This window comes from Elusimicrobiota bacterium, from assembly GCA_041658405.1.
In the GTDB taxonomy this organism is placed as follows: domain Bacteria; phylum Elusimicrobiota; class UBA5214; order JBBAAG01; family JBBAAG01; genus JBBAAG01.
The window spans coordinates 1-57,671 of record JBBAAG010000005.1; the positions used below are offsets into that span (position 1 = coordinate 1).

Genomic DNA, 57,671 nt, shown 5'->3' on the forward strand with positions numbered 1-57,671 from the left:
AAAAAACTGGCCGTTGCATCGCAGGTTATTGTCGAAGTTCGCGAATATTTATGTAAAAACTTTTACCCGCGGGGTTGTGAATGATAATACCGCGGGGTATGTCGGGATTAAACGCGAAGTTATACCAAATATCAGCCTCGAGAGAATTAAGTGCGAGGGGTATGCTTATCAGATAGAACTAAAGTACCGTATTGCGAAGAAGAAGTATAAAGTTCATGAAGTGCCCATCGTTTTTGTTGAACGCGTGTACGGGCAGTCGAAGATATCAAAAAATATTATATTCGAAGCGTTTCTTACTGTGATAAGAATCGGTTTATTTGGGGTTAAGTATTGAATCAAGGGATGAGGTGTTGAGTTGAAAACCGCGATTATACACGACTGGCTTACCGGTATGCGGGGCGGGGAAAAAGTTGTGGAAGCAATATGTGAACTTTACCCTGAAGCGGACCTCTATACCTTGTTTCATTTCAAGGGTGCTGTTTCGGATACTATTGAAAAAATGAATATTCATACGTCATTTCTGCAGTATATGCCGTTTGCCCGTAAGTATTACCGTTACTATCTTCCGTTTATGCCGATGGCAATTGAAGCGTTTAATGTCAAGAATTATGATTTAATTATCAGCAGCAGCCATTGCGTAGCGAAAGGTGTTATTCCCGGTAAAAATGCTGTGCATATTTGTTATTGCCATACGCCGGTACGGTATGCGTGGGAAATGTATGGCCAGTATTTTGCTATAGGGAATAAACCAAAAGGGATTAAGGATTTTGTTATCGAAGGTGTTATGAAATATATCCGTAACTGGGATATTAAGACTGTAGGGAGAGTTAATCATTTTGTTTCAAATTCTGAGAATATTAAGGAGCGGATCAAAAGGTGTTATAACCGTGAGGCTGCTGTTATATATCCTCCGGTGGATACTGAGTATTACGGGAACAAGGATATAGTTGATAAGCGTGAAGATTATTATTTACTGGCTGGAGCGTTTGCGCCGTATAAACGGTTGGATCTCGCGGTTGAAGCTTTTAATAAGTTGGGGTATCGGCTTGTTATTATCGGGCAGGGGCAGGATGAGAAAAAACTTAGATCGTTAGCTGATAAAAATATTGAGTTTCTTGGGTGGCAGGATGATAAGAAATTGTATGAGTGTTATAGTAAGTGTAAAGCCTTCATTTTTCCGGGGGAGGAAGATTTTGGGATTATGCCCGTAGAAACGCAGCTTGCAGGGACGCCGGTTATTGCGTATGGTAAAGGCGGTGCTTTGGAAACCGTGATTGACGGTAAAACCGGTGTATTGTTTTATGAACAAACTTGTGAAGCTTTGATTGGTGCAGTTAAGAAGTTTGAGAATATGAGTTTCAATAGAAATGCTGTCCGTGAAAATGGTTTAAGGTTTAACAAAGCAAGGTTTAAGAATGAGTTTAAGGGGTTTGTTGACTCTAAACTCCAGTAAGATTGATTTCTTATATCTAAGTAAGTCCTTGATAATTGCCTTGATAATCAAGTAAAATAGTAGTTTATGAATAAAATATTGTCGCGTAGTAATATTAATTATCTGTTGATGGTACTGGTTTTTCTGGTTGACCTGTTTTTGTTGTACCTAATGTTTATCGTTGCGTTCAAAATACGGTTTCAGTATCAGCTGTTGTTAACAATAATCCCTCCGGTCTTAGGGATGCCGTCATGGGAGGTGTACCAGAAAACGATTATTGCGGTGATAGGGTTATGGGCAATGATATTTTTGTACACTAACCTATACCGTGAAAAGTTCGTTTCTGCACTTGATGAAATTGTGTTGGTAGTGAAAGCAGTATCGACTGGGATAGTCTTCGCTATGGCGTTAACATTTATGTATCGCGAGTATGAGTATTCAAGGATTGTGCTTGGCTTGGCGTGGGTGCTTGCAATTGTTACTATTTCGATAAACCATTTGATACTGAGGTTCGTGATAGTCCGCGCTGTGAGGTTAATTGTCGGGCCGTTACGCATGATGGTTATGGGACAGGGCCGTGCTGCGGAGAGTATCCTGAAAATCCTGAAACGGCAGCCGCATATTAAAGTTTATTATGTTCCGCAATTGTCAGTCGATAAGGTTGAACAGATGCTGGAAACATGGGATGTTGAAGAAGTTATTATTGCGCAACAGGAGCCGGACCATAAACAGTTATTGAGTATAAATGACCTCTGTGAGTCAAACGGTATTGTGTTGAAGTTTCTTCCAAATATTTTTGAACTTCGTATGGGGGAAGTGTTCACTGATAATGACCTTGGGTTGCCGTTCTTAAGACTAAAATCTATATCTCTGCATGGGGTAAATTATTATATAAAACGTTTTGTGGATGTGGTAGTATCGCTATTAGCAATATCTTTTCTTTTCCCTGTGCTTTTGGGTATTGTGATCGCAGTTTTGATAGATTCTTCCGGGCCGGTGTTCTATAAACAAAAACGGATGGGGCATAAGGGAAGGATATTTGATTTTTATAAATTCCGTACTATGGTTGTTAATGCAGAGAGGCATATAGAAAAACTGCGTGCACAGAGTGACCGCCAGGGGCCGTTGTTTAAGATGCGTGATGACCCGCGGGTTACCCGTGTAGGGCGGTTTTTACGGAGGTTTAGTATAGACGAACTACCGCAGATTATTAATGTGCTTAGAGGAGAGATGAGCTTAATTGGCCCGCGGCCACAGGTGTTATGGGAAACTGCAGCATACGACGATTTCGCAAGGAAAAGGTTGAATGTCCTACCCGGGATTACAGGGTTATGGCAGATCAGCGGGCGTGCGGATTTGAGTTATGAAGAAATGATTCAGCTTGATATTTACTACGTTGAAAACTGGTCGTTAGGGATGGACTTAAGAATACTGTTTACAACATTGCCGGTAGTACTTACAGCAAAAGGAGCGTATTAAGGTTTTATGCAAGCGTTTATTTTAATCGGTGGTTATGGGACAAGGTTGAGGCCGTTGACGTTGAGCGTGCCAAAGCCGTTATTGCCGGTGGTTAACCGCGCGTTTTTGGATTACCAGCTTGACCTGCTTGAACGCCATGGTGTGGATGAAGTAGTGTTCTGTGTATCATATTTGAGTGATAGTTTTAAGAAGTATTATTCTTCCCTGCGGTATGGGAGGATGAAGATACATTTTTCGTTCGAAGAAAAGCCGTTGGGTACCGCGGGTGCATTGTGGCAGGCACGGAAGTATTTTAAACAGCCTGCGTTCATCTTAAATGGTGATATACTTACGGACCTGGACTTATCAATAGTTGCGAAGTATCACCGGAAGAACGGTGCGATAGTTACAATTGCACTTACCCGGGTGAAGGATCCTACAATTTATGGGTTGGTAGAATTAAATGCGAGGAACCAGGTACAGAGATTTCTTGAAAAACCGTCCTGGGATGAAGTTACGTCAAATACTATAAACGCTGGGATTTATATTCTTGAGCCTCAGATCCTGGATTATATACCTGATAACACTAACTTTTCGTTGGAGCGCAACCTATACCCTACGTTGTTGACTGATGAGAAAAGGAAACATAAGGTTTACGGGTATGTCGCTACATCGACGTATTGGCTGGATATTGGTACACCGGAGAAGTTTTTGCTAGCGAATTATGATGTTATGGAACACAATATTAAAGTGCCATCCAAGTTTTTAGCAAGGCATGCGGGGAAGCTTAGTAAGGATGTTATCAAGAAAAATCATATTACATGCCACGGGAATGTTGTTGTTGGGAAAAATAATCGTATCGGTAAATACGTGCAGTTGTCGGGGAATGTGTGTTTAGGAAATAATTGCGAGCTCGGGCAGGGTGTGGTTATTAAGGACTGTGTAATTCTGGATGATGCCAAGATCGGGGAAGGTGTTAAGATTGAATCATCTATTATCGGGAGAGGTTGTATTATTGAAGGTAATACGTTGATTTCGGAGGGTGCGATACTCGGAGAAAAGTCGGTTATACGCAGGTATAGTAAAATATGAAAGCGTTTATCTTAGCGGCGGGAGTGGGGACCAGGCTTAGGCCGTTGACGTACTATTTCCCAAAACCTATGTTTTCGGTGGCTAACCGTCCTGTGCTTGAGCATACTATCAGATTGTTGAAGATGCATAATATTAATGAGATGGTGATAAATCTGCATTATCATCCGCAAAAAATTAAGGCATATTTCAAGGATGGAAGCCGGTGGGGTGTAAAGATATTGTGGTCAGAAGAAAAAGAGCTTTTGGGTACTGCCGGTGGGGTTAAGAGAGTAGAGGAGTTTCTTAAGGATGATACGTTTATTGTGATGTCCGGTGATGGGATCACGGATTTGGATATCACAAAAGCAATTGATTTTCATCATAATAAGCATTCAGTCGCGACGATGGTGTTAAAGCCGGTGGATACAAGGTTTGAGTACGGGATCACGCTTACTGATTCAACCGGGAGGATCAAGAAGTTTATTGAGAAACCGGCATGGAGCGAAATATTTTCTAATACCGTCAATACCGGGATTTATATTTTTGAACCTGAAGTATTGAAGTTGATACCTAAAAATAAAATGTTTGATTTCGGGCATGACCTCTGGCCGTTGATGCTAACAAAACGGATGAAAATCTATGGGTACTTAATGTCTGATTACTGGTGTGATATCGGGAATTTAACGGAATACCGGCGTGCGCAGCGCGATATTCTTCAAGGAAAGGTTAAGTTGAGTATACCCGGAGAAAAAAGGGGTAGGATGCATATATGGGTGGGTGAAGGTACCAGGATTGATAAAACTGTAAGAATATTTCCGCCGGTTATCATCGGGAATAATTGTGTTATAGAAAAAGATGTTATCCTGGATAAACACACTGTTATTGGTAATAATTGCAGGATTAAGAGGGGTGCAAAAATCGGGAATTCAGTGTTGTGGAATGATATTGTCGTAGAGAAAAAGGTGGGGTTAAGTAATTGTATTATCGGTAATTCCGCAAAAGTTGTTGAAAATATTTCAGTGTTTGAAGGGTCTGTAATTAATCTGCAGAAAAAGTAGTTGTTATTTAAAGATTTTTTATAGAAAAAGGAAGGGAGTAGTTATGGCAAAAGATTTTTTGTTTTCATCAGAGTCAGTGACTGAAGGGCATCCGGATAAGGTGTGCGACCAGATATCCGATGCTGTGCTTGACGAGGTATTGAGGCAGGATAAGTACGGGCGTGTGGCGTGTGAAACTTATATCACTATGGGGTTGGTTATTATCGGCGGTGAAATCACAACGAATGCGTTTGTTGATATCCACAAACTTGTACGTGAAGTAGTGAAAAATATTGGGTATAGTTCTACTATTTATGGATTTGACTATAACACCTGTGCAATTTTGAATGCTATTCATACACAGTCACCGGATATTGCGCAAGGTGTGAACTGTGGCGGTGCGGGGGACCAGGGGTTTATGCTTGGGTATGCGTGTAATGATACTCCGGAACTTATGCCGTTGCCGATTACACTGGCGCATAGGTTAACCCGCAGGCTCGCGGAGGTAAGAAAAAGGAATATATTGAAGTATCTGGGGCCCGATGGGAAGTCGCAAGTTACTATTGAATATCGTGATAATAAACCCGTGAGAGTTGATAAGGTTGTACTTGCATGCCAGCATACTGAAGAAATTCTGGATAAGTCTAAGTGTAATATTACAAGTAAGGCACGGAAGGAAATAATTGACGCTGTAGCTATGCCTGTACTTAACAAACTCGTGGATAAAAATACAAAGTTTTTTGTTAATCAAACCGGGAAGTTTGTGGTCGGCGGGCCGCAGTCGGATACCGGGATGACCGGCCGTAAGATTGTGGTGGATACTTACGGCGGGATGATTCCGCATGGCGGCGGTGCGTTCTCCGGAAAGGATCCAACTAAAGTTGACCGTTCAGCGTCGTATATGGCGAGGTATGCCGCAAAAAATGTTGTAGCTGCGGGGTTAGCGCGGAAATGTGAGATACAGGTTGCGTACGTAATTGGCCGTGCGGAGCCGGTATCGTTAATGGTGGATACTCATGGAACAGGGAAAGTTAGTGATGAGAAATTAACAAAAGCTGTGATGCAAGTATTTGATTTTACACCTCAGGGGATTATTAAGAAACTTGACCTTCTGAAACCTAGGTATTTAGCGACTGCGAGTTACGGGCATTTTGGGCGGAAGGAAAAGGAGTTTACCTGGGAGAAAACGGATTCAGTAGCGAAAATCCGTGCGGCAGTATAGTTTATTTGTATTAAGTGAAACGGAGATAAAGTGTTGTGGTAATAAAAAATGATGTTAAGTCCATAAAACTTGCGGGTATCGGAAAAAAACGTACACTATGGGCCGAACGCGAGATGCCGGTATTACGGTCGATCCGCGAGAGGTTTATCAAAGAAAAGCCGTTGAATGGTGTCAAAATCGGGTGTTGCTTGCACGTAACAACGGAAACTGCGAATCTTATGATCACACTCGCTGCGGGGGGGGCTAAGGTTCAACTCTGTGCTTCCAACCCGTTGTCTACTCAAGATGATGTAGCAGCGCATCTAGTGAAGGATTACGGTATACCTGTCTATGCGGTTAAGGGTGAGGATAAGAAAAGGTATTACAGCCATATCGTTGCGGTACTTAATTCTGCGCCGGAGATTACTATGGATGACGGTGCGGATCTTGTTACCGTACTTCATACCGACAAAAAATACCGTGCGTTGTTATCCTCAATGATCGGCGGGACAGAAGAAACTACGACCGGGGTTATACGCTTGCACGCAATGGCAAAATCGGGTGTGCTGGAGTATCCTATCATAGCGATTAATGACGCGCAGACTAAGCATTTATTTGATAACCGTTATGGCACCGGGCAGTCTACTATCGACGGTGTGGTACGCGCGACAAATTTGTTGTTGGCAGGAAAAAACATTGTTGTCTGTGGGTACGGATGGTGCGGGCGCGGGTTCGCAATGCGTGCACGGGGAATGGGTGGGATTGTGTATGTTACAGAAGTTGACCCGTTATGCGCGTTAGAGGCGGTAATGGATGGGTTCACTGTATTGCCTATGAGTGAAGCTGCAAAGATAGGCGATCTGTTTCTCACTCTTACCGGAGATATAGGTGTTTTACGGAAAGAGCATTTTAAGGTAATGAAAAACGGGGCAATAATAGCGAACTCCGGGCATTTTAATGTTGAGATTGACATCCCTGCACTGGAAAAACTTAGTAGTGAAAAGAAAAATGTGCGTGAGTTTGTCGATGAATATGTATTGAAATCCAATGGCAAGTCAAAGAGCGTGTTCGTGCTAGGTGAGGGTAGGTTAATTAATCTTGCTGCTGCGGAAGGGCATCCGGCAAGTGTTATGGATATGTCCTTTGCGAATCAGGCGTTATGCGTGGAATATATTGTCAAAAAAAGTAAACTAGGCGGGTTGAAGAAAAATGTGTATTCCGTACCTGTAGATATAGATAAGAAAGTTGCGGAGTTGAAGCTTAAAAGTATGGGGATGAATATTGATAAGTTAACCCCTGAACAAGTTAAGTATTTGTCGTCTTGGAAACAAGGGACATAAATAAGGATTGCCTAATAAATTGCGGTATAAGTGTTTTAATGTTTTAACGGTATTAATATTAGCAATACCGGTATTTGCGGGAAACGCGTACCCCGCGCCGGCATTACACCCTCAATTTGCATGGCAGGAACCGCGTGAGCATGTTCATAAACTACCTGATGTGCGCGGTATGCGCGCGTTGGGGATAAACGAAGATATTCTCGCTACTAAACTTGGTACAATCGGGCAAAAAAAGATTGCGGCGATTATAGTGAACTTCGCATCAGCTGGAGCTACTACCAGCGGTAGTGCTACAATTAATGCGTTTGAGTTGTCCACAGTACAGGGATATCTTAAACGTATGGCGGAGTATTACAGCGAGGTGTCATATGGTAAGTTGCAGTTGGTGATCAGTACGTTTCCTGCTAACGGTGCATTTAACCTGTCAAATACTATGCAGTCATACGGCGCACCGGATACTGTGCTTGAAGCTAATACTCACAGGTTGTTCAAAGATGCTGTGGCAGTAGCAAATGAAAATGGTGCTAACATAAGTACGGCTACATATAATGCGGTGATGATACTGCATGCAGGGTATGGCCAGGAATCTACCGGGGTTGAAGGGGATATATGGTCGGTCTTTCTTTCGTGGGAGGGATATTATAACTCGGTATGCGGGTTTAACGAAGGGTTGTTAGTTCCTGCAAAAGAAAAGGAGTCTGACCCTCTAGGTACTATCTGCCATGAATTCGGGCATCAATTGGGTTTAGCTGATATGTATAGAACGGGAAGTATTTCTAAAAGTATAGTCGGGGTATGGTGTTTGATGGATTATGGTAACTGGGGAGGGAAATCCGGGGATCTTAGCGGGAGTAATCCGTCTCATACATGTGCTTGGTGTAAGACTGTTCTTGGGTGGGTATCACCGTCTAATACCAGTAATAATATTTCAAGTACACAAGTTATTGTGTCATCGACTATAGGAAAACAGATTGTACCATCTGAGAGAGCGCTGGAAGGTATTATTAAGATTCCTATAGATACCGGGAATAAACAAGGTATATGGGAAGAATATTTTTTGGTTGAATACCGCAGAAAGTCTGAGCCTAAACTTAAGTATGACCAGGGATTGTGTACCGAAGGATTGTTAATCTGGCATGTGGATGAAACTGTATTGTACGGCAAGCTTGCTTATCCTCCGGATGGCGGGGTGTTGAATACCAGGTTCAACCATAACATTATTAATAATAAGTATAGTACGGATTATCTTGGTGTTAAACTTCATACTTCTGATAGAAGCGAGCCAGGTGATGCGGATAGCGGGTGTTCGTCAAAACATCCTTTCTGCGACGGAGCAATGTTTACTACGCCGGATACTAAGTCTAATAATGGCCAGGAAAGTTCAATTACAATTGAAGGGATATTCGGGACGGGGAATAGTTATTTAGTCTCAAATATTTTACGGACAAAAATTGGGGATGATGAGATTTTGAGTATGTACGGCTCTCCAAATCCTTGTTCCAGCGGGTTGTTCACTGCGAGTTTTGTTTTAGGTAAACCGTCGTCTACAAGGCAAATATTGGTGTTTACCATTAACGGGGAATTGATAAAAACAATTCCTTCTACAGAAATAAGGTTAATTTCATTATCCGATGAGAGTTATAAGTATGAAGCTCAATGGGATCTCACAAATACTTACGGCCAGAAAGTTGCGGCTGGTGTGTATCTTTACGCGTTGAAAACTGAAAAAAGTCTTAAAGTTGGCCGAATGGCGGTAGTGAAGTAAAACTTTTTCCTAAATTACCTGTGTACGCGGGTAAGCAGTATTGCTCCGATTGTTGTGAATAACACGTTGGGTAGCCATGCTGCGATTAACGGCGGTATTCGTCCTGTATCCCCTACTGACCTGCTCACTGAAAGTACGCCCCAGTATAAAAATGTGCTGATAAGGCATATACTGAAACTACGCAGTTTCCCGCTTTTCTGGGTTAATAATCCAAAGTATAACCCAAAAATTAATACAACCAGGTTTGCTAGAGGGTACGAAAATTTCATGTGATACTGTACTTCTTCCCGCGCGGTCTGTCGGCCTTTTAGCCGTAATGATGTGATGTATTGTTTTAGTTTGATAAAATTCATTTCTTCTAGGTTGGGGGAGTAATACACAAAATCGTTGATTGTTTCGTTTAGCGGGACGGTTTTTGTATGTTTGTATGTTTGTGATACAATTTCTTCGTTTGCATTATACCGGCGGTCAACAGTGTCGTAAAGTGTCCATATACTATTTTGTTTATCCCAAACTGCGCGCTTAGAGATCGTTTGGGTTTTTATATGAAAATCATTATCAAAACTTTCCATTACAAAACCTTGTAGTTCATTTTTTGAGGGGTCAACAAGATTGGCTGTAAAATACTGGCCGTTTTGTCCTACAAGAAAAACGTTGGTTTGCAGTACCTGCATATTGGGTTCGGCATTTTTGAATTTTGTACGGAAAATGTAGTCGGATTGCGCGTTACTGTGAATTATTACGTATTCAAAAAAATAGAAGGAGGTTAGGCTTAATAAAATACCGATATAGAATACCGGTTTTATGAATTTGTAAATATCCACGCCTGCGGATTTTATTGCTGTGAGTTCTCCTGTGTGGGAAAGGTTATTCAACGCAAAAAGTAGTGCGAGTAATGTTATAATCGGGAGAATCTGCAGTGTCCAAAATGGTGAACGCAGTAATAGGTACGCTATAATATCTTGTATTGCAGGTTTATTGGTGACCAGTAAGTCCAGGCGGTCAAAAAACTGCGAGATCATAGTTAACAGCCAGACTATGAATAATCCGTAGATAAACGGGCGGATGTAATGAAAGATAAAGTATTTCTGTAACAAGTATTTTTTCATATTTTTGACATCCTGTAATACAAGAATATGCCGATTATACCGACGATAATGTTAGGCAGCCACATTGCTATACTCGCAGGGAGGATACTGCGGTCGCCAAGGGTTATGCCGAATATCAAGGCTAAGTAGTATATCGCAATTACTATAATACTCGCGGCAAAACCGATCGCGCGGTTGCGCTGGCGGATCTGTATTCCCAATGGTATGCCGGTAAGTGTAAACATTAAACATGCGAAGGCTATGCCGTTACGTAAATTGTATTCCACCGCCATGCGTGCAGTTGCGGAGAAGTTGTCTTTTATTTTTGAGATTTCAAGTTTGAGTTCTTTACCGGTCATTTCACGGATTGTACGCGATGCGTTGTTGTATTCTTTAATATCTTGAGACAACGTAATGACTAAAACGTAGCGTTCAAATTTGGTGTCTACCACCTGAGTTAACGCGTGTTTTGATGGCTGGCTGATTTTGCCGTCAAAAAGTTCAAATACCAAGCTTTCCTGGAAGTTTGTGTAACACCGGCCTTTCATCGCGCTTATGCGTACCGGCGGAGAAAAAGTGTCATTAAATTTGTAGATAAGTACTTGATGAAAAAAGTTTTGTGCATCACGGGATTCTACATAAATTTTGTATTGGTTCAACGTCAGGTACGTGCCTTCTTCAATCCTTATATACGGTTTCTCTGCGAGGATGTTCTGATAAAGTATGCGGAAGTAGCGTTGCGCTGTGGGTAAGATGTTCTGGTTGTACCATACAAGCGAGCTACTGAAAAATAGTGAGAGAATAATAAATGGCAGGATTAAGCCTGTAAGTTTTATACCGGATGCGCGGATTGCGGTTATCTCGTTGTCTTCTGCCATACGCGCAAAGGTTAACAGGCTGCCTACCAAAAATGACATCGGGAAAGTTAACGGTACGAGAGTGGGGATCAGCAGCATAAAAAGTTTGCCGACGGATACTGGGTTTACGCCTTTCGCAAACATTAGGTTTACTAATGTAAATATTTTGTCAAATATTAACAGGAATGAAAATATTAGTAGCCCAAGTAAAAACGGGCCTGAAAAGTTTTTTAGTATGTACCACCGTAATTTATTCATAAATTTATGGTTGTGTATTATACAAAACTATATGATGTGATATCACAAAAAAGGTGTTGCAATAATAAATGTTCATTTTAACTATTTATATATGCAGATGTATAAATTAAGTATAATTTAAGGTTTATTGTATGGAGAGTTATGTGAAACTGATTAAATTGTTGTTGTTATTTCAAATATTGTTTTGGGTTAACCCTGTTTCCGGGTATGATTTATTTGAGCAGGAAGAGGATACTTCTCCCGAGATTGAGTTCTCTCAGGATGAGTGGAATAATGTAAGGTCCGACAAGGAAAAAGGGATTTTTAACCCGTTAAGGGTATTATCGTCAAGTGGTACGGCAGATGCGTTATCTCCCGGTGACCGGCCGTCTCTCCCGCAGTTAGTACAACAACCAGGGCAAACCGGGATATCGTGGACACTGCCGTATGAGTCCGCTTTATCTGTTGACGGGCAAAAAGATATCGGGATGAATCTTAAGTACAAACAATATACCAGCGAAAAAGGTAAAACAGAACGTAATCAGGGGTTGCAGCCGCCGGATATGGACCAGGCGTTGAGGATACGTATTAACGGTAAGGTTGGGGAAAAGGTTGATGTAAACGTTGATTATAACGACGGTACTGCCGGAGCGAAACAGGATATTTCTGTTGTTTATAAAGGTTCACCCGGTGAGGTAGTTCAGGATGCTATGTTCGGTGACGTAACATTATCCATACCGTCTGAATTACTGGCTGTACCTACAAAAAACGTTTTTGGTATCAAAGTTGCCGGGCAAAAATACGGTTTTAAATTTGATGTTGTAGGTTCACAGACTAAAGGTACGCCGAAAGTAAAAAAGTTTCAGGGTAATAAAGAGGTTGCGAAGGAGTGGATACGGGATATTGATTATATCGAAAATAAGTATTTTCAGTTCGCGTTCCCTTCACAGGTAGGGAAAATTATACGCGGGACTGAACGTATATACCGTGATGACCTGAACAGTGATAATAATACAAAGGAAATCGGTGAATCGTTTGTAGTTGAGGATTATGATATAAATACTTCCACGTATACCGGATATTTTAATCCGTTATCGCCCGGGGTGGATTATACGATTGACCATGAAAAAAACTTGATTATTTTCCGTCGTTATCTTGAAGAAAGCTGGGTACTGGCAATTGATTATCAGTATACTGATACCGATGGAACGGTTAAATGGTTAAGCACGTCCGTAGGTACGCCCGGGCGGTTAAAAATTTTAAAGACAACGAATGATATGCCGATCTCTAACCAGGCGGAGTTGGGGTATAGAAGAGAATACCGGAATTATTACCGTTTAAAACAGCCTAAGATCATACGTGATGATGGTAGAGGTAATTTTGTTTTTAAGATAACAATGCCGGGACAGACAGATGAAGTTGGGCAGGTGAGTGATACGCAGGTTACCCCGAAATATCCTGCGGATGTTGATATAGATTTTGATGCCGGGGTGTTCAGTTTTAAGAGTTTACATCCATTTCTTGAAAACGCGTATGTTGCAACAAAGTCACAGCGTATGCCTACATATACGGCGTATATAGAATATACTTACTTATTAAAACGCATAAATCTTGAACCCAATATTGTCCCTCAATCGGAACGCATCATTGTTGACGGTAGGGCGTTAAGTAAAGAAGATTATTTTATTGATTACGATTCCGGGTACATAGATTTTTTGAGGGATGATAAAATTCTTGGGAATAGTGTTATTGAGATAAGTTATGAACAGGCGCCGTTTATTGGGTCGTCAGGTGAGTCACTCGCCGGCGGGAGGTTGGAGTGGCGGCCAAACCAGAATTTTAATATCGGCGGGAGTGCGTTGTATCAGGGAACGCCGTCTTCCACGCAGCTGCCGGATGTGCGGTCAGCGCCGCGGAGTGTTATGGTGAGAGAAGTGGATATGAACCTGCTAAACCTTAAGGTACCGCTTTTACCGGTTCAGATGTCGTTCTCCGGTGAGCTTGCGGGGAGTGATATCACGCCGAATACGTACGGTAAGGCGTTGATTGAGTCTATGGAAGGGATTAAGCAAGTGGATTCTGTTGGTATGGTAAAGGAATCGTGGCTTCCCGCGATAGGGCCAACGGGTGTGGCGTCTGATATGCCGGTAAGTTTTTATGGGAAAGAAAAACAGGATGGTGACCGCAAGGTAATTGATACTATCGGGATTCTTAATAATGAAGAAGAGGAATTAAAAAATATTAATCCTGATTATTACAACCAGGCGGATAACCAGAGGTTGAATGAACGCAGGACAATTCTTACCTTCAACTATGGCATGGTGAACAGTACGGGTGAAGTGTCAATCGTACAGCCTGTATCAAATACCGGGACGGATTATTCTACAAAACAGAGTATGGAATTATGGATATGGGGAGATAATAGCGGGACTGAGTTTAGTATAAGATACGGCGGGATAAGTGAAGACGCGGATGGCGATGGCGAGTTGGATACTGAAGACCTGAACTTTGACGGGTTGTTAAACCCCGGGGAGGATGTCGGGTGGAAGTATAATTATAAGGAATCAGTTTCTGATATCGGTGCGGGTAATGGAAAAATTGATACCGAAGACCTGGATAAGGACCGCGTGCTTGATACCGATAATGATACTGGGCAGGTATTTGCTTCATTTATCGACGAGGATGGGGTTGTGCATAATAAGATTGACTGGTTTGGGTGGAAGATGTTAAAGGTTGACTTAAACATCACGGATAAAACCGCATGGGCGGCTATTAAACAGATGAGGTTGACATTGCGGGGTGGTAGTACCGAGAATCAGGTGTATAAACGTATAAAAATCGCGTATATCGCGTTGGTGGGAAATAAGTGGAGAAATACAGCGGTGTATGGAGTTAACGGAGGGACGCTTACTCTGACCGCGTTGAATAATGAGGATAATCTTGAGTATATCCCGTTAATTTATGACGAGCGGTATAAGGAATTGTACAGGATTGACCAGCAGGATACTACTGCCACGGGATTAACTACGCAGAATAATTGGAGAAGAGAACAGGCTATGTCGCTTGTGTATTCTCTTCACGCAGGGTCTACAGGTACTACGCGGATAGATTTTACGCAGCCGGTTGATATCTCAAAATACAAAAAATTGTCGTTCTTTATGTTTCCCAGGACGGAGACTGCTAATGTTCCTGAGATGTTTATTTTCCAGGTGGGTAATGATACCGCGTATTTTGAACGCAGGGTACAGCTTGACGGGTTGACTAAGGAATGGCGGTTGGAACAGTTGTCGTTGTATGACCAAAACAGTGATGGTATACCCGATGGGTTTGACGTCGTGGTTGGGTCGCCGTCAATCAAAGCGGTACAGATGATACGCGTTGGGGTGGTTAATACTTCAGCTCTCACCGAAGTTAATAAGGCAGTTGGGGAAGTGTGGGTGAATGATATGTACCTTGATGAAGTACGCGCGGAACCCGGAGCTGCGTGGAAGCTCAGGAGTGACATGATTATCCCGGAGTGGGTCAATGCAAGTATGGGGTATAAAAAAATTGAGCCTACCTTCCGCAGCCTTGCACAGACAACGCTTGATAATATTGCAATTGATCAGTATACGTTGGATGTGGGGTTCGTTAAATTACCGTCAATCCCGATGAATTTCAGTGCTACCTGGGATCAGAGGAGAGTGGATAATTCCGCACAGAATGAATTCAGCCGTCAGCAGGATCAGGGTGCGGTGAGTACAAAAAGAGGGTCGTTATCAACAGGGCTTATCTTTCCTAAAGTACCGGCGTTGAATGTTAATTACGGTAAGGAAGTACGCGAATATTATGGGTTCTCAACGAGTACGTTTAGGATTGAAAATCATGAGGATATCAGCAGCCGGATTAATTATGAAGTGCCTTTCGCAAAGTTTGATATTTTACCTACTAAATATGTTATGTTGCGCCCGATTCCGTCAAGGATAGCGGGAAGTTATCAACGGACAAAAGACTGGGCGGATGATACGCTTGAAACAAAAAGTCAGAGAGAGTTGATGTCGCAGGTGCCAGAGCAGGCGTGGGATGAGTTCTGGAAACGTTTGGATATGTTCCAGCAGGAAAAGGATGGGTTGTTTGATTACATTGACCAAAGAGAATCATACGATGCTAATATGAGTTTTGAGTTCTGGCCTGGGTTTACTCTTGAGCCAAGGTATACTAAGTCAAATGAAACCCGGCGTGTGGCATTTTCTACGACGACAATGACGGAGGTTGGGATTAATAAATCACAGAGTGAACTGCTCGAGTTTAATACGCGCCTGGGGTTCTTTAAATGGTTTAACCCTACCGCTAATTTTAAGAATGAAATCAGTGATACATTAAACGTGAATAATACGGCGTATAAGTCTCTCAACCGGAATATGACAACTTCGCTTAGCTGGACGGTATCACAGGGGACACTTAAGTTTTTTAAGCCGTTAAGTATGATGAGGTTCAATTCTGCAGTGAGTTATGATTTTAATGATTCATATGAAGCTGTGCCATATGTTACTCAGGGAAGAGTTGATATTTTGCCTAATACTGAAAATGGGGTGAAAGGAATTAATCCTAAAACGTCAATTGAGAATAATAATATTACGCTTGGCGGAGGGTGGACGCCGTTTGGGGATTATAAAACAATGCATAAACGGTTGAAACCGTTGCAAACACTTACTTTTAACGGTAATTACTCGCAGTCGCGTAAGATGGATAATGTGCAGAATATTGCGGAAGAAAGCCTTAACTGGCCGAATTATTCGTTTAGTATCCGCGGGATTGAGGATATGTTGTTTGTAGAAAAATATGTGCAGTTCCAGGATACCAGTTTTAATTTAGCGCATAAAGAAACGGAACGCGAAAAAAGTTCGTTTAATTTGGAAGATAATTATTCTACTAACTGGAATATAAGGATTCTTGAACGGTTTGTCCCTAATATCAGTGCCAGTGTCAATGAGGTGATAGAAAACACGTATGACCCGCAAAAAGGTGCGTTTGTATTGAAGTCTACCAGGCAGTCGTATAATTTGTCAACTCAAGTGTCTTTCCGTATATTTAAGGATTTTCAGTTGAGGCCGAATTTCGGGTATCGTTCAGAGAATACTTATAACGGAAAACCGGAAAATAAAAATCTTAGTGCGGATACGCAAAATTTGAGTTTTGATATCGGGTCGAGTTATGATATAACATTACCCCAGGAGTTTAAATTGCCGTTTATTAAACAGCCGATACCCGCGGGGAATAGGATTACGATTAATTCCGGGATTAAATATGCGCGTGTGGATTCCATAAAAACTGCGAGTAATAATAGTGATACATTATCTTTTTCCGCGGATACAAGGTTTGAAACTTCACGGTATCTTCAGGTAGTGCTCGGGATGGGTGCAAGCCATTTCTGGGACCGGCAACCAGATAAGTTACCGGAAAATAATGAAAGCAGGTTCGAAGCAAATCTGTCGGGACGGGTTACGTTAAGGTTCTAGGTCGAAATTGGTTTGTGATTAAGTGAGTGAATGTGCTTGAGGGGTGAGGGTTTATGCTGGGTGAAATAATTGACTTTTTTTTGCCGCCGTGTTGTGTTATCTGCAAAAAGGTGTTGAATAGAAATTGTAATTACAATAAATTGTTATGTGGAACATGTTATGAAAATATTGTTCCTGTATCGTCGAGTTACTGCCGTTTTTGTGGGAAGCCGTTAGAAAAACCGGGTGAAACTTATTGCGTGTTCTGCAGGAATGTACATGAGAAAAGATGGGTGGATTATATCCGTGCGGCGGGGGTGTATGATGGTGTGCTTAAACGGTTGATTCATGATTTTAAGTATAGCGGGAAGGATTATCTAGGTTCTGTGCTTGCCGGCTATGTCGTGAAGCAATTAAGGGATGGGTATGATTGGGATAAAGTTGATGCGTTGATACCGGTACCGCTGTATTTATGGAATTACCTGCGGCGGGGGTATAACCAGACTGAAGTACTGGCAAAAGAAATCGGAAAACTCGTTAATGTGAAGGTTGTTAAAGGAAAAGTGCGGCGTTCACGCCTTACCCGGAGTCAGGTGGGGTTGACCCGCGAGGAGAGGATTAAGAACTTGGAGGACGCGTTTACTGTTAGAACCGGATATTTCAGGGGTAAAGTCGTGGTAATAATTGATGATGTATGTACCACTTCAACTACTATCAACCAGTGTGCTAAGGCGGTTAATAGTATTGGCGGAGCTAAGGCGGTGTATGGAATTACCGTAGCGCATGGGGAGTAACAATGTTTAATGTGTTTTATGGTTGTATTTTTGTTGACTTTTAATAATATTGTTATATAATTAATGCTTTCATGTAGTGGTATTAAGTTGGAGTTTTCAAAGTAGTATAATTAACTTTAATAAGGAAAGAGGAGGAGTAAAGGTGTTATGGGAGTAAAAGTAGGGATTAACGGTTTTGGAAGAATTGGTAGATTAGTATTGAACGCAATGGTTGAAAAAGGTGTTCTTGGGAAAGAAATTGATGTCGTTGCAGTGGTGGATGTGAGCACTGACGCTAAATATTTTTCGTATCAGATGAAATATGATTCTGTGCATGGAAAGTTCAAAGGTACGGTTGGTTGTGAGAAGAGTAAGGCTGATATTGCAGAAGATGATGTCCTTGTTGTGAACGGACATAAGATTAAATGCGTTGCCGCGACTAAAGAACCTGCGCAGTTGCCGTGGAAGGAACTTGGGGTGGAGCTCGTGATTGAGTCTACCGGGTTATTCACGGATTCTGAGAAGGCAAAAGGGCATTTAGCAGCGGGTGCGAAAAAGGTTGTGCTCAGCGCTCCCGGAAAAGGGGATGTAAAGACTTTACTCGTTGGAGTTAATCATGAAGAGTATGATCCTGCAAAACATAATATTGTATCAAACGCGTCTTGTACGACTAACTGCCTTGCTCCGGTTGTGCATGTTATTCTTAAAGAAGGTATTGGGATTGAGACCGGTTTGATGACAACTATTCATTCTTATACTGCTACACAGAAAACCGTGGACGGGCCGTCAAAGAAGGATTGGCGCGGCGGGCGTGCAGCGGCGTTGAATATTATTCCGTCAACAACTGGTGCGGCAAAAGCGGTGGGTGAAGTTCTTCCTGTAGTTAAGGGTAAGCTTACAGGGATGTCATTCCGCGTTCCTACTGCCGATGTTTCAGTTGTTGACCTGGTGTTCCGTTCAACTAAGGATTCTTCAATTGAAGAAATCGATGCGTTGCTTAAAAAAGCGTCACAGTCGTATCTCAAAGGTATCCTTGGCGTTGCGGATGAAGAAGTTGTGTCAACTGATTTTATTCATGATGAACGTTCATCAATTTATGATTCATTAGCAACGTTACAGAATAATCTGAAAGGCGAAAAACGGTTCTTCAAAGTTGTGTCATGGTACGATAATGAATGGGGATATTCCAACCGTGTTGTTGATCTTATTAAGCATATGATAAAGAAGGGTATCTAAGCATGGCAAAGAAGAGTATTACTGATATCGATCTTGCCGGGAAAAAAGTTTTGGCACGGGTGGATTATAATGTGCCGTTGGATGAGAACGGTAATATATCCGATGATACCCGTATAGTTGGTACTATCCCGACGGTAAAGTATTTGATTGAAAAGCAGTGTAAGGTAATTCTCTGCGCGCATCTTGGACGCCCGAAAGGGAAGGTTGATCCAAAATATAGTTTACGGCCAGTAGTCAAACGGTTAAGTGAACTCCTGGGAAAAGATGTTAAGTTTGCAGAGGATTGTGTCGGCGATGCTGCGAAGAGCGCAGCTGCTGCGTTGAACAGTAGTGAAGTGTTATTGCTTGAAAACTTGAGGTTTCACGCGGAAGAAGAAGAGAATGATGAAAATTTTGCGAAAGAACTCGCGAGTTTAGCTGAAGTTTTTGTCCAGGATGCGTTCGGTACCGTACATCGTGCACATGCATCAACAGAAGGTGTAACTAAGTACTTGCCTGCAGTTGCCGGTTTTCTTGTACAAAAAGAGATTGAGTATCTTGGTAAAGCGTTAGAAGCGCCAGTAAGGCCGTTCTACGCAATTCTTGGCGGAGCGAAGGTTTCTGATAAAATTGAAGTTATAACAAACTTACTAGCCAAAGTTGATGCACTGGTTATCGGCGGGGCAATGGCATATACACTGCTTAAAGCAAAAGGGGTTAATACCGGTGATTCGCTTGTTGAGAATGATAAAGTTGACCTTGCAAAGAAGATTGTTGAGCAGGCAACTGCCAAGCGTGTGCATTTGTTATTGCCGATAGATCATGTTGTTGCGAAGGATGTTAGTGCTGAAGCTGAAACTATGAATACATCGGGTATGGATATTCCTGCCGGATGGAAAGGGTTGGATATCGGCCCGATGACTGTTAAACTTTATGGCGAACATCTTGCCAAAGCGAAGACTGTATGCTGGAATGGCCCGCTTGGAGTGTTTGAGATTGATAAGTTCGCGAATGGAACGTTTTCAATTGCAAAAATATTGGCGGGGATTACCGGTAAAGGCGCAATAACTATTATCGGAGGAGGGGATACGGCTTCGGCTGTAGTTCAGGCCGGTGTGGCGGATAAAATGTCTCATATTTCTACCGGCGGTGGTGCGTCATTGGAATTTCTCGAAGGTAAAGAGCTGCCGGGGATTGCAGCGTTACAAAATAAATAGGTTAAGAAAGTTAAGGAAAAAAACTGTATATGTATCCAATTCTTGTAGTCTTGCATGTGATCATCAGCATATTGTTAATGTTGATAGTGTTAATACAGTCGAGTAAAGGGTCGAGTTTAGCGGGGCTTGTAAGCAGTACAAGCGATATGATCCTTTCCGGCGGGTCAGGTAATGTGTTGCTAAAAAGGATTACTATAGGAGTAGCTGTGGCATTCGCTGTTACGTCGTTATTATTGACAGTCGTTCCGTCTAAGTCCACAAGGTCGGTTACTGACGGGATTGCGGTACAGCAACCTGTAGCACAGCCGGCGCAGCAACAGCAGCCCGGTGAAAATCCAATCTCTGTACCGTCAGGTAATACAGTACCGGCAGCGCCGCAACAAGGGAATACTGCAAAGTAAAGTTGTTATTATAATGTTGAGCCTTCACATAATTACTATATATAACGGGCAGGTGGCGGAATTGGCATACGCGCACGTTTGAGGGGCGTGTCCCGAAAGGGGTATGGGTTCAAGTCCCTTCCTGCCCAGTTTTTTAAGATTCAAAATTGAGTAATAGGAGAATAATTTTTGTGGAAAAAACGTTGATAAATTTAGTTTCATCGGTGGTCATAAGGACTGATAGTAAAGTATTACTTGTAGTTGCTGACGGGTTGGGTGGGATGGCGTTGCCTGAGACAGGATTATCTGAACTGGAGACTGCGAAACATCCTAACCTTGATTCTTTAGCGCGTGAGTCTGCTTGTGGGGTGACAACTCCTATTTATCCGGGTATTACGCCGGGAAGCGGGCCTGCGCATTTATCCTTGTTTGGTTATGATCCTACAAAATACGAAATCGGGCGCGGGGTATTGGAAGCGCTGGGGTCGGGGATTAAGCTTACTTGCAACGATTTGGCGTGCCGCGCGAATTTTGCTACATATGATAAATCAATAAATGAAATTGTTGACCGCCGTGCGGGACGGATACCAACTGATAAGAATAAGGAGTTGTGTTCGTTTCTTCAAAAAAATATTACTGAGATTGACGGTGTAAAAGTTTTGATTAAGTCCGGAAAAGAGCATAGGTTTGTCGTGGTATTCACAGGGGATGGTTTGGAGTTTAACCTTACTGAAAATGATCCGCAGAAAGAACATCGCGCACCGTTAGCAGTGAAGGCGATTGATAATGGGTCGAAAAAAAGTGAAATTGTTATAAATAAGTTCATCGATAGAGTTAAGGAATTACTTAAGGATGAGGTTCCGGCAAATTATCCGTTGTTACGCGGGTTTGCTAAGTATCCGGATATACCGTCAATGGGGAAATTGTATAAATTAACCCCTGCGGCAGTTGCGACGTATCCAATGTACCGCGGGTTAGCGCAATTGGTTGGGATGGAGATCCTGTCCACAGGTGAAACGTTAGCGGATGAAATACGTACCGTAAAAGATAATATGAGTAAATTTGATTTCTTTTATTTGCATATAAAGAAAACTGATGCGATGGGGGAAGATGGTAATTTCGACGGGAAAGTTAAGATGATAGAAGAGATTGATAAGTATATACCTGAAATCAGAGGGTTAGGGTTTGATACTATAGTATTTACCGGTGATCATTCAACCCCGGCTGTGATGAAAGGGCATTCGTGGCATCACGTACCTGCGCTTATCTGGTCAAAGTTCACGCCAATAAATGATGTGCAGAAGTTTACTGAACGCGAGTGTATGCATGGCAGTCTCGGGAGAATGCATGCGTGTGAGGTAATGCCGGTGGCTTTGGCGAATGCTCTCAAACTCGGGAAGTATGGCGCATAGGGTCTTTTGTATATTATTGACAGAAAGACTTTGGACATAGTAAAATATTATAAATGTTTATAGCGTACGGGTGAAATGCGTATGCGGGGGTAGTTCAGTGGTAGAATGTCTGCTTGCCAAGCAGAAGGTCGCGGGTTCGAACCCCGTCCCCCGCTAATTTTTGTTTTCATAAACGCATTTTGGCGTGGTACCCAAGTGGCAAGGGAGGAGTCTGCAAAACTCCGATTCGCCGGTTCGAATCCGGCCCACGCCTTAAAGACAATATAAGTTTATGGGCGGTTAGCTCAGTTGGCTAGAGTACTACCTTGACATGGTAGGGGTCACAGGTTCAAGTCCTGTACCGCCCAAGTTTGTTTTTATTAGTAACAATATATACAGACAGAAATTTGAAGTAATAGAAAAAAATTGAGAAAATATGGAAGTTGTAGAGAAAATGCATTCGCGTGAAGAGTTGAGTACTCTCCGTCATTCCGCTAGTCATATAATGGCACAAGCTGTGCAAGAACTGTTCCCGGGAACTAAGCTTGCAATCGGCCCATCGATTGATGACGGGTTTTATTACGATTTTGAACGTTCCGGCGGCAGTGCGTTTACCGTTGAGGATTTTGGTAAAATTGAACAGCGTATGCGCGAGATTGTTAATGAAAACACTGTATTTGTACGCACAGAAATCGGGAAACCTGAAGCTATTAAGATGTTTGCTGAACTCGGGGAGAAGTATAAGGTTGAACTGATAGACGGTATCCCGGATGCAACTGTGTCTATGTACACGCAGGGAAAGTTTACCGATCTCTGCCGCGGGCCGCATATGAATACTACCGGTGAAATTAAGTATTTTAAGCTTTTATCCGTAGCAGGTGCGTACTGGCGCGGGGATGAGAAACGTGAACAATTGCAGCGTATATATGCTACTGCGTTCTTTACAAAGCAGGAACTTGAGGATTATCTGAAACTTCTGGAAGAAGCTAAACTGCGGGATCATCGCAAGCTAGGGCGTGACCTTGACCTGTTTGGTATCTATGAAGAGGCAGGGCCGGGGCTTATCTTCTGGCATCCTAAAGGAGCGTTAATACGTAAAACTATAGAAGATTTCTGGAGAGAAGAACATCTGAAGAACGGGTATGATATATTATTTACGCCGCATATAGCAAAAATTGATCTTTGGCAGATTTCGGGGCATTGGGATTTTTACCGGGAGAATATGTACTCTCCTATGGAAATTGATAAGCAGGATTATGAAATTAAGCCAATGAACTGCCCGTTTCATATACTGGTTTATAAATCAGCGTTAAGAAGTTACCGCGAATTGCCGTTCAGGTGGTGTGAGCTTGGGACGGTGTACCGGTATGAACGGTCCGGTGTGCTGCACGGGTTAATGCGGGTACGCGGGTTTACCCAGGATGATGCGCATATTTTTTGCCGTTTAGACCAGATAGAAGATGAAGTGGTTAACGCATTAAATTTTGTGGTGTATATCCTCAAAACATTTGGGTTTGAGAATTATGAAGTGTATATTTCTACACGGCCGCCTAATTCAGTAGGTAGTACTGAAAACTGGTCCCGCGCAGAAAATGCGTTGAAAACTGCACTGGAAAAAATTGGGTTAACATACCAGATAGATCCCGGAGCGGGTGTGTTCTACGGCCCAAAGATTGATATCAAAATTAAGGATTGTTTAAACCGTACGTGGCAGTGTTCAACAATACAGGTGGATTTTAACTTACCGGAGAGGTTTAATGTTACCTACCGCAACAACGAGGGTAAGGATGAAACTGTTATTATGATACACCGCGCGTTGATGGGTTCGCTTGAACGGTTCTTTGGAGTGTTAATTGAACACTACGCCGGCGCGTTCCCTGTGTGGTTATCACCTGTGCAAGTGCTTATCGCAACAATAACGGATAAACAGGATGAGTATGCAAAACAGGTGTGTGATGTATTGAAATCAAACGGTATCCGTGCGAAGTTGGATCTGCGGAATGAAAAGATCGGGTTAAAGATAAGGGAAGCAGAACTACAAAAAGTGCCGTTTACCATAGTACTGGGTAAACGTGAAGTTGAAAATAAGGTGTTAAGTGTGCGTCAGCATAAAAAAGGTGATCTTGGCAGTATGGACTTGTCAAGTTTTACGGCTCAGGTTACTGAGCTAATAAAAACTAAGAAATAGAGGAGGAACAGGAGTATTATTATTGTAAGAGCACGGGTTAATACCCAGATTCGTGTCCCAGAGGTTAGGGTAATTGATATTGATGGAAAACAGGTCGGTGTCATACCGATACAACAGGCAATAGACCTTGCAAAACAGCAAGGGGTGGATCTTGTAGAGATTTCACCAAATGCAAACCCGCCGGTTTGCAGGGTTATTGAGTATAGTAAATACTGTTACGAACAACAAAAGAAGATCAAGCAGCAACAGAAAAAACAGCAGGGCGGAGAGGTTAAGGAAATACGTTTTCGTCCCAGAATCGGGCCGCATGATTTTGAGACAAAGCTTAACCATATAAAAGCATTTCTTGGAGAAAGAAATAAAGTTAAGGTTACCATACAGTTATGGGGACGTGAACGACAGCATAAGGATTTAGGACAGGCGTTATTGCAGAAAGTGAAGGACCAGACAGCTGAAGTGGCAAATATTGAGAACGAAAATTTTTATGGTATCGACGGGCCGATTGGGATGCTATTGACGCCAAAGTCTAAAGTTGTAGTATAAAAGAAAGGGATAAAAGGTATTAGAAAAATGGGTAAAATGAAATCACATAGCGGCGCAAAAAAAAGGTTTAAAATGACCGGTACAGGTAAAGTTAAATACAAAAAAAACGGTACCCGGCATTTATTGACAGGGAAATCGTCAAAACGTATGCGGCATAACCGTAAGTTAAACGTATTGGGTGAGACAGAAACGAAACGTATACACCGGTTATTGCCATACGCGTAAGTAATATGGATCTAAATTAAATAGTGTTTTGGTAGTTATAGAAAAAACGGTATGATTAGGAGATAAACAAATGGTTAGGGTAAGTAGCGGTAAAGAGTCGCATGCACGGAAAAAAAGGTTATTCAAACAAGCTAAAGGGTATAGATACGGCAAAAGTAAAAAGTTTGAAGCAGCAAAAGAGCAGGTTTATAAGTCAATGGCTTATGCTTTTGCCGGGAGAAAAGATAAGAAAGCGGACTTCCGGAGTTTGTGGACTATACGCATAAACACTGCAGTAAGGTCTTTTGGGTTGAACTACAGCCAGTTTATTGACGGGTTGAATAAAAGTAAGATCGGCCTTGACCGCAAAATATTGTCTGAACTCGCAGTGAATGATATGGAAGCGTTTGCAAAGGTTGTTGAAGCTGTTAAACCCGCGTTAAAAAAAGCATAAATGGCTTTTAGCCAAAAGTTTAAGTTAACAGCAACGCAGGTTATATCAATAGGGTTTGTGGGATTAATTCTTGTTGGTACCTTAGCGCTATTTTTGCCTTTCGCTGCAAAAAATGGTTTTAAGTTCAGTTTTATTGATGCGTTGTTTACTTCTACATCCGCGGTATGCGTCACCGGCCTTGTGGTGGTTGATATCGGGGAAAACCTTACCTTATTTGGCCAAATTGTCGTTTTGTTGTTGATACAGCTTGGCGGGTTGGGGTATATGACAATCTCAACATTAATATTCATGTTGTTCCGGCAACAGATTTCTATTGTGAATAGGCTGGCTTTAAAAGATGCGCTACAAAAAAGTAATTTTGAAAACATTTTTAGTTTTGTATTATTCGTTGTAAAGTCTACAATTATTATTGAGTTAATCGGTTCGGCTGTGCTTGCGGTAAGTTTTATTCCTAAACATGGTTTTCTTAAAGGTATTTACTACAGTGTTTTTCATGCAGTAGCAGCTTTTTGTAATGCAGGGTTTAGTTTATATTCTACAAACCTATTAAATTGCCAGCGTGATCTCATAGTTAATTTCGGAATAATCGTTCTTATAATTATAGGTGGTATAGGGTTCCCTGTACTCTACGAGTTGATATACCTTAAAAAACAGCAAAGGGTGTCATTACAAACAAAAATAGTGGTAGTGTCCACTATTGCGCTTGTGCTTATAGGTACGGTACTGATTTTTTATGCTGAAGCGTTTAATCAAAATACGGATATTCCCAAGGATTCGTTTGGGTTAGCCCTGACGTCGTTATTCCAGAGTGTTACAGCGCGTACAGCAGGGTTTAATACAGTTAATATAGGTGCAATGACAACTACCAGTTTGGTTGTATTGATGGGATTAATGTTTATCGGCGCATCACCCAGCAGTACCGGCGGGGGTATTAAGACGGTTACATTTACGGTGATTGTTTATACGTTGCTAAATGTTTTCCGTGGAAAAAAGGAAGTTAACATACGTGATCGCCGTATACCGGATATAACGGTGATGAACGCATTAATTATTTTTGTAATATCAATCCTTTGGTGTATCTTTGCTGTAGTATTTATCAATATTGCTGATGATCATAGTTTGTTAAATGTAGTATTTGAAGTTATCTCGGCGTTTGGTACAGTGGGATTGTCGGTGGGTAATCCTCAAAATAGTGCGTTAAGTTTTTGTTCTTTACTGTCAGAATTTAGTAAAATAGTAATCATATTGACAATGTTTATCGGTAGGGTTGGATTTATGACAATAGGGTTTGCAATGTTAACTATGCAACCGTCAAAGATAAAATATCCGGAAGAACAGGTGAATGTAGGGTAATAATTAATATGGCAAAAAAACAAAAGAATTATGTAGTGATCGGGTTAGGGAGTTTTGGCGCAAATATTTCACGTGCGTTGACCAAGCTTGGATGCCAGGTTTTGGGGATTGATGTGAATGAAGATAACGTAAAAAATATTGCTAATGAGATAAACCAGGCTGTGCAAGCTGATGCAGCGGACCAAAAAACGTTGAATGAGCTGGGTATAACGGATTTTGAAACCGTGATAGTATCCATCGGCGAAAATGTTGAGGCAAGTATTTTTATTACTTTGTTATTGAAAGAAATGGGTGTGCGGAACTTAATAGTCCGCGGGGTTAATCCCATGCACGCGCAGTTATTGTCAAAAGTCGGAGCGGACCGCATTGTGTTTCCGGAGAAGGAAATGGCTGAACGGTTGGCTGAGAGCCTGGTCTCTCCTAATATTATTGAACAAATAGAATTATCGCCGGAATATAATATTACCGAAATATTGTTGCCTCAAATGTTAAAGGGTAAAACTATTAAGGAAGCTGATATCCGTGCGAGGTTTAATTTGCATGTAATCGGGCTCCGGCGTAAGATGCCGGTTGTCCTTGAAGATGGGGAGACGGATTTTAAGGAAGATCTGATTATTGCGCCACAGCCGGATAGTGAACTTATGGCAGGTGATATTCTTATAATCCTCGGGCGTGATGAGGATATGAATAAATTTAAGCATTTATAGGAAGTTAGGAGTTGTACAGGTGTTGTTTATGGTTAAACAAGATGGAAATCAAAAAAAGGGTGGAAGTACTAGCCTTACTGACGCGTTGGAGCTTGGGAAGTTTTATTTTATTAATCAAAAGTATGACGAGGCAGTGAAGTGTTTTGAGGATATTAATGCAAAAAGCCCGGGGAACGAAGATGTATTATATAATTTAGGATTATGTTATGAAATGATTGGTAACACTGCCCGCGCACAGGATTGTTATGATAATGTTTTGGCATTAAACAGAAAACATAAACTTGCAAAAAAACATCTTGAAAAACTGTTAGGGATTAATAAATGACATTAACCGAACTTCTGGAGATTATTGAAAAAACAGCGGTTGAAGCTGAACGTGAAATAACGGATACTCAGAATTTAGAAACACTTGAACGTATAAAAAATAAGTATCTCAGCCGGCAAGGCGCGGTCGCGCAGTTGTTTCAGCAACTAGGAGTTGTGCCTAATGAGGATAGGCCGGCTGCCGGGAAAAATATTAATGAGCTTAAACTGAAACTTGAAGACGGGTGGAAAAAAAGAAAGGTAGAGCTTGATTCTGGGGGAAGCAGTAATATTGCCGGTGGAAGAATACAAGCTGATTATACACTACCTGGAAAAGATTTACCGCACGGGCATGAACATGTGCTTACGAAAACTGTTAATAAAATGATTGATGTATTCAAGTACCTGGGGTTCAACGTTGCTGACGGGCCGGAGATTGAAGATGAATACCATAATTTTGAAGCACTGAACATTCCTTCAACCCATCCCGCCAGGGATATGCAGGATACGTTTTATGTTCATAGTTTTACGGAGAAAGATAAATGTGTTGACCCGTTAACCCGTCCTGCGCATCTTTTACGTACACATACAAGCCCTGTGCAGATACGGGTGATGAAAAATTCAATCCCGCCTCTACGCGTGATTTGTCCGGGACGTGTTTACCGTCATGATGAAATTGATGCTTCGCATTCAACTGTGTTTCATCAGGTAGAAGGATTAGCCGTAGGAGAGAAGATTACATTCGCACAGTTGAAAGGCGTGCTTACGGCATTTATTAAAACATTTTTTGGTGACAATACTAAAGCGCGGTTTCGTCCGAGTTATTTTCCGTTTGTAGAACCCGGTGCGGAAGTTGATATGACCTGCCCGTTTTGTAAAGGGCCTGGGTGTAATGTTTGTAAATACTCAGGGTACGTTGAAATACTGGGTGCAGGTATGGTTCATCCTAACGTGTTTAAAGCCGTAGGGTATGATGTGAAGAAGTATACAGGTTACGCGTTTGGTATCGGTGTGGAACGCGTTGCTATGCTGAAATATAACATTAACGACATGCGTTTATTCTACGAAAATGACTTGCGTTTCATCAATCAGTTTTAATTCATGTGAATAAGTTCACTTTGATATATGGTTGTTAATTACATAAGATTTAATGTGTGTATTTAAAAAATAATGTTTAAAAGAAATTGTTTATAGGAAAGGCATTTATGAAAAAAAGGTTGTTTATTCTAGCGACGGTGGTATTTATTTTCTCTGTGTTATTGTTAGGTGTGAACAGTTCGTATGCAGTATGGACCGCTACAGGCGGAGGGGATCACGGGGGAACGGATTGGATAATAAACACTTCGTCCAATGTCGGCGGAGTGCACACTAATATCAAAAAGTTTGAGATTGAAGCATCAAAAGAGGTTTTTATCACCACTGGTTCGGTGTTTGAAGTTCATGCTGATAGTATTTATGTCAGCGGAAAACTTAACGGATACGCATCTGGCCAGCAGGGCGGTGCCGGCGGGATGAATGGTTACGGCGGATCAGTTGGGTATGGATATTCCAGTAGTACGGATGTGGTTAATGTCGGAGGAGGTATCGGGGGAGACATTCCTATTCTTGGTCCTAATGCAGCTGGTGCCGGGGGTGGTTCTGGTGGATCGTATGGTGGAATCGGTTGTGCAGGTGGTAATGGTGGAAAATCAACATCGTCAGTAGAAGGAACTGCTATTCTTGGTGGAACAGGTGCAGTTGCAGGTTCGGTATATGGAACTGTCGTTTCTTCAATAGTGTATATGGGTAGTGGCGGCGGTGGTGGCGGTGCCGGGGGTTATGGAGATTATAATACAAGTTCATTTTATCCGGGTTACGCGGGTGGTAATGGTGGAGCCTGTGTAATTTTAGATGGTAAGTACTTGGTTAGTATTAGCAGTGAAATAAATGTTTGTGGTGGAAATGGGCTAACAGGGGGATCTCCAGTAGCTGGTGGAGGAAAAGGGAATCAGGGTAACTTAGTTGCCGGTGGCGGTGGCGGTGGTTCTGGTGGTGGAAGCGGTGGCGGGTTATTATTATTCTCAAAAAATATTATACTTGCAAACAGTTCTGTTTTAAAAGCAGATGGTGGTACTGGAAGTGCTGGTGGCGGTAGTGGATATGCGATGACTGGTAATAGATTAGGCGGTACTGGAGGTATCGGCGGGCATGGAGGTGGAGGTAGGATTAAGATTGTTTATGGTACTACTTTTACGGATTTATCCGCATCTATTACGTATGCATCCGGCGGGGTTGGAGCGAGTAGCGGGACGTATAGTGTGATGGTCACTCCGCGTGTTGTATATAAATACATAGGCGGTTATATCGCTTATCCTCTTGTAGTGCATTATTCAACTGGCAGTATTGTAATTGACTACACTCTTTTTTCGGGAAGCGAAAATGTTGATTTAACGTTACAGTATAGTTGCGATGGAGTAAATTATTATGATTGTACGCCCAGGAACGATTCACCTGGTTTAACTGCCAAACTTGGTAATCCCACTGGAGTGGATTTTCAGTTTATCTGGGATACAGCATCGGACTTCATCAACCGTTCATTAGGTACACAGCAAAATATTAGGTTACGCATGAAACCGGTTGCTGTCAATTCAACTCTTATTGGAGAGATAAATGAAAGTAGCCAGTTTTCGGTTGCTGCTCCTTCGACGCCTTCAACTATTAATGATTTGGTAGTATCGAAAGCTGCACAGGTATTGTTAACCTGGACCGCACCGTCAAGGTATTCCGACGGTACCGGCGGGAAAGTTGATAAGTATATCATTGAATATTCGAATACCGGAGAACTAGATGAATCATCGTGGTACAGTGCAGGGACTGTTTTACCCAGGGTAGTTGTTCCGTCTACACCTGGGATAAAAGAAGTGTTAATGCTGACCGGGTTAGATATTACAAAATCGTATTATTTTGCGGTTAAATCGTTTAATACATACGGTTTGGCAAGTTCTACCTCTGCAATCTCAAATTCTACCGGTACCATGCCAAGTGTGTTTACAATCAGTCAGGTACTTGAGGCCGAAAAGGGCGGGTATGGGAAAGTTATATTAGGCGATATTGATAATGACGGTGACCTTGACTTACTTGCAGCCGGTGGGGATGTGGCCAATACAGCATCGTTTATGTTACATTATTACTTAAACAATAACGGTGTGTTCGAATCTAAACAGTGGATGGATTCCGATGGAAGTAATCCTTACGGTTTTGCAGTGGCTAGTCTTGATCTTGGGGACTATGACCGTGACGGTGATCTTGACCTCGTGGTTTGCGGGAAAAATCCTGGCGGTTTTGCGAAATTATATGTTTATAGGTTCAATGGCGAATGGTTTCAACGTGCACTCGAACCAATGGGTACAGGCGATGGGCTTGTCAACGGTGATGTAAAGTTTATCGACTATGATAATGACGGGGATTTGGACTTACTGGTTGCCGGAGGTGATCTGGGTTCAACCGGGCGGTTAGCAATGTATCAAAATAATAGTTCTAGTTATTCATTGACTACCAACGTTATCCCGTCAGAAGCTACAGGGTTTAGGGCAGCATCGTTGGCAGTAGGAGATATTGACCGTGACGGCGATACGGACTTCATGGTGTTAGGTTCGACTTTGAGTGTTTCACAACTTTCCTGTGTTTATTATGAAAACACTAATGGTGTATTCTCGGCAAAAGCGTTCCCAATGATTGAAGGAACAGACACAATCGGTGTTTATGATGGCAATATAAAACTTAATGACGTTAATAATTCAGGAACCATCGATTTTGTTGTTATGGGCAGATCATTCCCGGGTAACCGGTTTCAGACATATACAAACGTTGGGTCCGCGAGTTTCAATCCTACACAGAACCCGTTAGGTACGGGTAATGGTGTGAGTAACGGCGGTATTGCTTTAGCGGATTATAATAATGATGGTAAAACAGATTTAGTGGTCACCGGGTCATTGAATGGTACGTCAACAAAAGTATTGAAACTTTTTACTGAAAACTCTGTTACCAGCGCAATATACCAGTTCGACCAGGACCTGCTTGGGACAGGGTATGGGTATGATTATTCCGATGCTGCCTGGGGAGATATTGATAAAGATGGTGATTTGGATTTAGTGGTTATGGGGATAGATAACAACGGTGCACCAAAACTTGTAGTGTTTAAGAATAAAGGGATAGAAAACGGCCTACCGGGAAATGATTATCCTAGTATCGGGTCGGCTAATCTTAGTGAGGACTATGACTTTGCTACAAAATCGTTAAAACTTAAATGGCCGGCGGCTGATGTGCTGGATTCAGGTGTAACCTTCACCGGTGCGTCGTATGCATTAAGAGTCGGAACAGTGTCAGGTTCCAGTAACGTCGTCAGCGGATGTTATGGTACACCTCTTAATGGTACACATTTATGTGCCGCGGCAGAGGGTACATACAAATATTTGCTATTGAAAAACATATTGCCGGATACTACATATTATTGGTCTGCCAGTGTAATTGATGCGGGGTTGACTCGAAGCAATTGGACAGTTGAGAAATCAACTTTTGTTCCTGACATTTACCCGCCTGCAGCAGTGAGCGATTTTAATGCTTACCCTGATACTCAGGATGGAGCTGTTTATACTACCTGGGCATATACCGGTGATGACGGTAATTACGGTAGTTTAACAAACGCTAAGTACCGTATTTTATTGTCTTCCGTAAGTAATAGTACATTGGTGCAAAGATTTGAATTATCAAATGAGTTGTATTTGATAGGAACAGGTGGACAAACTGTTGGCGGTCTCACACCAGGGGTAACTTACTATCTTGGTGTGCAGTTAAGAGATAATACCGGTAATTGGTCTGCATTATCAAATGTTGCAACGACGTATGCTAAAGGATATCTTGTACCGAATACCGCACCTGCTGCGATAACGAGTTTAGCTGCTGTACCTGCATATCAAAAAGGTGTCAGTACGCTTGGTACGGTTTCTTTGGAATGGACTAATACAGGAGAGAACGGGTATATAGGTAATTTGAATTCCGCAAAGTATAAGATTTATTTTTCAACCAGTTCTTCTCCGTTAACAAGTTCATACCTGTCAGCATCAATGAATATTGCTGCAGGAACTAACTTATTGCACAATCTAACCGGGCTTATCATAGGCGGGACATACTATTTCTCTGTGACTTTGATCGATAGCATTGGACAGGAGTCAGCAACGGATGCGGTTGCTACGTGTTATGCGAACGGTTTCTTTGATGATACGCCGCCGGCGGCAGTTACAGATCTTGTTGTTGCCAACCGGGATGGCGGGGCTGGGTCGATAATGCTTAACTGGACAAATACTGGGGATAATGGATATACAGGTAATTTGGATGATTCAAAGTATCGTATAACTTATTCATCGTTCACGCAAGCTGGAACCGAGATATTTATGTCCTATATCACTGACCGTTTAGCGGGTTCGAGAGATGGGCATCAGGTTATTGGATTAATCCCGGGTGTAAGTTATTATTTCTACATAAATTTGATAGATAAAAACGGTATGGTTTCAGCAAATTCAAATATTGTTTATGACTATGCATCAGGATATCACGATGTTACTCCACCAGCGGCAGTGACGGATCTTAATGCAGTACAAGGGTATCAAGAAGGTTCTATTGATCTTATCTGGACAAGTGTTGGGGATGACGGTTTTAGCGGTGATATTTCAATGGGTTTCTTTAGGATTACATACTCAAAGTATCCTGATACAACAGGGGTGGGGATAACAAAGAGTATACCCTATGGCCCGATTTTGCCGGGTTATCAGTACAGGCAGTTAATAACGTCGTTGCAAGCTGGAGTAACGTATTACCTTAAATTAGTTACCATTGACGACGTAGGGCTCGTTTCTGATACAGCTGCTACATCAGCATTTGCTGCGCTAAGTGCAACCCAAGCGCCAAAACCTGTTCTGCCGTCACAAATCTATGGTGTTGGTACTTCAACATGTCAAATCAGCTGGCAATGGAATAATGATGGGCAGTACTACGAAGGAGTTAGAATCCATGCGGTTAGCGGCGGGAATCCTGTGATTGCGACAATCACAGCGGGTACCACGTTCTGGATTGAAAACATCAGTGGATACAGCGGTTTTGTTAGGACGTTTGAGTTCTATAATACAGACTATTCCACAACTTCAGTTTCAGTCTATGGATACCCGTTGGCGCCAATTCCGGTTAATGTTCAGTTGGTTACAAAAACTGCGGGTACCGTTACGCTTTTATGGGATGGAATTGCTGAAAAATATGCAGTTTTATATTCAACTATAAGCGAAACGGCCGGGCCGTGGAATTTTGGTGCTGATTGGAACACCAACGTGTTCAACCGTTCATATACAGTATCAGGCTTAAAGAGTAATACTACGTATTGGTTGAGGGTAGCGGCATATAACGGTAGCCAGGTATTGAGCCAGCATTCAAGTCCTATCCAGGTTCTTACCGATAAGTTTGTTGGCCCGGCGCCTGTGCTGACAACGATATCACCGGTGAAGGGAGCAAATACCGGGACGATCGCATTAATCGTAACAGGTAGTAATTTGTCACAGGATATCGCAGTTAGCCTCAGTGGTCCATTGGCGGCCACTGCTCCGAGAGTCAGCCAGGAGTTTATCAGCGTAAATTCAATCCGTGCAACTTTTAATCTGCAGGGATTAACTACGGGTTTATACACAGTAGAGGTAGTCGATCCTGAACAGCGGAAGGCTACGCTTGCCGATGCTTTTACGGTATACTATGTACCAGTTGTCAATACAACATTGGAGACCACTGTACGCGCACCTGCGGATAATATGACATCAGTGGTAATTCCACAAAATGCGTTTGATTCCTCAAACGTATTTGTGAGGTTCAACCCGAATCCTGTACTTCAACCTGAAACAGTTCAACCGGTAGATGTTGTTTCAGCAAATACTATAGTGGATAGTATCTCAAGTTTTAAGCGGTTAACCGGTTCTACACGCGAAGTTGCGATTTATCGCAGTAGTGATAATGTACTGATCCAAACGTTTGTAACTCCGGTGACGCTGTCAATACCGTATGAAGATATAAATAATGACGGGGTTATTGATAGTATGGCGATAAGCCGTATGGCGTCGGTATCAAGTGTGTATGCAAATAATCTTAAGATGTACCGGTTAGTCAGTGCGCAGTGGCAGGAAGTTGCCGGTGCTAATGTAGATACCTTAAACAAAGTTGTCCGCGCGAATGTGTATAATTCAGGTGTCTACGTACTTATCGCGAAGAGTGTGACCGGTGATGTTAATAGAGTAAACGTCGGGCGTAATGTTTTTGTTCCGTCGGCAGCACAGTCCTGTAAGATATACTTTACTGTAAAAAACAGTGATTCGTATGTGAATGTGAAGATTTTCGATATCAGTGGAAACCTGGTGGATGAGTTAGTACCCAAAACCAAAGCATCGGATTTATCCACTAATTCAGTTGATTGGGACGGGTATGATAGGAATAATGCTGTTGTTTCGCCAGGGGTATATATCGCGGTCTTAAATGTTTCAGGTAATGAGAATGAAACAAAAACCGCGAGGGTGTACGTCGCACAAAGTCTTAAGTAAAAAAATAAAAACTATAATATTAAGGAGACAATGGATTATCATGAAAAAGAGGGTTAACAGAAATGCATTGATCGCAATCACGGTATTGGTCCTCACCGTTGCGTTCAATTGTGATTCCCACGCTGCAGTGAACTATCTCAACCTTGAGATGTCAGCGCGGGGTGCCGGGATGGCTGATGGCGGGTTTACTGCTATAGGTGACCAGTTGAGCGGGATTAATTGTAACCCCGCGAATGCTGCGTTTCTCACGCGTATCGAAGGGTATGTAATGGATAATCTTTACCTGTCAGAGATTAACTATCTTATACTGAATGGATTATTCCCGACGGGGCTTGCGAATTTTCACGCTATGTTCATGCAGTTGAATACGCCCGTGGATAAGGTTACGGATCTTAATGGTAATGACCTTACTGATACCGTGCAGTATACGGGGAATGTTATGGGGTTTGGTATATCAAAAAGTGTAGGGCAGTATTTTGGGTTAGGTACGAATATTAAATTTGCAAAACAGGATATGAAGCTTACAACGAGTTCAACCGGACAAAAACCTGGGCTTGATCTCATGAGTCCGGCAATAGACGCGGGGTTGTTGTTCCGCAGCGGAGGGCAGGCAGAGGATACAGGTGCGTTGAGTTTCCGTCTTGGTGCGGCGGTGCTTAATCTTGGGACTGAAAAGGATATGGCTATCCGCGCAGGGATAGGTTTAAAAGTAGCCGGATTATCGTTAGGTGCGGATATGAAAAGCATGATTTCAGGCGGGGTTACGCAGTTTAGCGCAGGAGCGGAGTACTGGGTGGTAAATATGCTGGGTTTACGCGGTGGAGCAAGGATTACTCCAACAAGTATTGTTCCCAGTGTGGGGATTGGGTTTAAACTACACGAGTTTGAGCTTGACTATGCTTTTACTAACTATAGCGACGGGCTTGGTGCAACGCATATGATTGGGTTTACAGGTTGGATTGGCGGGGGTACTGCCGCTAAAACCGGTGAAGCGCAGAAACCGGATACAAAAACTGCAGGGAAACAAATGGTTGTAGAACCGCAGCAAGTGGTACAGCCTATACAGCCGATGGATATAAAGCCGGAGGATAAGATTAATGTTGCCGTTGCGGATCTTACGGGACAAAACGTGTCGTCAATGGAGGCCGCTACGATTGCAGATTTCCTGCGCGGTGAACTTATCAATTCCGGGATGTTTAATGTTATTGAACGTTCTAATATGGACAAAATCCTTGCTGAACAAGGGTTCCAGAATACAGGGTGTACTACACAAGAATGCGCGATTAAAATGGGGCGTTTACTAAATGTGCAAAGCATACTCGTAGGAAGTTTTAGTAAACTTATGGAAATATATTATATTAACGTGCGGTTAGTGGATGTTGAACAGGGACTGGCAGTAATGGCGGAGAGTGTTAAGTGTAAATCCGCGGAAGAATTACAGGATGCTGTCGCGCAGTTATCACAAAAAATTATGCAGCGTATTATACAGAACAGGAAGAAACAGTAATTTATTTAGCTAAGCAACTATATGGAGGAAAAGTTTAGATGAAAAAAAAGGTTTTGTTGTTTTCCTTATTGGCATTAATGCAGGTTTTTACGGGAATACAGAATGTGTATTCAAAACTTGTTGTGGGACAGGATTCCCCGAATTTTTCGTTAAAACAGGTACCCGACGGTAAACCGGTAACACTTGATGAGTTATTGACTATGGACGGTAAACGCAATGTTGTGGTATTAAGTTATTTTAACCGCGCATGCCAGCCGTGTATGATAGAAATCCCGCATTTAGAAAAAGTTGCAAAAACGTATGCAGGGAAGAATGTTAAGTTTGTTCTCATAAGCGTGGATAAAGGTACTATAAAAGATGTTGATGAGTTTGTTAAATCTAAAGGATGGGCGTTGCCGGTATTGTTTGATCCGTTTGGTGTAGCGTCCGGGGAACGGTTCGGTGTTATTGAATACGACGCTGCCAAGCTGCCGATGTTATTTGTGATATCAAAAAATAAAAAGGTTGCGGAGGTTGTTGAAGGGCTGAAGGATAATATTGAAGAAATACTTAAGTCCAAGGTTGATGCGTTACTGACAGAAGAAGCTAAGCCGCTGACGGCTGTACAAAAACAGGATAGTATTACCGTTATTTTTACAAATTCTGCAAACGGGTATGTTGAATCATGTAATTGCCCGTCAAATCCCTATGGCGGTTTGGTACGAAGGGTTACCTGTATAAAAGAATTGAAAGGCGCATCACCAAATAATCTTGTGCTTGATTCAGGTGATAATTTTTCGCCGTATTCTAACAGTATGGTTAATAATTATGTTGTTAAATTATTGAAGATGATTGGATACGATGCAGTAGGTATTGGGGATCAGGAGTTAATGAACGGCATGGCTTTCTTAAGGAAAGAGATTGATAAAAAAGAAGTGCCGTTTTTGGTGTCAAACATGATGTATTGCGATGATAAAGCGTGTATAAACCTTACCCCGATGAGGATTGAGAAAACAGTCGGGTCAGTAAAAATCGGGATAGTTTCGGTTATATCCCCGAAAGTGTTTGTCCTGTTCCCAAAAGATAAAAAGAAAAATATTAAGATCGAAGAATCTTCGTCGGTAGTAAAAGGGTTTATTGAAGCAAACCGTGATAAGTATGACCTTATAGTAGTACTGTCACATATGGGTGTTGAGTTAGACCAGGAACTCGCAGCGGCAGTACCCGGGATTGATCTTATTATAGGCGGGCATACACAATCGTTGTTAAAGAGCCCAATAAAAGTCGGGGAGACTTATATAGTACAGGCAGGAGAAAAGGGGCAGAATGTCGGGCGGATGGTATTGGAATTTAATGAAAAAAAGAAGATTACAGGATATCAATATCAAATGGTTCCGTTAACTGATGAAGTTATTGATGATCCGGAAGCACGGGATTTGGTTAATGAGTATAAAGAAAAAGCTAAGATGCAAAGTACTAATTTAAAAGAATAGTTGCGTAGAGAATGCATGCAAAAAAATATTTTTGTATTAATAATACTGTTAATTACATGCACAACGGTAAACGCTCAGCCTAAGGTAAGGCTAAGCGATGTGTCTTGGGATTTCGGGATACAGTCACAAAAATCGGTACTTGAAAAAAAGGTTGTAGTTATTAACCGTGGTACAGAACCGTTAACTGCGAATTTTCAAGTTACCTGCGATTGTATGGAAGTATTGCCGCAAAGTGTTGAAGTACCGCCTTCGGAAAAACGTGGAGTATTATTCAAATTTAATACCAGAGATTATAACGGCAACCAAAACCGTGTAGTTTATGTAGAAACTAACGATCCTGAAGTTGGGACAGTTAGTTTTAGTGTTACAGGAAGTATAAGTATCGGCAGTAGTAAAGTCAGTAATAAAAGTGTTAAGGATAAGCTAAACAGTATAATAGAAACCGGGAACCAGAAGGTTGTTAAAGAGAAAGATGCCATACCTGTCCTACACGCATACCTGTTTGGATCTACTAACTGCAAAATATGTCTGGAAATTGAAAAACGGGTAATTAAAGAACTGCAAGAGAAGTATGGTGTTCAGATAAAACTTTCAGTGTTTCATCTCGATAACCCTGATGGTTTTGAAAAGCTTCGTATGCTTGAGAAAAGGTTTGGTACTAAAAACAGTAAAGTGCCGGTATTATTTATGGGTACTGATGTGTTTTATGGGAAGGAAGATATTCTAACAAACTTCCCGGTCGCGGTTGAAAAGTATAAATTGTCAGCAGTTAGTACTATGATCGATACTTCAACGGTTCTTACCGGTGAAGCTAAGGATGATATTCTGAAACAGTACCGACAATTCGGGATATGGCCTGTGATTGCAGCGGGCATTCTTGATGGGATTAATCCCTGTGCATTTGCGGTGATCGTGTTTTTTGTTACATACCTAATTTTCTTTCTTAACCGTACAAAAACAGATGTTTTGTTCACAGGCATAACGTTTATTCTCGGCGTATTTTTTGCGTATCTTCTTATGGGGATTGGATTAGGGAAAATTATCGGGAAAGCTGTGCAATTGGTATTTCTGGCAAAAATATTTTATATCGGTACCGGTATTGTGATGGCAGTATTTTCAGTGCTTAGTTTCCGTGATGCTGTTGTTGTGGCAAAGCTAAATAAAGTACAGGAAAATGCCGGCGGTGCTGTGACAGCAGGGGATGATGCGTTGGCGTTACAGTTACCTGGATTTGTAAAGAAATGGATACATAATGTTATTAGGAAACAGGCGAAGCTTAAAGGTTTTGTCTTCATTGCATTTTTTACTGGCTTCATCGTGTCTTTTCTTGAGTTCGCGTGTACCGGGCAGATATATCTTCCCATAATTCTGTACATTCTTAAAGTCAGTAGTATTAATTCAGGAATGCAGTTGAATGCAACAATGCTGCTGGTACTATATAATATCATGTTCATTATGCCGTTACTGCTAGTATTTGTTATGATATATTTTGGAGTGACATCAGAAAAAGTGCGGAAGGTTGGGTTTCAGTATATGCCGGTAGTAAAAGTGTGTATCGGTGTGTTGTTTATATTCTTTAGTGTTTATATGTTGTGGTCAGGGATAAAGATGTGAGGTTGTAGGAAAAAGTTTATGAAAATATCGTATAACTGGTTAAAAGAGTTAGTGGACTTAAACATTTCGCCGGAAGAGACTGCGAAGGTTCTTACGGGGTTAGGGATAGAAGTTTCCGGGGTTACTTATTTGGGAAAGGGATGGGAGAATGTTGTTATTGCCGGTATTTTAGCGGTTGAAAAACATCCTAATGCTGATAAATTGTCCGTATGCAAAGTTACTGACGGAAAAACTGAGTACCAGATTGTATGCGGCGCACCGAATGTTAAAGCAGGGAAAAAAGCTGTCCTTGCGTTAGTAGGTGCCAGTTTACCTAATGGGGTAAAGATTGAACCACGGAAAATACGTAAGGTAGAGTCCTGCGGGATGTTGTGTTCAGCTCAGGAGTTGAAGCTAGAAAATTATGATACTGAGGACGGTATTATATTATTGGATATAGACAGCGATAAAACACTGGGTATTCCGGCAGCTGAATATTTTGGGGTTAATGATTATCTTTTGGAATTAGAACTGACTGCTAACCGCGGGGATTGCCTCAGTCATTTAGGTATTGCACGTGAACTCGCTGCGGGGTTGAACAAAAAAGTTTTGGCTCCTTCATGCATATTGCCGATAGTGAAGAGCATGGGGCGCGCCAAGCTGGATATTGTTATTGACGCACCGGAGTTCTGTAAACGTTACCGCGGGCAGGTGTTATCCGGGATCAAGGTTAAACAGTCACCAATGTGGATACAGAACAGGTTAAGGGTATGCGGTATACGCCCGATTAATTCTGTGGTTGATGCCACGAATTATGTGTTACTTGAAACAGGGCATGCGTTGCATGCGTTTGATTACGCTAAGATAACAGGTGAAAAAGTTGTTGTACGCTGGGCACGGGATGGTGAAAAGTTGTTGTGTCTCGACGGGAAAGAACGGGTGTTGTCTTCTAAAATACCGGTAATAGCTGATGCCGTTAAACCTGTAGCAATTGCCGGGGTAATGGGTGGCGAGTTATCAGCGGTAAATGAAAAAACAAATGTTGTTCTGCTGGAATGCGCATATTTTGCGCCGGCAAGTATACGTCTGTCCCGCCAGTTATTACAGATGAATACTGAAGCATCATACAGGTTTGAACGCGGGGTGGATTGGAATAATGTTGATTATTCAGCGCAGCGCGTGATCTCAGTACTGAATTCAATTGGATGCGTGGAATATTCAGAGCTTAAAATTGATACTGTGGCATCTGAATATAATAAACAAATTATTGAGTTAAGCGTTGACCGCGTGAATGATGTGTTGGGGACTGATATAAAAAAGTCTGTAATTAACGATTTGCTTATACGCATAGGGTGCGAGGTTAAAGCTGCGGCGAATGGTGATGTCTTGAAAATAATAGTGCCTGCACATAGGAATGATATTACCCAGGATGTTGATCTTATAGAAGAAATTGCGAGGTTGAACGGTTATGATAATATCCCGGTTGATAAAACTTATTGTGTTGCCACGGGTGGGTATTCGCCTAACCGTTTAAGAATGGTATCAGAAAAAATACGGGTATTTCTCACGGGTAAAGGGTTCTATGAGGCAATGAATTATAGTTTTATACCGGAGAATGATATTGAGTTATTTGGCGTGGATATACGTTCAACCATATGGCTTGCGAATCCTGTGTCAAAAGACCAGATTGTTATGCGGCCGCTGATATTGCCGGGGTTAATGAAGAACATGTGCCATAATATCCGGCATCAGGTTGATGATGTGAAACTCTTTGAGTTAGGGTATAAGTACACGGTACCTCCGCATGGTGAACAAAAGGTTGAGGAGACATACACTCTTGCTGTGCTTGTCACAGGCGAGGAGGTTTCTACAGGCTGGGATCAAAAAAGCGTACCCGCTGGATTTGGTTTTACAAAAGGTATATTTCATGGTATTCTTAAACATCTGGGGATTGATAATAAAACTGAATTAAAGATAAGTGATAAAAAGTTTTTTGTAACCGGAGAAGGTTTTGATGTTACTGTTGACGGTAACATTGTCGGATACTTAGGTAAAGTTAATGAGTATCTATCAAAAAAATATGATGCTGTAAAACAGGTTTATGTACTTGAACTTGAATTACCCTGTATATTCGCGTTGTTGACTGAAGAAAGTAAATATGCTGAAATTCCGAGGTTTCCTACTGTGCGCCGTGATTTATCAATAATTGTTAATGAAAATACTAATTATGGGGTTATTGAATCATCTTTGCGTAAAGCTGCAGGTGAGTGTGTGGTTGACTGTAAACTGTTTGACCGCTATTCTGGTGAAGGTATACCGCAGGGTATGGTGAGTTATTCAATTTCTGTTTATTATAACCATCCTGAACGTACATTAACAAAAAATGAGGTTGAGGAATGGCAGCGTAAAGTTGTTGATACACTGAAGACTGAATACAAAGCGGTAGTACGCGGGGAAGAAGGGAAATAAGTAGGATGCCTGAAAAAGAAAATGCCGTAACGGATGCTGAAAAACTTAGATTATTGGAAGAAAAACTGCGTAATCTGGTAGATGTAGTGAAAAAATACCGGGATAAAAGTACTAATCAACAGCAGGAACTTGCGTTACAGGCGTATGATACAAAACGTTCAAGAAAGTTTATACATGAAAATGAAGTGTTAAGGGATAAAATTGGCAGTGCATCAACTAAAATAATTGAGTTGTTAAGGAAATATGACAAACTAAAAGTTTAGGCTTGACATAGTTCAGTGAACGTGAATATAATTTGTTTAGAGAATAAATTTATATGGCAAATAAACTGATGAATAAACAGGAGAGTAAGTCGATTACTTTAGATATAACCGGGTATGAGGTTGAATTTGAACTTGAACCCGGGGAAAATGAGTTGGATTACACCGCTGCAGCAACGTATATCAACGAGCAGCACAAACAAACCGTTGAGATGTATCCTAAGATTGCGGACAGCAAGAAGTTGCTGGCAACAACTACAGTAGTGATTGCGTACGAACTTTTACAAATGAAAAATCAGGACAAACATAGGCAAAAGTCGGTTAATGAGAAAATTGATAGTATGGTAACACTCATTGACGATGTTTTGAGCAAAGAAAAAGTGGAGTGAGTATAAGATAATCGGAGTATAGTAAGTAAAAGTTCCCTGCAGTGCTTAGGTAAGCGTCCGGTGTAAGAACGGAAGTTAAGGAAAAAGGCACAGCAGGGATTTTTTATTTGTATTATGGAAAAAGAATTATTCGATAAAGAATGCCGTGAAGGTGAGTATGTGAACCCCCTGGCGTTGAGGTTGTCTCCAAAAACACTTGATGATTTTGTGGGGCAGGATGATATCCTGGGTGAAGGAAAACTGTTACGCCGTGCGATTCTAGCGGATAAGATATCGTCGTTGATACTCTATGGCCCGTCAGGTGTGGGGAAAAGTTCAATCGCAAGAATAATAGCTGCGCGTACAACCGCGCGGTTTGTGGAATTAAACGCGGTAAGTGTTGGTGTGCAGGAGTTGAGGGATAGGATTGAAGATGCGAAAAAGTATTTCCGTGCAATAGGGAAGAAGACTATATTGTTACTGGATGAAATACATCACTTTAACCGCACACAGCAGGATGCGTTATTGCCGGATGTTGAGAAAGGTAATATTACGTTGATTGGTATTACTACGGAGAATCCGTATTTCTACGTTAATTCAGCGTTGCTTTCCCGGTCAATGGTGTTTGAATTTAAAAAATTGGCATACCGGGATATTAAGAAAATACTTAAACGCGTGATGGAAGTTATCTCTGCGGAGTTCGGGAATACCAGAACGGTTATTCTCACAGAAGAAGCTATGGAGCATATATCTAAAGTAGCGGATGGGGATGCGAGAAAAGCGATTAATGCCATAGAAATCGGGGTTTATACCACACCGGTGAATAAAAATAATGAGGTGGTGTATGATATCCGTGTAGCTGAAGAGTCAATACAAAAAAAGGTTTTAAGGTATGACAAAAAATCGGATGAGCATTATGACACGATATCAGCGTATATTAAATCTATCCGCGGGAGTGATCCTGATGCCGCGGTGTATTGGCTTGCGAAGATGTTGTATGCGGGTGAAGATCCGCGGTTCGTAGCGCGGAGGTTGATTATAGCGTGCAGTGAAGATATTGGTAACGCTGACCCTCAGTCGTTGGTTTTGGCAGTAGCTGCATTGAATGCTATAGAGTTTGTCGGTATGCCGGAAGCAAGGATTATATTATCGCACGCAACGATTTACGCGTCATGCGCGCCAAAGTCTAATGCGTCATACATGGCAATAAATGATGCAATGAAGGATGTTGAGCAAAACGGTACTCTGGATGTTCCGGATCACCTTAGGGATGCGAGCCTCGATAGTGAAACACGGGGGCATGGGGTGGGGTATAAGTACCCACATGATTTTCCGGCGAATTGGGTAGCGCAGAAGTATTTGCCGGTAGAAAAAGTGTTTTATAACCCTGGTATTAATGGGTACGAAAAAGTGTTGAAGGATAGAGTGCAAAAATGGCGGGACGAAAAAAAAGCGGTATTCTTACGGCAGAACGGCAAACGCGGGAACGGAAGAGTTACTGGCGAAAAAAGTTTTTAGCTGTAAGAGAACGTATTGCCGGGTTAAGTACATGCGCTGAGAAAAATGCGCGGATCTGGCATAAGTTAAGGAAACTGGATGAGTACAAACAGGCAGGGGTGGTAATGTTTTACGTGTCGTATAGTAGCGAAGTTGATACGCATAAGATGATTAGTCAGGCGATGATAGAAGGGAAAAAGGTGTATGTCCCGAAAGTTTTATCCCAAAAAAATGGTGGGAATAAACATGAACTCGGGGTGTATCTCCTGAAAAATGGGTTGAAGGAATTAAGTAAGAGTAAATGGGGTATACTCGAACCTGTATTTTGCAGGGCAGGGTATGACAATATTTATTTTAACCTCGTTATAGTACCGGGAGTTGTGTATGACGAAAAATTTAATAGGATAGGTTATGGCGGTGGGTATTATGACAAGTTCCTTTCTTCTGCGAAGTATGGGATGTCAGTTGGGTTGGCGTATGAGTGCCAGGTAGTAAAAAAGTTGCCAATAGATAAGAATGACCGTAAAGTACAGGTGTTGATTACTGAAAAAAAGGTTAGGAGGTAGGTGTTATGAATGTAATTCTTGCAGTAGCGCTGGTAGTGATAGCGCTGCTACTTGGAGTTGCGATAGGTTATATCGTAAGGCTTTTCTATGCGAAGTATTCGCTTACCAGTGCTGAAGAAATGGCAAAGCGTATATTATCGGAAGCTAATGCTAAAGCAGAGTCAAAAGTTAAGGAAGGGTTGTTGGAAGTCCGTGAGAGAATGGAGAACGAACGGCGTAAGTTTGAGACCGAAACTTCAGACCGCCGGCGTGAACTCAAAGAACTTGAACGGCGGATGACACAAAAAGAGGAGTCGTTAGACCGGAAACTTGACATACTGGATAAAAAGGAACGTGACCTGCGCGACCGTGAACAAAGGATTTTAGTGAAGGAAAAAGAGGTTACGGTTGAAGAGGAAGCGTTGAAACAAAAAAAGGCGGAACAAATAAAAATCCTTGAACGCCTGGCGAATATGTCATCCGAAGATGCGAAGCGTATGTTGATGCAGACACTGGAAGAGGAAGCTAAGCTTGAGAGCGCGCAGAGGATGAAGGTTATTGAACAGGAAACACGGGATACTGCTGATAAAAAAGCAAAAGAAATTATTGCGTTAGCGATACAGCGCTGCGCAGGTGAGCATACCGCTGAGATAACTGTATCATCAGTGAATTTACCGAATGATGAGATTAAGGGGCGGATCATCGGGCGGGAAGGGCGTAATATCCGTGCGTTTGAGCAAGCGACAGGTGTGGATTTAGTAGTGGATGATACTCCTGAAAGCATAACTTTAAGTTCGTTTGACGGTTTTCGCCGTGAAGTTGCGAGGGTATCACTTGAGAAGTTGATTACCGACGGGCGTATACATCCCGCAAGGATTGAAGAAGTAGTGGCGAAAACAAAAAAGGAAATGGAAACACAACTGGTTTCTATCGGTGAGGAAGCTGCGCTTGAAGCCGGGGTGCCGAACTTGCCGAAAGAAGTGCTTGAGTTATTGGGGCGGTTGAAGTTCCGTACTTCGTACGGGCAGAATCAGTTGCAGCATACTAAAGAAGTTACCTGGCTTGCAGGCGTGCTTGCCGGTGAGTTAAGAGTGGATATTAAGTTCGCAAAACGCGCGGGGTTGATGCATGATCTTGGGAAGGCTATAGATCATACGGTTGAGGGTACGCATCATCAGTTGTCCGCGGATATCGCAAAAAAGTATGGTGAGTCCGAGAAAATGATTAACGCTATCCTTGCTCATCATGAAGGTATTGTTGAGCCAAAGTCAATTGAAGCTGTGATTATTATGGCAGCGGATGCGATCTCCGCAGCACGGCCCGGAGCGCGGCGTGAAACACTGGAGCATTACCTAAAACGCGTGGATAAACTTGAAAAGATAGCATCAAGTTTCCGCGGGGTGGAGAACGCGTATGCTATACAAGCGGGGCGCGAGGTGCGGATTATTGTTGAACCTGAAGATATTGATGATTCACAGACTACCGTATTAGCGAAAGATATTGCCAAAAAAATTGAGCAGGAACTTGAATTCCCAGGACAGATAAAGGTTACTGTTATCCGTGAAACCCGTGCGGTAGAGACTGCAAAGTAGTGTGGTAATGAATTTAACAGGATTAGACTGGAGAATAGTGGTTTGAAGATACTTTTTATTGGTGACATTATAGGCGAGCCGGGACGTATCGCTGTAACGATGTTATTGCCTCATTACTGTAAAACTGAGTGTATTGATCTTGTGGTGGTAAACGGCGAAAATTCAGCTGGCGGGTTTGGGATCACCCAAAAAGTTGCGGAGGAAATGTTCGCATTGGGAGTAGATGCCATTACTTTAGGGAATCATACCTGGGATAGGAAAGAAGCGCTTGATGTTCTTAATCATCCTAATATCGTGCGTCCCGCGAATTATCCGCCTGAGGTTATGGGTAAGGGTTACACGATAGTAACCGCAGAGAATGGTGTTAAGGTTGGGGTGATTAACCTTATGGGCCGCGTGTTTTTGTCAACACTTGATTGTCCGTTCCGTACAGGAGAGAGTGTATTGAAGGAAGTTAAGAAACACGCGGGGGTTGTACTGATTGATTTCCACGCGGAAATTACGTCGGAGAAACAGTCAATGGGCTGGTTTTTTGATGGCAGGGTATCCGTGGTTGTCGGGACACATACGCATGTACAGACCGCGGATGAACGTATTCTGCCGGGAGGTACGGCGTATATTACCGACGTTGGGATGGTTGGCGGGCGTGATGGTGTTATAGGTATCACAAAAGAGCCGGTATTACGGAAATATCTTACACAATTACCTGCGAAGTTTGAGGTTTCACGCAGGGATGTTATTTTCAACGCTGTAGTGATTGAAGTGGATGATACCACCGGGAAAAGTGTGTCAATCAAGCGTGTAAACCAGGTAGTGGGTGACCTTTAACAATTATTGCGTAATATGGAATAGATTGAAGGTATGAGTAACAACAAAGTTTATACTGTTACCGAACTTACGGCACTTATTAAAGATGTGCTTTCATCAAGTTATCCTGATGTATGGCTTACCGGCGAGGTATCAAATTTTTCAGTACCAGCTTCAGGGCATATGTATTTCACGTTGAAGGATGATAATGCGCAGATAAGCGTTGTGATGTGGCATAATGCTAACCAAAAACTTAAATTCGCGGTGGAAGACGGGATGAAACTTCTTATCCGCGGCAGCCTCACAGTATTTGATAAGTACGGGAAGTATCAGATTATCGCTAAAACTATTGAGCCTTCAGGGAAGGGTGAGCTGCAGATACGGTTTGAGCAGCTGAAGGCTAAACTTGAAGCAGAGGGATTATTTGATGCGGCAAGGAAAAGGGTAATCCCTGAGATGCCGCAGAGGATCGGTGTGGTAACGTCTCCTACCGGAGCAGCAATCCGTGATATTTTGAATATCCTTAAACGCAGGTTCAGTAATCTTGAGATCCTTATTTATCCTGTAGCCGTGCAGGGAGAGGTTGCTGCTGGTGAGATTGCCGGTGCAATTACCGGGCTAAACAAATACTTTCCGGAACTTGATGTTTTATTAGTCGGCCGCGGGGGCGGGTCAATCGAAGATCTTTGGGCGTTTAATGAAGAAATTGTCGCACGGGCAATTGCAGCGTCGGATATACCAATAATTTCGTGTGTCGGGCATCAGGTGGATTTCACAATTGCTGATTTTGTGGCGGACTTACGTGCGGAAACGCCGTCCGCTGCAGCGGAGATTGTTGTTAAGAATAAAGATGAGGTTTTGCAGAGGATTACGTCGTTGTTTACAAGGTTAAAGAATAATATTGAGTACCTAAGCGCTAACCTTGAACTACGGGTACAGAGCGTTACAAAAAGCAGGGTGTTTACTTATCCTCTGGAAATAATACGGCCATATCAGCAGTTAACCGATGAGTTTGGGATACGTATAAGCAGGGAAGTTATGGCATTGTCTGAACTTATGGGCCAAAAAGTTTCTTCTTTAGCGGAACGCGTTAAGTTAATCCACGTTATACGGTTGACTGAGGAACGGTTGAATAGTGTTACAGGTAAACTTAGTGCATTATCGCCATTAGGCGTGCTCTCCCGGGGGTATTCGATTGTTACGAACCAAACTGATGGGAAAGTTGTTAAATCTTCAACGCAGGTGGAGTCCGGGGACGGAGTGAAGATCCGTCTCGGGAATGGTGTTGTGTTCGGTAAGATCGTTGGGAAAGATATAGAAGATGCGTAAGAACAGGGTGGAGCTCAACGGCGGGATGTTTCATGTTATCAACCGCGGGAATAACCGTAAACAAATATTTTTGGTGAATGATGATTACAAAAAGTTTACCGAAATATTGTTTGACACAAAAAAGTTTTATGGGTTCAAGCTTTACGCATATGTCCTTATGCCAAACCATTTTCATTTACTCGTTCAAACCAGTGAGTTCCCAACTTCGGTATTTATGCAGTCAATGTTAACACGGTACGCAAAGTATTTTAATGAACGGCATCACAGGGTGGGGCATATGTTTCAGGGACGGTATCAGTCAGTAATGATTGACCCGGAAAAGTATATGCTTCCTCTTATCAGGTATATTCATCTTAATCCGCATAGAGCAGGGTTGGAACATAGTTTCGGTGCTTGGGAGTGTTCCGGTCATAATGATTATTTAAGTGGCGGGTTTGATGGGGTGGGGATTGATGTTGAATCCGCGTTATCGCGGTTTGATAAAGATAATGTTTCTGAAGCGCGGAGAAAGTATGAGGAGTATATCAAAGCCGGGATTTATGATGGGCATAATGAAGGGTTTTATGGTAGTGAGTATGATAAACGGTTTATGGGTGAACGTGAATTTATTGATAAAACCAGGCAGAGGCTGCATGAAATTGTAAGAATTATTAATAAGCCGAAACCGGATATCCGGTACCTGTCCGGCCGTGAGTTGTGGAACGAAATATGTAAACGGGTGGTGGGGAGAGTTGCGCTGGTTCAGGAGTCAGGGCGTTCACAGGCAACCGCACGGGCTGTGTTCAGCCATATTTCAAGGATTTATTACGGGCAGAGGACTGAGGATATAGCAACGTTTCTTAAATGCGACCCTTCCGCGGTGAGTCATTATCTAAAAAGGTTACAGTTAAAAATTGTTAAGTTTCCGCAGTTACAACAGTTGATAACTGATATTTTAACTAAGAAATAGCGTGTTTTATGTGTCAACTGTCAAGACTGGTGTATTTATATTTGTTGTTTAATATAGATAATATAGAATGTATTAGAAGGAGTGTCAAGGTTTATGGTTAAGCAGGAAAATTCTAGTATCTGGGCGTTGGTAGGGGATGAATTTGATGAGAAAGTTCCACGCAGGACTGCAGTTGTTGTAAAGCCTAGTATTGACGGCGTGTCTTACGCGTACCCCGCGAATTTCGGGCAGATAGGGTATTATTTTGACTGCAGGAGTAATAGTACTTACGAAGAAGATTGGTTGTTTTCATTGACCCTTGCCGGTGTGGCGTATCCTATGCATAACAACGCAACCGGTGATGCTTCGATTATTCAATCATATTTCGTTAAGATGCTGTACTTACCTTCTGCGGTTGTCCGTGAAGTGCGGTTTAGTTCGTTTGGTGCGGATGCTACTGAAATCCTTAGCCAGCCGTATGAAGACGCAATGAGTTGGCATATCGGGTTCAAGTCAAAGAGAAAAGAGCAGTTTCTTGATAAAAAAATGTATTTTGACCTCTATTGCCGGAAAGGGTTTAAGTCTGCAAGTCTTATCTCTTCTGGTAAGTTAAAGGTGGAGTTTGAGGCCGGTGATGTCGTGTATCTCAATACAACCGCCCGGTTTATAGGAACCTACGCTAGTGCAGAGGAGTATACCGCCGCAATTGCAGGACAAAAGTTTAATAATAAAGTTATAGGATCCGGGAAACCCGCGCATTTATTGTTTGAGTATCAGGTACATCTTTTACTTGGGCAGTCACAAACGTTAAGGGTGGGGTTATCCCAAAAAAGTATGGCGCTTGCACAAAAAGCGTGTGTTTGTAAAGACACTCTCGCTGTGGTTGAGCAACGGTGGAATAAATGGTTCACCAGCTTGCCTCGCCCGGAGTTTACTTCCGCTGAACTTGAGAAGGTGTATTATAAATGCTGGTGGATAGTAAAACTTAACTACTATAAAAACCCTAGATGGGGTCATACCGTGCTTGAAGCGTTGCCGGTCTACCGCGGGTACTGGTTATGGGCATTGTCTGCAGTAGATTTTCTGTCCAACCAGAACAGTGAGTACACGTCGAAGTATGTAAAGACTGTCCTTGAGTTATTCACTAAATACCAGCGGGAGGATGGGTTTATCAGTCACGCAATATATTTAACAGAAAAGATACCCGGTGAAAACTGGGGTCGGAGAAGTATTACTCAAACACCGCATATTCCGTGGGTAGCGTTGAGGTATTACTACGCAACGAAGGATATCAAGAGCCTTGCACGGTGGTATCCGCATCTGGTTAAGTTCTATGATTACCTTACAGAATCGAGGGATAAGGCTTTCCGTAACCTGCATCTTTGGGCAATTTATACGTCCTACGATACGGGGCTTGATACTACCGCAGTGTTTGAACGCGTTACCTACGGTGAGAATGGGGTGAAGGAAAAGTATTGTTATCCCGCAATCTATGCTGCGGAACGGTTCCGGTACGAGAATGCATTGGCTAAAATCGCAGGTATACTCGGGAAAAACGGTGATGCAGATCTTTATCTCGCAGAAGCTGATAAAACCAGGGGTGCGATTGATAAGTATTTATGGGATAACAAAAAAAAGTGGTATGGTGTCATCCATGAAGACGGGAAACTTGATACGCGGGTTGGAGTGGATGGGTTATTTCCATTAGCATACGGGATGGTGAGTAAAGAAAAAGCGAAAAGTGCGTACCCGAACTATCTTAAACTGATTGATACCTACGGAGTACGTACAGTTGCAGAGGATGAACCCGGGTTTATGGCAAATGTGTACTGGCGCGGGCCGTCCTGGCCGAAGTCAAAGTCAATGGCAATGGCGGCGGCTAAGAATTATTATCCTCAGGATGTTAAACGCGTGCTGGAAAGCATAAAAAACTTTGTCCTGAAATACCCCAGTGTTTGGGAATGTTTCAACGCAAAAACAGGGGAGGTTGCGTATGGCGACCGCGGGATGATGGCAACCCCTGTTATTTGTTCAAATGTTGGTTCTGCTGAGTTGATGATCGCGGTTATGACAGCACTAGGGACGGATATGTACAGTATTGACGATGAGATTGTTACCCGTCAAAGTTTAAGGAATTTTCATTGGGCAGGGAAACGGTTGGATATCGCGTATGACAAGCGGTCGGGTAGCGTAAAAGTACGGGGTAAAGCTGTGGAAGTGAAAAACCGCGGGGATGTTACAATTAACGGGAAGAAGTACAGGGTTTGAAGAATAATAATAAACAGTTTGGAGCGTATCTCACCGGTTTAACCGGTAGAGTGGTGGACCTCACAAAAGTCGTGGGTGAAACCCATCACGGGATACAGGGGCATTGGGAGACAAGGTTTGAACAGACAAAACCATCTTCAGATCCGTATGTCGCAACCGGGATTAAGGCAAGCGCGCATCTTATTGGTACTCACGTAGATAAGTGGTGGCATCGGTGGGCAAAGGAGTGGGAACAAAATCCTCGGAAGTTTAAGGGTAAGAAGTGGACGAAAGAAAATGGGATATTGTATCCTGATGGTGTAAAAGACGCTGATTTTCCTGAAAAATGCCTGTCGTTTTGTTATGTACTAAACCTTACCAAGAAAAAAGTGGGGGGTAGGTTTGATCCGCCAAGCGAGGCGATGTACTGGGATGGTAAGGTACAGGATATTGTTATAAAACAACAGTTTAATGCGCTTAGGAAGAAGTTCTTGCCGCCAAAAGGTATGGTTTCCGCTGTTCTGCTGGTCTCAGGGAGTACTTGGAGGCCGGAGGTAGGGGTTGAGGCTGTTAAATACCTTATTTCTAAGGGAATAATGGTTATTGCTACTGATGTTACTTTAACTTTTGTACCGGGGATGGTGCATGATTTGCTTCAACCTGGGGTGATATTTGTTGAGTCTCTGGTTAATACTATGCCTGTTGTTGATGATGAAGTAGTAGGGTTGTGGGTACAACCTCTTAAGCTTGTCGGGCGGGAGGCTGCACCGGCAAATGTTTATGCAATAAAAGGGTTAAGATAATTTAATAAACTTAATAAATAACATTAAGTGTTGTTTATTAAGTAATATAAAATAACGACCTATAATAGACAACAATAGATAGATTATGCAGAGGAATAATATGGCACAAATAAAGAAATTAAAATTAATAAAACACTTTAACTATTGCGTTGTTTTAGTGTATGCTGTCTTTTGTTTTAATGTTAACCTTTTTTGCGAAAACTTGCCCAAAAATACAGGGGTTCAACCCGCAAAGTTCGATATCCGCGGGGTCAAAGGCCTATGGTGGTATGATATCTCAAAGTATAAGGATATCATGGCTTGGATGCCCTCACATGGGTTCAACTTTCTTATGTTTTGCTACTCATCGTTCCCGGGAAGCAGCGAATTGTGGCGAAAGGGGTATACTGAATCTGAACTTAAAGGGATGAAGGACGTTGCGGATTATTGCTCAAGCCACGGGATAACGCTGTGTTTGGCTATAAATCCTGGGATTTACAGCAGAACTAAGATTGTGTATTCCAGTGACGAAGAGTACCAGCTGATGCTCGCGAGTTTGGTGAAAGTGTACAAAGCTACCGGGATTAAATGGTACGCGTTATGCCTTGACGATATTATTGAAAAGTTGTCAGATAAGGATAAAACTAGGTTTAAAACACTGGCGGAAGCTCATACCTTTTTTGTTAACCGCGTGTATAAAGGGTTGAAAGAACAGGTGCCGGGGGTGAATATGATATTCTGCCCTGCAGCGTATACTACCGGGTTTGCATTGAAGAATACTGAGTATTCAAAATATGTCGGGGAAAAGGTTGATTCTTCCATCCTGTTCTTCTGGACCGGGCCAACAGTGTGTTCATCCAATATTATTGACGAGGATGTTGGTAAAATAAGGAAGTTTTTTGGTAGTACCCGCGAGATTGTTATCTGGGACAATTACCCGGTGAATGATTATATCCCGTGGCGGTTGCTGTTATCCCCTGTAAAAGGACGCTCAAAAACGTTATATAAGCATGTCCGTGGCCTTATTTCGAACCCAATGAAACAGATGGAAGCATCAAAACTGCCTCTGGCGGCCATAGGCGAGTACTTGTCTGACCCCGGAAATTATGATCCTGAAAGAGCAATGGCTAGATCAATCGCTGAACTTGGCGGGGGTGAGGTTGATTATGTTCTGAAAGATCTGGTTGGGATATACGGCAGATACTTTTTAGGTGATAAAAAGTTTGAGTATATCGACGTTCCTGAAAATCCAAATGATGTAAGGGTAAGAATCGCGAAATTACGCGGTATCCTTGTTGTTTTACGTAATAACACTAAGTACCGTAGGTTGTACGATGACGTACGCCCGGCTATAGAGTCTGACATTGTGCGGTTGGAACAGTATATCATAAGGAAAAAAGGGTGTAAGGGTAAGTCCGGCCGAGTAGTACTTAAAGGGTTAGACTTTACCGGCGGTGGTGGGGAAGTTTATAGGTATCGAAAAAGTTTTAGGTACGAAGTTAATTATGTTTATGCTAAACCGTCAAAACTTGATGTTATGTCATCAGATTTTTGGGTGAATAATATCGACGGGATTACCGGTGCTGAACTTGTGATTGAAGCAATGTGTAGTAAAAAAGGCGGTAACTGCAGGGTTGAGATAAGGGTTAATGATAACATTGTGTTCTCCGGGAAGAATAATTTTCGTGCTGAACCAAAATGGACAACCCAGTCGTTTGCAGTACCACCAAAAATGTTGCGTACCGGCAAAAATATTATAATAATATGTAATATCGAACCTGAAGGTAAGGCGGGCTCGCCGCCATGGTTTATGATATCAAAAGTTGAAGTTGTACTTAGGAACGAGGAGAAATAAATTATGAGACACGGACTTGTGGTGTTAGTATTAGCATTAATGTCTTTGATTCCAGGAGTTGTAAAAGGAGAAAATGTTGTGGAAAACCTTGGTGTACCGTCGAAAATAGCGGAAGTTTATGGCAGTTTGGTCAGCCCGGATGGGAAAACAATACTTTGTAATTTCGGGCAGACAGTGAACGACTTTTTTGTGGTCGCGGTTACTACTGACGGGGTGGCAAAAAAAATTGTTCCGCCTCCGGGGAAAGGAAACCAATGGGTACTTTGCCGAGGGTTCATTTTCAATCCAGTAGATAGAAAGGTTTATATCGGCAGTACGTTTGATGCAACTTTTTTTCGGTTGGACCCGTTCAACCTGGATAAAGGTATTGAACTGCTCGGGCAGATGGAGAAAGGCGAAACTTATTCCTGGAATATGACCGTTGGGTTGGATGGTAAAGTGTATGCCGGGACGTATCCGGGGTGTAAACTATTCGCGTACGACCCTGCAGCGGGGAAAGTGTTGAAACTCGGGAAGATGAGCGGTAATAACAAGTACTGCCGGACGTTGGCAGTAGGGAAAAACGGGAAGATATACTGCGGGCTCGGGTGTGATGAACAAGACGTTGTGGTGTATAACCCAGTAGATGGCAGTACGAAGTCTGTGATAATATCTGGACTAAAAAAGCCGGGTTTCGCGACGGTTGGGAATAATGCAGACGGCGAGGTGTATACAAATGTTAACGGGAAATCGTATATCATTGACGATAATGATAATTTAGTTGAAAAAAAGTATAGTACTGCGAGATATACTGTCCATTTCCCGAATACGTTTGCTGACGGTAGTATTCTGCTCGGAGTTAATTTGGAAGGTAAGTATACGATAAAAGATTCTTCAACCGGGGTAAAAACAACTGGGAAGTTTGAGTATTCCAGCGACGGTGTGCTGGTATTCGCGTTGGTTGAAGGGCCGGATAAAAATATTTATGGGAGTACGTTTCTTCCTTTATCAATCTTTAAGTACGATACGAAGTCCGGGAAAAATGAGTTTTTGGGTGTCCACGGCGGGGGTGAAGTGTACTCGTTTGTTACGTACAAAAACAAAATAATTGAATCCGTGTACCCCCAGGGTAGGATTTTTTCGTACGATCTTGACAAACCATGGAATCCTAACGGTGACGCGGCTATCAGCCCGTCGACAAACCCGAAAACTATTGTGTCCCTCGGGTCGCCGTTCATGCGCCCGATGTGCACGATTATTGTTGATAATATGGTGTACATAGCAGGGATTACGGATTACGGGTACCACCAGGGGGGGATCGCGGTTATCGACGCGGAAACTGAGAAACTTGTTGCGAAGTATGAAGGCGTGATCTCCAGCCAAAGCGTTAGCGTTATTACATACGACCCTGCAACAAAACTTATCTTCGGCGGGTCGAGTATACATATAGGCAACCGCAAGCCAATCGCGTCTGCTGCAACGATGTTTGCGTTCAACCCTGTAACCGGGAAGGTGGAGTACGAGTTCAGCCCAACTACTTCTACTTACACAGGTGTACAGTTTATAGCTACGCTAAAACCCGGGATTGTTGCAATAATATTGTCGTTAGATGGGAAATGGCAGTTATTTGTGTATGACACTGTTAAGAAAGAGTTTATCGCGAAAAACATTGTTACACCGCTGAAGAAAACGCCGGTTAGGTTTTATAATACCGCGAAGAACGGGATGGTTTATAGTAACACTGGGCGCGAACTGTATACGATTAACCCGCAAACGTATGAAGTGAAGGTTATTAAGTCAGTGGAGGAAGGGAATATTTCTACTAACGCAGTCCTCTCCGGCGGGTACTTGTATTACGGTGTCGACCAAATGTTGTACCGTTATAAGGTGGAAGGGAATTAAGTTTACGTTATGAACGAACGGGAACGGCTGTTAAAAGTTTTAAAAGGTGAGACACCGGACAGAGTGCCGTGGTTTGCCGACCTGGGCCATTGGTACAAAGCTGAATCCGGGAAGCAATGGGACTTGTTTTCAATTAATAACTGTACAAAAGAAATTGTTGATTTACACAGGGAAGTAAAAGCGGGCTGGTATATCGAAATCGGTTCCTTGCATGAAGAATATTATGAAGATGGTGTTGTAAGGGAAAGAGAGATTAACGGCGATACTGCGAGAGAAACATTTATAACGCCGATTGGCACAATTTATATGCTCAGAAAATGGAGCTCCGTCAGTTTTTCGTGGGATATTACTAAACTTATGGTGGAGAATATAGATGATCTAAAAGTATTGCTTTACACCGTAGAAAGAAAAAAGTTTAAGCCTAAATATGAAAACTGGGAGTATATAGAGAAAACCGGCGGGGATGTGGGGTTGGGATTCCCAAGTATTGCGTATACCGGATTAGGTTCGCTTATGTCATATTATATGGGTGTTGAGAAAACTGTTTATGCGTTGTGCGATGAACCAGAATTAATGAAAAAGTATGTGGATACATATAACCTTAAACATATGGAATTGGTTGAGATATACAGTAAATCACCTGCTCCGCACATTTTTTTTACGGATAACCTGTCAGGCGATGTTCAGTCACCGGATATGTTTATGGAATACAGTTTTAATCATTACAAAAATATTGCCGACTGCCTGCATAAATCGGGGAAAACCGTATCTGCTCATTTAGACGGTAGGTTGAATAATATTATAAGCATTGTAGCAAAAGCGGGCATCGATGTTGCGGATGCGTGCACGCCTGCGCCTACCGGCGACCTTACTCCTGTGGAAATACGGAAACAAGCTGGGAACGATATGGTATTGATGGGCGGAATTTCTCCCAGTATGTGGCTGCCTGAAACCGGGGAGAATGAGTTCGTTGCTCATGTAAAAGAATGGCTTTCGTTAAGAAAGGACAGCAGTAGGTTAGTTCAATCAGCAGGGGATCAGGTACCGCCGGGAACTGAGCTTAAGAGGATAAAACTTGTTTACGATATTGTCGAAGAATACGGAAGGTATTAGAACAACTATTATGAAAAGAGTTGTTGTTTACTCTGTCGTACTCTTAACTATTTTGAGTACTCATTGCTACTCTTTTGAAACAAAACAGAAAGTTGGGTTTTCAATTGGTACACCGTCAATATCGCCAT

At 42.3% G+C, this 57,671-nt stretch carries 43 protein-coding genes and 4 tRNA genes (1 of these 47 running past the window's edge); 45 read left to right on the forward strand and 2 right to left on the reverse strand.

Annotated features, from left to right (window positions below; translation table 11 throughout):
• The 8 genes from WC955_01850 to WC955_01885 form a co-directional block, all read left to right on the forward strand.
• The coding region (locus tag WC955_01850; protein ID MFA5857790.1) for a polyprenol monophosphomannose synthase at positions 1-334 on the forward strand (334 nt) is incomplete at its 5' end.
• Positions 335-355: 21 nt separating this feature from the next.
• Complete coding sequence (locus tag WC955_01855) at positions 356-1,453, forward strand: glycosyltransferase (GenBank protein MFA5857791.1); 1,098 nt, start codon at positions 356-358, stop codon at positions 1,451-1,453.
• A gap of 66 nt (positions 1,454-1,519) precedes the next feature.
• Positions 1,520-2,911 carry a sugar transferase gene (locus tag WC955_01860; protein ID MFA5857792.1) on the forward strand — a complete coding sequence of 464 codons (1,392 nt, stop codon included), beginning with the start codon at positions 1,520-1,522 and terminating at the stop codon, positions 2,909-2,911.
• Positions 2,912-2,917: 6 nt separating this feature from the next.
• A complete protein-coding gene (locus tag WC955_01865; protein MFA5857793.1) occupies positions 2,918-3,982 on the forward strand; it encodes an NDP-sugar synthase in 1,065 nt (354 codons plus the stop codon).
• Positions 3,979-5,019, forward strand: a complete 1,041-nt coding sequence (locus tag WC955_01870; GenBank protein MFA5857794.1) for an NDP-sugar synthase — start codon at positions 3,979-3,981, stop codon at positions 5,017-5,019. Before WC955_01865 ends, WC955_01870 begins: the two co-directional genes overlap by 4 nt.
• Before the next feature lie 43 nt (positions 5,020-5,062).
• Positions 5,063-6,220 (forward strand): methionine adenosyltransferase, encoded by a 1,158-nt coding sequence (gene metK, locus WC955_01875; GenBank protein MFA5857795.1) that lies wholly within the window; start codon positions 5,063-5,065, stop codon positions 6,218-6,220.
• Between the two features lie 41 nt (positions 6,221-6,261).
• A complete protein-coding gene (ahcY, locus tag WC955_01880) occupies positions 6,262-7,539 on the forward strand; it encodes an adenosylhomocysteinase (protein MFA5857796.1) in 1,278 nt (425 codons plus the stop codon).
• A gap of 7 nt (positions 7,540-7,546) precedes the next feature.
• Positions 7,547-9,304, forward strand: coding sequence for a M6 family metalloprotease domain-containing protein (locus WC955_01885; GenBank protein ID MFA5857797.1), 1,758 nt, complete (start codon positions 7,547-7,549; stop codon positions 9,302-9,304).
• Positions 9,305-9,318: 14 nt separating this feature from the next.
• On the opposite strand, the gene WC955_01890 is transcribed toward WC955_01885, so the two are convergent.
• Positions 9,319-10,413, reverse strand: coding sequence for an LptF/LptG family permease (locus WC955_01890; GenBank protein MFA5857798.1), 1,095 nt, complete (start codon positions 10,411-10,413; stop codon positions 9,319-9,321).
• Entirely contained in the window at positions 10,410-11,507 is a 1,098-nt protein-coding gene (locus tag WC955_01895; protein ID MFA5857799.1) for an LptF/LptG family permease, read from the reverse strand. Before WC955_01895 ends, WC955_01890 begins: the two co-directional genes overlap by 4 nt.
• A 143-nt stretch (positions 11,508-11,650) precedes the next feature.
• Here WC955_01895 and WC955_01900 point away from each other — a divergent pair, with 143 nt between their 5' ends.
• From WC955_01900 to WC955_02080, 37 genes are all read left to right on the forward strand, one after another.
• Complete coding sequence (locus WC955_01900; GenBank protein MFA5857800.1) at positions 11,651-16,984, forward strand: hypothetical protein; 5,334 nt, start codon at positions 11,651-11,653, stop codon at positions 16,982-16,984.
• A gap of 53 nt (positions 16,985-17,037) precedes the next feature.
• Positions 17,038-17,757, forward strand: a complete 720-nt coding sequence (locus WC955_01905) for a ComF family protein (protein MFA5857801.1) — start codon at positions 17,038-17,040, stop codon at positions 17,755-17,757.
• 147 nt (positions 17,758-17,904) lie between these two features.
• On the forward strand, positions 17,905-18,972 hold the full coding sequence (gene gap, locus WC955_01910; protein MFA5857802.1) for a type I glyceraldehyde-3-phosphate dehydrogenase: 1,068 nt from the start codon (positions 17,905-17,907) through the stop codon (positions 18,970-18,972).
• Positions 18,973-18,974: 2 nt separating this feature from the next.
• Positions 18,975-20,168, forward strand: coding sequence for a phosphoglycerate kinase (locus tag WC955_01915; GenBank protein ID MFA5857803.1), 1,194 nt, complete (start codon positions 18,975-18,977; stop codon positions 20,166-20,168).
• 29 nt (positions 20,169-20,197) lie between these two features.
• The gene (secG, locus tag WC955_01920) at positions 20,198-20,569 is read left to right on the forward strand and encodes a preprotein translocase subunit SecG (GenBank protein MFA5857804.1); all 372 of its coding nucleotides are present in this window, start codon (positions 20,198-20,200) and stop codon (positions 20,567-20,569) included.
• 46 nt (positions 20,570-20,615) lie between these two features.
• Positions 20,616-20,697: transfer RNA gene (locus tag WC955_01925), tRNA-Leu, on the forward strand.
• Between the two features lie 54 nt (positions 20,698-20,751).
• On the forward strand, positions 20,752-21,960 hold the full coding sequence (locus tag WC955_01930; protein ID MFA5857805.1) for a 2,3-bisphosphoglycerate-independent phosphoglycerate mutase: 1,209 nt from the start codon (positions 20,752-20,754) through the stop codon (positions 21,958-21,960).
• Between the two features lie 83 nt (positions 21,961-22,043).
• Positions 22,044-22,115, forward strand: a tRNA-Gly gene (locus WC955_01935).
• A 26-nt stretch (positions 22,116-22,141) separates the two neighbouring features.
• Positions 22,142-22,213 (forward strand) — tRNA-Cys (locus WC955_01940).
• 20 nt (positions 22,214-22,233) lie between these two features.
• Positions 22,234-22,307 (forward strand) — tRNA-Val (locus WC955_01945).
• A gap of 68 nt (positions 22,308-22,375) precedes the next feature.
• A complete protein-coding gene (gene thrS / locus WC955_01950) occupies positions 22,376-24,127 on the forward strand; it encodes a threonine--tRNA ligase (protein MFA5857806.1) in 1,752 nt (583 codons plus the stop codon).
• Between the two features lie 21 nt (positions 24,128-24,148).
• Positions 24,149-24,670: a translation initiation factor IF-3 gene (gene infC, locus WC955_01955; protein MFA5857807.1), complete on the forward strand. Its 522-nt coding sequence runs from the start codon at positions 24,149-24,151 to the stop codon at positions 24,668-24,670.
• A gap of 27 nt (positions 24,671-24,697) precedes the next feature.
• Positions 24,698-24,895: a 50S ribosomal protein L35 gene (rpmI, locus tag WC955_01960; protein MFA5857808.1), complete on the forward strand. Its 198-nt coding sequence runs from the start codon at positions 24,698-24,700 to the stop codon at positions 24,893-24,895.
• A gap of 70 nt (positions 24,896-24,965) precedes the next feature.
• Entirely contained in the window at positions 24,966-25,328 is a 363-nt protein-coding gene (rplT, locus tag WC955_01965; GenBank protein MFA5857809.1) for a 50S ribosomal protein L20, read from the forward strand.
• Positions 25,329-26,681 (forward strand): TrkH family potassium uptake protein, encoded by a 1,353-nt coding sequence (locus WC955_01970; protein ID MFA5857810.1) that lies wholly within the window; start codon positions 25,329-25,331, stop codon positions 26,679-26,681.
• A gap of 8 nt (positions 26,682-26,689) precedes the next feature.
• On the forward strand, positions 26,690-27,388 hold the full coding sequence (locus WC955_01975) for a TrkA family potassium uptake protein (GenBank protein MFA5857811.1): 699 nt from the start codon (positions 26,690-26,692) through the stop codon (positions 27,386-27,388).
• A gap of 28 nt (positions 27,389-27,416) precedes the next feature.
• The gene (locus WC955_01980; protein MFA5857812.1) at positions 27,417-27,713 is read left to right on the forward strand and encodes a tetratricopeptide repeat protein; all 297 of its coding nucleotides are present in this window, start codon (positions 27,417-27,419) and stop codon (positions 27,711-27,713) included.
• Entirely contained in the window at positions 27,710-28,789 is a 1,080-nt protein-coding gene (pheS, locus tag WC955_01985) for a phenylalanine--tRNA ligase subunit alpha (protein MFA5857813.1), read from the forward strand. Before WC955_01980 ends, pheS begins: the two co-directional genes overlap by 4 nt.
• 107 nt (positions 28,790-28,896) lie before the next feature.
• Entirely contained in the window at positions 28,897-35,298 is a 6,402-nt protein-coding gene (locus WC955_01990) for an FG-GAP-like repeat-containing protein (protein ID MFA5857814.1), read from the forward strand.
• A gap of 40 nt (positions 35,299-35,338) precedes the next feature.
• Positions 35,339-36,805, forward strand: a complete 1,467-nt coding sequence (locus WC955_01995; GenBank protein MFA5857815.1) for a CsgG/HfaB family protein — start codon at positions 35,339-35,341, stop codon at positions 36,803-36,805.
• 38 nt (positions 36,806-36,843) lie between these two features.
• On the forward strand, positions 36,844-38,277 hold the full coding sequence (locus tag WC955_02000) for a redoxin domain-containing protein (GenBank protein ID MFA5857816.1): 1,434 nt from the start codon (positions 36,844-36,846) through the stop codon (positions 38,275-38,277).
• Positions 38,278-38,292: 15 nt separating this feature from the next.
• The gene (locus WC955_02005) at positions 38,293-39,891 is read left to right on the forward strand and encodes a DUF1573 domain-containing protein (protein MFA5857817.1); all 1,599 of its coding nucleotides are present in this window, start codon (positions 38,293-38,295) and stop codon (positions 39,889-39,891) included.
• A gap of 18 nt (positions 39,892-39,909) precedes the next feature.
• On the forward strand, positions 39,910-42,339 hold the full coding sequence (gene pheT, locus WC955_02010; protein ID MFA5857818.1) for a phenylalanine--tRNA ligase subunit beta: 2,430 nt from the start codon (positions 39,910-39,912) through the stop codon (positions 42,337-42,339).
• A gap of 5 nt (positions 42,340-42,344) precedes the next feature.
• Positions 42,345-42,602, forward strand: coding sequence for a hypothetical protein (locus WC955_02015; GenBank protein MFA5857819.1), 258 nt, complete (start codon positions 42,345-42,347; stop codon positions 42,600-42,602).
• A 53-nt stretch (positions 42,603-42,655) separates the two neighbouring features.
• Positions 42,656-42,988 (forward strand): cell division protein ZapA, encoded by a 333-nt coding sequence (locus WC955_02020; GenBank protein MFA5857820.1) that lies wholly within the window; start codon positions 42,656-42,658, stop codon positions 42,986-42,988.
• A 114-nt stretch (positions 42,989-43,102) separates the two neighbouring features.
• Positions 43,103-44,485: a replication-associated recombination protein A gene (locus WC955_02025; protein MFA5857821.1), complete on the forward strand. Its 1,383-nt coding sequence runs from the start codon at positions 43,103-43,105 to the stop codon at positions 44,483-44,485.
• Entirely contained in the window at positions 44,401-45,030 is a 630-nt protein-coding gene (locus WC955_02030) for a 5-formyltetrahydrofolate cyclo-ligase (protein MFA5857822.1), read from the forward strand. Before WC955_02025 ends, WC955_02030 begins: the two co-directional genes overlap by 85 nt.
• Positions 45,031-45,035: 5 nt before the next feature.
• Entirely contained in the window at positions 45,036-46,601 is a 1,566-nt protein-coding gene (gene rny, locus WC955_02035) for a ribonuclease Y (GenBank protein ID MFA5857823.1), read from the forward strand.
• A gap of 42 nt (positions 46,602-46,643) precedes the next feature.
• Positions 46,644-47,429, forward strand: coding sequence for a TIGR00282 family metallophosphoesterase (locus WC955_02040; GenBank protein ID MFA5857824.1), 786 nt, complete (start codon positions 46,644-46,646; stop codon positions 47,427-47,429).
• 33 nt (positions 47,430-47,462) lie between these two features.
• A complete protein-coding gene (xseA, locus tag WC955_02045) occupies positions 47,463-48,737 on the forward strand; it encodes an exodeoxyribonuclease VII large subunit (GenBank protein MFA5857825.1) in 1,275 nt (424 codons plus the stop codon).
• Entirely contained in the window at positions 48,730-49,686 is a 957-nt protein-coding gene (locus tag WC955_02050) for a transposase (GenBank protein ID MFA5857826.1), read from the forward strand. Before xseA ends, WC955_02050 begins: the two co-directional genes overlap by 8 nt.
• 93 nt (positions 49,687-49,779) lie before the next feature.
• Positions 49,780-51,933 (forward strand): trehalase family glycosidase, encoded by a 2,154-nt coding sequence (locus tag WC955_02055; protein ID MFA5857827.1) that lies wholly within the window; start codon positions 49,780-49,782, stop codon positions 51,931-51,933.
• On the forward strand, positions 51,930-52,715 hold the full coding sequence (locus tag WC955_02060; protein MFA5857828.1) for a hypothetical protein: 786 nt from the start codon (positions 51,930-51,932) through the stop codon (positions 52,713-52,715). Before WC955_02055 ends, WC955_02060 begins: the two co-directional genes overlap by 4 nt.
• A gap of 100 nt (positions 52,716-52,815) precedes the next feature.
• On the forward strand, positions 52,816-54,549 hold the full coding sequence (locus WC955_02065; GenBank protein MFA5857829.1) for a beta-N-acetylglucosaminidase domain-containing protein: 1,734 nt from the start codon (positions 52,816-52,818) through the stop codon (positions 54,547-54,549).
• Between the two features lie 3 nt (positions 54,550-54,552).
• Entirely contained in the window at positions 54,553-56,430 is a 1,878-nt protein-coding gene (locus WC955_02070; GenBank protein MFA5857830.1) for a hypothetical protein, read from the forward strand.
• 9 nt (positions 56,431-56,439) lie between these two features.
• The gene (locus tag WC955_02075) at positions 56,440-57,543 is read left to right on the forward strand and encodes a uroporphyrinogen decarboxylase family protein (protein MFA5857831.1); all 1,104 of its coding nucleotides are present in this window, start codon (positions 56,440-56,442) and stop codon (positions 57,541-57,543) included.
• Positions 57,544-57,553: 10 nt separating this feature from the next.
• Positions 57,554-57,671 carry the 5' end (the start) of a hypothetical protein gene (locus tag WC955_02080; GenBank protein MFA5857832.1) on the forward strand. 356 nt of this gene lie beyond the right edge of the window, so the window shows 118 of its 474 coding nt (coding positions 1-118); it begins with the start codon at positions 57,554-57,556; the stop codon falls past the right edge of the window.

Excerpts from the sequence above, each read along its gene's own strand:
- WC955_01860 (MFA5857792.1), top strand. The coding sequence starts at position 1,520 with ATGAATAAAATATTGTCGCGTAGTAATATTAATTATCTGTTGATGGTA.
- WC955_01865 (MFA5857793.1), top strand. The coding sequence starts at position 2,918 with ATGCAAGCGTTTATTTTAATCGGTGGTTATGGGACAAGGTTGAGGCCG.
- WC955_01870 (MFA5857794.1), top strand. The coding sequence starts at position 3,979 with ATGAAAGCGTTTATCTTAGCGGCGGGAGTGGGGACCAGGCTTAGGCCG.
- metK (MFA5857795.1), top strand. The coding sequence starts at position 5,063 with ATGGCAAAAGATTTTTTGTTTTCATCAGAGTCAGTGACTGAAGGGCAT.
- WC955_01890 (MFA5857798.1), bottom strand. The coding sequence starts at position 10,413 with ATGAAAAAATACTTGTTACAGAAATACTTTATCTTTCATTACATCCGC.
- WC955_01895 (MFA5857799.1), bottom strand. The coding sequence starts at position 11,507 with ATGAATAAATTACGGTGGTACATACTAAAAAACTTTTCAGGCCCGTTT.
- WC955_01905 (MFA5857801.1), top strand. The coding sequence starts at position 17,038 with ATGCTGGGTGAAATAATTGACTTTTTTTTGCCGCCGTGTTGTGTTATC.
- gap (MFA5857802.1), top strand. The coding sequence starts at position 17,905 with ATGGGAGTAAAAGTAGGGATTAACGGTTTTGGAAGAATTGGTAGATTA.
- WC955_01915 (MFA5857803.1), top strand. The coding sequence starts at position 18,975 with ATGGCAAAGAAGAGTATTACTGATATCGATCTTGCCGGGAAAAAAGTT.
- secG (MFA5857804.1), top strand. The coding sequence starts at position 20,198 with ATGTATCCAATTCTTGTAGTCTTGCATGTGATCATCAGCATATTGTTA.
- thrS (MFA5857806.1), top strand. The coding sequence starts at position 22,376 with ATGGAAGTTGTAGAGAAAATGCATTCGCGTGAAGAGTTGAGTACTCTC.
- rpmI (MFA5857808.1), top strand. The coding sequence starts at position 24,698 with ATGGGTAAAATGAAATCACATAGCGGCGCAAAAAAAAGGTTTAAAATG.
- rplT (MFA5857809.1), top strand. The coding sequence starts at position 24,966 with ATGGTTAGGGTAAGTAGCGGTAAAGAGTCGCATGCACGGAAAAAAAGG.
- WC955_01970 (MFA5857810.1), top strand. The coding sequence starts at position 25,329 with ATGGCTTTTAGCCAAAAGTTTAAGTTAACAGCAACGCAGGTTATATCA.
- WC955_01975 (MFA5857811.1), top strand. The coding sequence starts at position 26,690 with ATGGCAAAAAAACAAAAGAATTATGTAGTGATCGGGTTAGGGAGTTTT.
- WC955_01980 (MFA5857812.1), top strand. The coding sequence starts at position 27,417 with ATGGTTAAACAAGATGGAAATCAAAAAAAGGGTGGAAGTACTAGCCTT.
- pheS (MFA5857813.1), top strand. The coding sequence starts at position 27,710 with ATGACATTAACCGAACTTCTGGAGATTATTGAAAAAACAGCGGTTGAA.
- WC955_01990 (MFA5857814.1), top strand. The coding sequence starts at position 28,897 with ATGAAAAAAAGGTTGTTTATTCTAGCGACGGTGGTATTTATTTTCTCT.
- WC955_01995 (MFA5857815.1), top strand. The coding sequence starts at position 35,339 with ATGAAAAAGAGGGTTAACAGAAATGCATTGATCGCAATCACGGTATTG.
- WC955_02000 (MFA5857816.1), top strand. The coding sequence starts at position 36,844 with ATGAAAAAAAAGGTTTTGTTGTTTTCCTTATTGGCATTAATGCAGGTT.
- WC955_02005 (MFA5857817.1), top strand. The coding sequence starts at position 38,293 with ATGCAAAAAAATATTTTTGTATTAATAATACTGTTAATTACATGCACA.
- pheT (MFA5857818.1), top strand. The coding sequence starts at position 39,910 with ATGAAAATATCGTATAACTGGTTAAAAGAGTTAGTGGACTTAAACATT.
- WC955_02015 (MFA5857819.1), top strand. The coding sequence starts at position 42,345 with ATGCCTGAAAAAGAAAATGCCGTAACGGATGCTGAAAAACTTAGATTA.
- WC955_02020 (MFA5857820.1), top strand. The coding sequence starts at position 42,656 with ATGGCAAATAAACTGATGAATAAACAGGAGAGTAAGTCGATTACTTTA.
- WC955_02025 (MFA5857821.1), top strand. The coding sequence starts at position 43,103 with ATGGAAAAAGAATTATTCGATAAAGAATGCCGTGAAGGTGAGTATGTG.
- WC955_02030 (MFA5857822.1), top strand. The coding sequence starts at position 44,401 with ATGGCGGGACGAAAAAAAAGCGGTATTCTTACGGCAGAACGGCAAACG.
- rny (MFA5857823.1), top strand. The coding sequence starts at position 45,036 with ATGAATGTAATTCTTGCAGTAGCGCTGGTAGTGATAGCGCTGCTACTT.
- xseA (MFA5857825.1), top strand. The coding sequence starts at position 47,463 with ATGAGTAACAACAAAGTTTATACTGTTACCGAACTTACGGCACTTATT.
- WC955_02050 (MFA5857826.1), top strand. The coding sequence starts at position 48,730 with ATGCGTAAGAACAGGGTGGAGCTCAACGGCGGGATGTTTCATGTTATC.
- WC955_02055 (MFA5857827.1), top strand. The coding sequence starts at position 49,780 with ATGGTTAAGCAGGAAAATTCTAGTATCTGGGCGTTGGTAGGGGATGAA.
- WC955_02065 (MFA5857829.1), top strand. The coding sequence starts at position 52,816 with ATGGCACAAATAAAGAAATTAAAATTAATAAAACACTTTAACTATTGC.
- WC955_02070 (MFA5857830.1), top strand. The coding sequence starts at position 54,553 with ATGAGACACGGACTTGTGGTGTTAGTATTAGCATTAATGTCTTTGATT.
- WC955_02075 (MFA5857831.1), top strand. The coding sequence starts at position 56,440 with ATGAACGAACGGGAACGGCTGTTAAAAGTTTTAAAAGGTGAGACACCG.